This is a genomic window from Atlantibacter sp. MEI4A-1023 (assembly GCF_056155425.1).
Genome location: NZ_CM149568.1, coordinates 3221418 through 3278030, shown reverse-complemented (window position 1 = coordinate 3278030; position 56613 = coordinate 3221418). Strand labels below are relative to the sequence as shown.

Here is a 56613-nt window from a genome sequence, read left to right as displayed (position 1 = left end):
CGCGCCAGCGACCGCCGTCCCAGTAGTTACCGTAATTATCACGATCGCCAATTTGTAATTTTATTGAGGGTAACAGGGTGATTTCGCCTGCACTTGCCATCATTGGCGCTCCCGCCAACAGAAAGGCTGCAAGCAACAGTGACCTGAACATAGTCTTCTCCTTCACGATCGGGGCCGTGGCCGGCCTGTTACAGCAATATTACGGGGTGGTAAAGCCCCGTATCTTCGCCACAACTCCGAATTCATTTTGGATAGCACAAAATGCTAAAAAGACGTGTTACCCGTTGATTTGCCGTCAGGACAGAATGGCGTCAATTGCCGCGCACTCTTCAGCGCTAAACTGCCGGTTCGCCAGCATCCCTACCGCGTCCTCAATTTGGCTGGTTTTACTGGCACCGATTAACACCGATGTCACTTTATCGTCACGTAAGACCCAGGCCAACGCCATTTGCGACAGCTTCTGACCACGCTGCTGCGCCAGCGCGTTAAGCTTACGCACTTTCGCCAGTTTTTCGTCGGTGAGCTGATCCGGGTTGAGGAAGCGGCTGCCGCTGGCGGCGCGGGAATCAGACGGAATGCCGTTCAGGTAGCGGTCGGTTAACTGCCCGCCTGCCAGCGGTGAAAACGCGATGCTGCCGACACCTTTTTCCTGCAACACGTCCAACAGTTCTGCTTCCACCCAGCGCTCAAACATGGAATATTTCGGCTGGTGGATTAAGCATGGCGTACCGAGATCGTTCAGGATATCAATCGCCTCGCGCGCCTGCGCGGCAGGGTAGTTCGACAGGCCCACGTACAGCGCTTTCCCCTGGCGCACAATATGATCCAGCGCGCGCATGGTTTCCTGCAACGGGGTTTCCGGGTCCGGGCGGTGATGATAGAAAATATCCACGTACTCAAGCCCCATGCGCTTCAGGCTCTGGTCGAGGCTGGCGATCAGATATTTGCGCGAACCCCAGTCGCCGTAAGGGCCGTCCCACATGGTGTAACCGGCTTTGCTGGAGATGATCAGCTCATCGCGATAAGGCAGGAAGTCTTCTTTAAATATCCGCCCGAAATTGTGCTCGGCGGAACCCGGCGGCGGCCCGTAGTTATTGGCAAGATCGAAATGGGTGATGCCAAGATCAAACGCCCGGCGCAGCAGCTGGCGGCTGTTATCCACCAGCGTGGCGTCGCCAAAGTTATGCCAAAGCCCCAGAGAAATGGCGGGAAGCTTCAGCCCGCTTCGTCCGCAGCGGCGAAATTCCATCGTTTGATAGCGTGCGGGATCTGCCTGATAAACCATGCGTATTGCCTCATCAGTAAGGAAATTTTCAGCGTGTATACGTTTACACAAAATTGGCGCCTTTGCACCCTACACCGCATCGCGCTGTAAATCTCGCGTGCCACGCACTTTTCGATCGGATACCTGGACAGGGATCGCAGTTCCTTAATACTTCAATCAGGCTCCTGATAAAAAGGAATGTTCCATGGCTCAGCGTTATTGTGTGGCGGATTATCTACTGGACCGGCTGTCGCAGAGTGGAATCACCCATCTTTTCGGCGTACCGGGCGACTATAACCTACAGTTTCTCGATAATGTCATCGCGCACCCGGAAGTGGCCTGGGTGGGCTGCGCCAACGAACTCAATGCGGCCTATGCCGCTGACGGCTATGCTCGCTGTAAAGGGGCGGGGGCCTTATTAACCACGTTTGGCGTAGGTGAACTCAGCGCCCTTAACGGCGTGGCGGGCAGCTATGCCGAACACGTTCCGGTGTTGCACATCGTCGGCGCGCCCGCGTCAGGCGCGCAGCAGCGCGGCGAATTGATGCATCACACCGTCGGCGATGGTGATTTCCGCCATTTTGTGCGTATTGCCAGCGAGTTATGCGCCGCCCATGCGGTACTGACGGCGGAAAACGCCTGCAAAGAAATCGACCGGGTGATCCACGAAATGCAGTCCGCTTCGCGTCCCGGTTACCTGATGCTGCCTGCGGATGTGGCAAAAAAGCCTGCCATCCGCCCTGAAAACGCTCTCACAAAGGCGGTACACAGCGCCGATCCCGCTCTGCTGGAGGCGTTTCGCCAGGCTGTTAAGCAGCGGCTTTCCGGTGTTACGCATGTCGCTCTACTGGCGGATTATCTGGCGGAGCGTTTTGGCCTGCGGCGCGCCCTGCAACAGTGGGTAAAAGCGATCCCGCTGGCACACAGCTCTCTGCTGATGGGTAAAGGGATTTTTAACGAAGGCGGCGCAGGATTTACGGGCACGTATAGCGGTGCCGCCACTGCCCAGGCGCAGCGCGAGGCTATTGAGGCAAGCGATCTGGTTATCTGCGTCGGCGTGAAATTTACCGATACCACCACCGCCGGATTTAGCCAACATCTCACCCGCGAACAAACCATCGAGGTAATGCCCGATGGTGCACGCATTGGCGAGCATTGGTTTAGTGGCCTGCCGATGGCGGAAGCGGTGAGCATTCTGTACCGGGAAGTGCGCCAGATTCAGCATCAACTGACGTTGTCGGACATCAAACCGGCTCCACTGCCGGAGGGCGATGCCGGGCTGGATCAGCATGCTTTCTGGCGGGCAATTCAGGACTGGCTGCGGCCAGGAGATATTGTGGTGGTGGATCAGGGTACCGCTGCGTTTGGCGCGGCAACCCTGACATTGCCGGAGGACGTGACCTTTATCGTCCAGCCGCTGTGGGGGTCGATAGGCTACGCGCTGGCGGCGGCGTTCGGCGCGCAAACCGCCTGCCCAACGCGGCGGCTGGTGCTGATCACCGGCGACGGCGCGGCGCAGTTAACCATTCAGGAGCTGGGCTCGATGCTGCGGGACGATTTGCGCCCGGTGGTTATCGTGCTGAATAACGACGGCTACACGGTGGAGCGGGCCATACATGGCGCGGAGCAGCGCTACAACGATATCGCCCCCTGGGACTGGACGGCGCTACCCCATGCACTGGATGTCCATCATAAAGCCGAATGCTGGCAGGTCAGCGAAACCGTGCAGCTTGAGGACGTGCTGGCGCGGCTGGCGCATCCGCCGCGACTGTCATTACTGGAGGTGATGTTGCCAAAGGAGGATCTTCCGGAACTGCTGACCGCCGTCACCCGGTCACTGGGCGCGCGCAACGGCGGACAGGCTTAGTCTTTAGGCCCGGCGACCATTAACGGCTTCCCGGCCAGCAGCAGCCAGGCCGGGAGCATTACAATGCATAATAATGGCAGCAACTGGGTATCCGGTACGATCACCGCCGCCATAAACAGGCTCATCCACCCGTCGCGTGTCACCACCAGCACCATACCCAACACTGCGCAGGAAACCGTGACCGCTGCCGGGACGGCGTCAACATGCTCATGCAGCATCAGCCCCAGCGCCACGCCGACGAATACTGCCGGGAAAATACGCCCGCCGCGAAAACCGCAGGCGGCGGCAATCACCAGCGCCGCGAGTTTAATAACCGCAAACAGGAAATAGTCGTATACCGTCCAGGTCTGGCCGAACGCCAGTTGCTGCATCTCGTCGACGCCTTTAAACAGGGTTTGCGGCCCGCCGATGGCGCCCAGCAGGCCGAGAATAAATCCACCCGCGCCCAGCATCAGTACAGGGTTTTTAATCCTGCGCATCAGCGCGTGCAGGCGCGGCAAACACCACACCGCCACCATGCCCAGCGCAATGGCGATGGCCGCCACCACCGCGCCGCTGAACACATCCGTCAGGTGCAGTTGCGAATAGTGGGCGATGGGCAGTGAAAAGTTTGGGTGAACAAACAGGCTGGTCGTCACCCCGCCTGCCGCCGCCGCCATCAGCGGAGCGAACAGTTTGTCCCACAGCGGCACGTCATGAGTGCTGTTCAGCGTTTGGGAGAAAATCAGCGCTGCCGCCACGGGCGTGCCAAACAGCGCGCCGATGGTGCCTGCCGCTGCCAGAATCGTCCAGTCGAGCGAGTGAACGCGGGGAAACAGCTTACCGCCTAATACCACCGCCAGCGCGACGTTAATCGCCATAATTGGGTGCTCTGGCCCAAGGCTGACCCCGCCCGCCAGGCCGAGGATCATCGCCAGCGCCAGGCCGGGCAGGGCGCGGCTTTCCACCGGGTTACCGATCAGCGGCTCACTGGCCGGGTCTGGCCCGCCGTGGCCGGGAAAGAAGCGGATCACCAGGCCGACCGCGATGCCGGTGAGCGTCAGAATAGTGATAATCCAGCCGGGGGCAAACAGGGAAACCCCAAACGTCGCAGGCAGCGTCTGCCACAGAAAGGTCTGTAAAATCCCCGCGACCCGCATCATAAACAGTAAGATTAAACTGCTGGCAATGCCGATCAGCAATGCCGGCAACGCGAGCATCAACATGGTTCTGGCGCGGGGATGAAGCATCGGATAATCCTTATGAATGAAAAGGCTGGCGCTTTACTGACCACCAGATTACTGTGCTGATTGCAAAGGTGCTGAAACGGTAAACGTAATCTGTGACACGCCTCAATAATCATGGGTCATCAGCATAAAGGACATTGTGGTGATGATGCCTTGTATTTAGAGTGTGCCGAAGACCTATTTTGACTTTAGCGGAGCTGTTGAATAATGACCAAATTTGCATTGGTGGGAGATGTAGGCGGCACCAACGCACGCTTAGCGCTCTGTAACCTTGAAACCGGCGCAATCGAGCGCGCAAAAACGTATTCCGGGCTGGATTATCCTACCCTTGAGGCAGTGGTACGAGTTTATCTGACCGAGCATGACGCGACCGTCACCGAAGGCTGCATCGCCATCGCCTGCCCAATCACCGGCGACTGGGTGGCAATGACCAACCATACCTGGGCGTTTTCCACCGAAGAAATGCGCAAAAACCTCGGCTTCGACCATCTGGAAATCATTAACGATTTCACCGCTGTTTCTATGGCGATCCCGATGCTGAAAAAAGAACACCTGATCCAGTTCGGCGGCGGCGAGTCGGTAGAAGGCAAACCCATCGCGGTTTACGGCGCGGGTACCGGTCTTGGCGTGGCGCACCTGGTGCATGTGGACAAGCGCTGGATCAGCCTGCCGGGCGAGGGCGGTCATGTGGACTTCGCACCCAACAGTGAAGAAGAGGGCATTATCCTTGAGGAGCTGCGTGCGGAAATCGGTCACGTATCCGCCGAGCGCGTGCTGTCCGGGCCGGGGCTGGTCAATCTCTATCGCGCCATTGTGAAATCCGATGGCCGCTTGCCTGAAAACCTGATGCCGAAAGACGTGACCGAACGCGCGCTGGACGATGCCTGCATCGACTGCCGTCGCGCGCTGTCGCTGTTTTGCGTGATCATGGGGCGTTTTGGCGGCAACCTGGCGCTGAACCTGGCGACCTTTGGCGGCGTCTATATAGCCGGTGGGATTGTGCCGCGCTTCCTGGATTTCTTCCGCGCGTCGGGCTTCCGCGGTGGTTTTGAAGACAAGGGCCGTTTTAAAGCCTACGTGCAGGATATTCCGGTGTACCTGATCGTCCACGATCAGCCTGGGCTGCTCGGCGCGGGCGCGCATTTGCGCCAGATTCTGGGACAAGTTCTCTGATAAAAAGCGCCGCGAGGCGCTTTTTTTACAACCGCATTAACTGGCGGAACTCTTTTACCCGGCTGCGGCTCACCGGCACCTGGAAATCCAGATCCCGTAAACGCAGAATGTAGGTATTATTGAACCACGGTTCTATCTCGCGGATTTTATGCAGATTCACGCAGTACGAGCGGTGGCAGCGGAAAAAATGCCCTTCCGGTAGCCGGTTGAAAAACTCGGTGATATTCATCGGCATCACATAGGCTTCGCGTTTGGTGTACACGAAAGTCAATTTTTCGTGGGCTTCGGCGTAATAGATATCGTTGATATCGGTAACGATGATCCGCTCGTCTTTAATCAGGTTGATGGTGGCGTTTTCCCGGCTGACCGGCGCGGCGCTCTGCGGGCTGGCCTGCTGCTGCCCGGCGGCCTCCAGCTTTTGCAACATGCTGATGATCCGCGACTCCTGCCAGGGTTTGAGAATGTAATCAAACGCCTCCAGTTCGAACGCCTCCACGGCATGCTCTTTCCATGCGGTGATAAACACAATAAACGGCTTACTGGCGAACTTACTGATGTTTTGCGCCAGCAGCACGCCGTCCAGCGACGGGATATTGATGTCGAGAAAAATAGCGTCCACGGTGTGGTGCTGAAGATATTTCAGCACGTCCAGCCCGTCGTCAAAGGTGCCGACAATCTCAATGTGGCTGTGGTTATTAATCAGCCAGCTCAGTTCCTGTTGGGCCAGAATTTCATCTTCAACGATGATCGCTTTCATCGTTCCTCCTCAGGAAAATTGCGCGGCGGCAACGGGGCGCGCCAGCGGCTGGTTGGGCACATAGAAGGCGATCTCGGTGCCGGGGTTAAGCTGGCGGATTTGCAGCCCTTCGCCGTACAGTAATTTCACCCGGTGATGCACGTTCAGCAGGCCGATTTTATTGCCCGGCATCTCGTCCGCCTCGACGCGCGCCACCACGTCGGGGTCGATACCGTGCCCGGTATCACGCACCGCAATGCGCACCCGGCTGCCGGATTCGGTCACGCTAATCGTCACCACGCCTTTGCCTTTACAGGGCTGGATGCCGTGCACAATGGCATTTTCCACCAGCGGCTGGATCAGCAGGCTCGGTACCACGCAATTTACGTCCTCGTCGATGTCATAAATCACCGTGAGCTTGTCGCCGAAGCGCGCCTGCTCAATGGCGATGTAATCTTTAATCTGGTACAGCTCTTTTTTGATATCAATCTGCTCGTCATCGTTTAATTCAATGTTGTAACGCAGATAGCGCGAGAGATTAAAAATCAACTGGCGGGCAGTGTCCGGATTCAACCGGATGGAGGACGAAATCGCGTTCAGGGCGTTAAACAGGAAATGGGGATTAATTTTGCTTTGCAGCGCGCGCAGTTCCGCTTTATCCGCCATCTCGCGCAGCTGCTCGGCGCGAGAAACTTCCAGTTGGGTGGAGATAATCTGTGACAGGCCCACCGCCATCTCCTGTAGCGACGAGGTGATCTGGTGCGCGTGGCAGTAATAAATTTTCAGGGTGCCGGTGACGATACCTTTCTCCCACAGCGGGATCACCAGCATGGAGTGGATTTCCGGAGTGCGATGGGCTTCATCATTGTTTTTAATGATGATCTTGCCGTCGTTGATAGCCTGGCGGGTCGTTGGGCTGATACCGTCATCATTTTGCTGATAGTTATGCTCGCCCACGCCCACGTACGCCAGCACATTGTCAGTATTGGTGATGGCGACCGCGTCGGCGTGAATATCGCGACGAATAATCTGGCACACCTGGCGTAACGCATCGGTGTTGACGTGGCGAAACAGCGGCAGGGTTTTGTTGGCGATATCCAGCGCCAGCTTGGCCTGGCGCGCGGCGCTGGCCTCTTTTTCCCCTTCCACGCTCTGCACCAGCAGGACAATAAAGCCAATCGACACGGTGCCTAAAATCATCGGAATACCGATTTTCGAGACGATATCCAGCCCCAGTTCAGTGGAAGGTGCCCACGCCACCACCAGGGTCATGGTCAGGGTTTCGCACACCATGCCGCCGATAATCCCGGCGCGCCAGCGCTGCGCCTTAGGTACCCGCACGTGGATCCATCCGGAAAGAAAACCGGCGATGATGCTGGTGATTAAACAGGGGATAGAAGTGATCCCACCGATATCGATCAGATAACGGTGAACGCCGGCGATCGCGCCGGTAATGATACCGACCCACGGGCCGAACAGAATGCCGCCCGCCATCACCGCGATGATACGCACGTTAACCAGCGATCCTTCCACCGGGACGCCGGACCAGGTGCTGAACAGCGCGAACATCGAGAAGATTGCGGTGACCGCCAGCAATTCGCGCGGCGTGTGGGCGCTTTTATGCAGCAGTTCGCGGAACAGACGGATGCGGATCAGGAAGAACAGGCAGATCAGCATTAGCGCGGCGCGGTCAAAAACCGCCAGGAGCATGTTAAAAATTTCGTGCACGGGGGGAACTCAGATGGCAAGCAGAGAGGCTATGATAGGAAACCTGGCGCCTGATGAACAGACGCCAGTGTGAATCAATGCTTAACCTTGTAGCTGTTCCTTACCGGCAGGCGTGAGATCCGCTTCGGTGGCGCGGCCCTCGAAATCGACTTCGAAATCGTCGGCGGCAAAGTCCGGCGGAGATCTACCTTCAACAAACGCGGGCCACTGGCGCTTCAGATAGGCGGCGTTTTTCTCGCACCACGGCGCGGCGGCGATGTACATGACGTTGCTGTCGAACTCGCCGTTATGCTCATTTTCCACCGCATGGATCACATCGCAGTGCCAGAAAACCGTGTCGCCCGGTTCCATATCGGGAATTGAGGATATCCCGGTTAATAAAAGGGGATGCCAGGTTTGGTTAATGGAAAGCGCCCGGCCAGGTTTGGCTTCGCACAGCGAATCGTCCGGCACGTCGTCCTGCAAGGCGCGCAGTAAAATATACGCCATCGCATTGGCCACTGGCAGCAGGGTTAAGGTGCCTGCGTGTTTGCGTTGTTCGGAAAGCGCGGTCCAGCCCTGGAAGGTGCGGAACATTGAGCACACCGCAGGAGAGGGGATTTCACGCGCTTCGGTACGGCCTTCAGCATCAAACGGGCTGTAGCGCTGCCACTCGCCGCTGAATACATGACGGTAAACGTGACGGAAATTCTCATCCAGCCAACGTTCCACCGAGCCGCCATCCACGTGCGGGGACAGGCCTAACGAGCCGGAACGAGGCGGACGGCGGCGGGTGCGATCCGCGTAGCTTACCACCCGGTTCGGGTCGAAATGCTGCTTGCCGTGGCTTTCGGTTTGCCAGAGATTATTGAGAAACACCTGTGCCGCTTTCATACGCGCATCCTGGCGGGCTTCAACCTGTGGCTTCGACCAGTAAATGCCGTAAATTTGCGGCTTACTGTCGGCAAGGGTGCCGAAATAGTTGTCTTCCGCCGCGTTCTTCAGCTTCTCAACAAAATTGTTACGTTCCAGATAGTTACCGACTTCCTCATTCCAGGCGCGGGCGGTTTGTTCCGGAAAAACGCCTTTAATTACGCAGCAACCGCGCTGGCGGATGAGGGCTTTTTGCTGTTCGGAAATGCGGGCATTAACAATATCATCGGCATGGATCTGCGGAACCGGGTTTTCACCGCGCGCCTGTTCAGTGCGGATCGCGTCGATCTGACGGGAGATATCCGCTTCCAGTTCTTTAAACACCTGCTGATACTGAGGCAGATCGCGGCGAAGTTGCTGTTTTATTTCACGAATAGCGGTGGGCAGATCGTCAATGTGTAAGGGCATGATGATAACTCCGGCTGAAGAGAACGAGAGGTTATTGTTTTGTTGCGACAGAGTTAATATAGAATCATTCAATCGAATAAAACAGGGATAAGTTTCAAATGAAGGTTCCTGTTTTCGGGGCTGCAATGACTTTTTAAAATACCGCTCGACAGAACAAAATTTTTCAGGCTATTTTCTCTACAGGCCACATCAGTGGCAGCGTCGCTCGGACGGTCCGGGCGCTTACGTAACTTCGAGGAATCTATGGCTGACTTCAGTCCTAAACGCCGTTTTTCGCGTATCGATCGTCTTCCCCCGTACGTTTTTAACATCACCGCTGAACTGAAAATGGCTGCGCGTCGGCGCGGCGAAGATATTATCGATTTCAGTATGGGCAACCCGGACGGCGCGACCCCGCCGCATATCGTCGAGAAGCTCTGCACCGTGGCCCAGCGCCCGGATACGCACGGTTATTCCACATCGCGCGGTATCCCGCGCTTGCGGCGGGCGATTTCCCGTTGGTATCAGGACCGCTATCAGGTGGATATCGATCCGGAAACCGAAGCCATTGTGACCATCGGTTCCAAAGAGGGGCTGGCGCATTTGATGCTGGCGACGCTGGATCACGGCGATACGGTGCTGGTGCCTAACCCAAGCTATCCGATTCATATCTACGGCGCGGTGATTGCCGGGGCGCAGGTGCGCTCGGTGCCGCTGGTGGAAGGGGTCGATTTCTTTAACGAACTGGAACGCGCCATTCGTGAAAGCTACCCGAAACCGAAAATGATGATTCTGGGCTTTCCGTCTAACCCGACGTCACAATGCGTGGAGCTGGAGTTCTTCGAGAAAGTAGTGGCGCTGGCGAAACGCTACGATGTGCTGGTGGTGCACGATCTGGCCTATGCGGATATCGTCTACGATGGCTGGAAAGCGCCGTCTATTATGCAGGTGCCAGGCGCGCGTGATGTGGCGGTGGAGTTTTTCACCCTGTCGAAAAGCTACAACATGGCGGGATGGCGCATCGGTTTTATGGTGGGCAATCAGGAACTGGTTAACGCCCTGGCTCGAATTAAAAGCTATCACGATTACGGCACCTTTACCCCCTTGCAGGTGGCGGCCATCGCCGCGCTGGAAGGCGATCAGCAGTGCGTACGTGATATCGCCGAACAGTATAAACGCCGCCGCGATGTGCTGGTGAAAGGGCTGCATGAAGCGGGCTGGATGGTGGAAATTCCGAAGGCTTCGATGTACGTTTGGGCCAAAATCCCTGAGCCTTACGCGGCAATGGGTTCGCTGGAGTTCGCCAAAAAATTATTGCAGGACGCCAAAGTGTGCGTGTCGCCGGGCATTGGCTTTGGCGATTACGGCGATACCCATGTGCGTTTCGCGCTGATTGAGAACCGCGACCGTATCCGTCAGGCGGTGAGAGGCATTAAAGCGATGTTCCGCGCCGACGGGCTGCTGCCGGTATCAGGCAAAACGACGCTGGAAAATCAGGAATAAAAACGACAACAGGAGCCAAATGGCTCCTGTTTTTTGACCGGCTCAGGCTTCAACTAAATCATCAGCGCAAAAGTACCGGCCCAGAGAACGACCATTACCGAAACGCCCATAAATAAATATTTCACGTCACTCACTCCGCGCATCGCACGACACGCCAAAATTAACGTCAGGTCTCATTATAGAAAGCTAAAACCGCACGCATTTCACTTTGGGACAAATCCCTGGTGTGCCTGCCGTTTCGCCATTGTTGGGGGATGTGGGTCACATCCGGGCGCTAATCTACGCTTAATTTTGAGGGTTCACAAGCGGGTGGAAGCGGAAAAACGTCTTTTTTTCGAGCAGAGTGGTAGGTAGGGTAACCTTATGTTAAATCAGAAATTTTCATTATGACTTAACCAAAACTGAAACATGAAAGTAACAGGGCTGGAGGGGAAGGAGATAAATGGTGTCCCCTGCAGGAATCGAACCTGCAACTAGCCCTTAGGAGGGGCTCGTTATATCCATTTAACTAAGGGGACAAGGCGGCGCTAGTATACCCGTTTTTGGTGCTGCGTTAAGGGCTTAGCCGCCTGATTGCTCATTCCATCGCCATCACTGTCCAGAAGCCTGGTGTTTTTGCTGCTGGCGCTCCTGCTCTTTTTGGCGCGCTTTGGCCTCGGCTTTCTTCTTGTTGCTCATATCATTACGAATTTGCGCATGGCTCATCAGCGCAAAGATAAAGGTGCCGCCGCAGATGTTCCCGGCTAGCGTCGGCAGGGCGAAAGGCCAGACAAATTCGGTCCAGTGGATATCGCCGTTAAACACCAGATACAGGATCTCCACGGTGCCCACCACGATATGGGTGGTGTCGCACAGGGCAATAAGCCATGTCATGATGATAATCACCACGATTTTCGCCGGTCCCGCCGACGGGAACATCCACACCATAGTGGCGATAAGCCAGCCGGAGACAATGGCATTAGCGAACATCTCGCCCGGCGTGTTTTCCATCACTTTCAGGCCGATATTGACGAAAGCTTCACGCGTCGTTTCATCAAAAATGGGCATAAATTCAAAGGCCAGCGCCGCCAGCCCGGTGCCGATCAGGTTACCTAACAGCACCACGCTCCACAGCCGCAACAGCAGTAAAAAATTGCTGCCGGTGGGGTTTTGCATCACCGGTAAAACGGCGGTGACGGTGTTCTCGGTAAACAGCTGCTGGCGCGCCATAATCACGATAATAAACCCAAGGGTATAACCGAAATTTTCCAGTAAAAATCCGCCCGGCACACCTTCCAGATGGACGTGAAAAATTCCTTTACCGAGTAATGACGCACCCATTGATAACCCGGCGGCAATCGCTGACCACAGCAGCGCCATGGCATCGCGCTCCATCTCCTTTTCCCCGTCCTGGCGGATATGCTCGTGGATGGCCATTGCCCTTGAGGGCAGCCGTTCTTCATCCACTTCGATATCTTTACCGCTCTTTTTTTCTTCGCTTTCTACTTCCAGCTCTTCACCGGATTCGCCAATTTTTTCATCCTCAATTTTTTCTGCTTTGAGTTTGTCCATGATGCTTTTGCCTCGCAGTGAATGTCCTTTAAGCGTAGCGGTTTTGGGAAAACCAACGGCCATTTCCCGACAATTCGGAATCTTTTTGATCTGGCAGGTATCATTACCCCTTTTGGGGTAGCATTTCTGCCGTCTGGCATTTAAGGCCTGCAATTACTCTGTGTTATGATTCCTTGCCATTTCAGAAGGAGCTGTCTGGATGCTCGACGTCCTCAATCTCTCATGTATTCGTGATGAACGCGTTTTGTTTCGCGGGCTGTCATTTTCCCTGAATCCGGGTGAAATATTCCAAATCGCTGGCGTCAACGGCGCGGGGAAAACCTCGCTGTTACGCATACTTAGCGGCCTCGCTACCCCGGAAGAGGGTGAGGTGAAATGGCAGGGCGAACTGATCAAACGGGCGCGCGACAGTTTCCATCAACAGTTGCTGTGGTTGGGGCATCAGCCGGGTATCAAAGCGGTGCTGACGGCGGATGAAAACCTGCGCTTTTTCCATGCGGATTCGGCGATGAAAGCCCGCTGGGAAGCGCTCGCAGCCATTGGCCTTCTGGGGTATGAAGATGTCGCGGTAGGCCAACTTTCCGCCGGGCAACAGCGCCGGGTAGCGCTGGCGCGGCTGTGGTTGAGCGCCGCAAAATTGTGGATCCTGGATGAGCCGTTTACCGCGCTGGATCCGGCGGGTATTGAAAAACTAACTTGCCGCCTCGAAGCCCATGCTGCGCAAGGCGGTAGCGTCTTGCTGACCACCCACCAGCCGCTGCGCCCGGTGAATTGCGCATTTCGCAAGCTGATGCTGCCGCAAGGGGTGGTGTCATGATGTGGCAAGTATTCACCCGCGAAATACATCTGGCCCTGAGAAAAGGGGCGGAGATCGTCAACCCGCTGTGGTTTTTCCTGATTGTTATCACGCTATTCCCGCTGGGCATTGGCCCTGAACCGCAGCTGCTGGCGCGTATCGCCCCCGGTGTGGTGTGGGTGGCAGCGCTGCTGGCAGCATTATTAGGCATGGAACGGCTGTTCCGCGATGACTGGCAGGACGGCTCCCTCGAACAATTAATGTTGTTACCGCTGCCTTTGCCCGCCGTGGTGTTGGCGAAAGTGACCGCTCACTGGGTGGTGACTGGCCTGCCGCTGATCGTGCTTTCTCCGCTGGCAGCGATGCTGTTAGGGCTTGACGTACGGACCTGGTGGGTGATGGCCCTGACGCTGATGTTAGGCACGCCGACCCTGAGTTTTCTCGGCGCGGTGGGCGTTGGCCTGACCGTGGGATTACGTCGCGGAGGGGTGTTGCTGAGCCTGCTGGTGCTGCCGCTCACCATCCCGCTATTAATTTTCGCCACGGCGGCGATGGACGCCGCATCAATGGCGTTACCGGTTGAAGGATACATGGCGATTCTGGGCGCGTTCCTGGCGGCGAGCGCCACGCTGTGCCCGTTCGCTACCGCAGCGGCGCTGCGGATCAGTATTCAATAATTGCCCGCAAAAGTGGGCGCTAACTTAGCTTTGTGAGCCAATAACTATGTGGAAATTCTTGCATCAGCTTGCGAAACCAGAGCGACTTTACCACCTCTGCGGGCGTCTGGTTCCTCTGTTTGCCGTGGTCAGCATCGTGATGCTGTTAGTCGGCGTGATATGGGGGTTTGTCTGGGCCCCGGCGGATTATCAACAGGGGCAAAGTTATCGCATCATGTATATCCACGTCCCGGCGGCCATCTGGTCGATGGGCATTTATGCCTGGATGGCGATTGCCGCATTTATCGGCCTGGTGTGGCAGATCAAAATGTCCGACCTGGCGGTGGCGGCGATGGCCCCGGTGGGTGCGGTGTTTACCTTTATCGCGCTGGTGACCGGTTCCGCCTGGGGTAAGCCGATGTGGGGCACCTGGTGGATTTGGGATGCCCGCTTAACCTCCGAGCTGGTGCTGCTGTTCCTGTACGTTGGGGTCATCGCGCTGTATAACGCCTTCGACGACCGCCGCCTGGCCGGGCGCGCCGCGGGCATTCTGGTGCTGGTCGGTGTGGTCAACCTGCCGATCATTCACTTCTCCGTGGAGTGGTGGAACACCCTGCATCAGGGGTCAACCAACATGCAAAAATCCATCGATCCTTCGATGCGTATTCCGCTGCGCTGGTCAATTTTCGGGTTCCTCGGCCTGTTCGTTACCCTGGCCTTAATGCGCCTGCGCACCCTTATCCTGATGCAGGATCGCCGTCGTCCCTGGGTTGAAGAGATTGCTAATAAAGGAAGGAGCCTGTCATGAACGTCGCCTTTGGTAGCTTGAGTGAGTTTTTCGCCATGGGCGGTTACGCCTTCTACGTCTGGCTGGCCGTGGCCTTTACCTTTATCCCGCTGGCGTTGCTGGTGGCGCATACCCTGTGGCAGCGTAAAGCGCTGCTGGCGGACGTGCGCCGTCAACAGGGCAGGGAGCGCCGAATCAAAAATGCCCAACATCCCACACAGGAGGTGACCGGATGAATCCGCGTCGTAAAAACCGACTCTGGCTGACCGTGATGGTGTTAATGGGGATTGGCATCACGATTACGCTCACCCTGTATGCGCTGCGCGCTAATATCGACCTGTTCTACACGCCGGGCGAAATCATCAACGGCAAAAACGAAACGCAGATCAAGCCGGAGCCGGGCCAGCGCCTGCGCGTTGGCGGCATGGTAATGCCGGGCAGCGTCAAGCGTGATAACCAGACGCTGAAAGTGAGCTTTAAGATTTATGATGCGCGTGGCGTGGTGGATGTCAGCTATGAAGGCATTCTGCCCGATCTGTTCCGCGAAGGGCAGGGCGTGGTAGCCCAGGGCGTGCTGGAGCCCGGCAATCTGATTGTCGCCAAAGAAGTGTTGGCTAAACACGACGAAAACTACACGCCGCCGGAAGTGAAAGCGGCAATGGAAGAGAATCATCACCGTCCGGCAGAAGCCTATAAGGATAACCGCTCATGATGCCGGAATTGGGTAATTTCCTGCTGTGCCTTGCGTTAGGGATTTCATTATTACTCAGCGTCTACCCGCAATGGGGCGCGGTCCGTCAGGATGTGCGATTAATGGCGCTGGGGCGGCCGCTTTCATGGGCGCTGTTTATTAGCGTTACCGCGGCGTTTTTGATTCTGGTTTACGCCTTTGTGGTGAACGACTTCACCATTATGTATGTCGCCAGTAACTCCAATGCCGAGCTGCCGGTGTGGTATCGCGTCGCGGCGACCTGGGGTGCGCACGAAGGCTCGCTGCTGCTGTGGGTGCTGTTGATGAGCGCCTGGACCTTCGCGGTGGCGGTGCTGAGCCGGGGGATGCCGCTGGATTCCGTGGCGCGCGTACTTTCCGTGATGGGCATGGTCAACTTCGGTTTCCTGCTGTTTATCCTGCTGACCTCCGATCCCTTTACCCGCACGCTGCCGGCATATCCTATCGATGGGCGCGATCTTAATCCGCTGTTGCAGGATGTCGGGCTGATTTTCCACCCGCCGCTGCTGTATATGGGCTATGTGGGTTTCTCCGTTGCGTTTGCGTTTGCTATCGCGTCGCTGATGGCGGGGCGTCTGGATACCGCCTGGGCGCGCTGGTCGCGTCCGTGGACTCAGGCCGCGTGGATTTTCCTGACTCTCGGCATTGTGCTCGGCTCCGCCTGGGCCTATTACGAGCTGGGCTGGGGCGGCTGGTGGTTCTGGGACCCGGTGGAAAACGCCTCCCTGATGCCGTGGCTGGCGGGCACTGCGTTGATGCACTCACTGGCGGTCACCGAAAAACGCGGCAGCTTCAAAGCCTGGACGGTGTTGCTGGCGATTGCGGCATTTTCACTGTGCCTGTTGGGCACGTTCCTGGTGCGCTCCGGCGTACTGGTATCGGTGCACTCCTTCGCGTCGGACCCGGCGCGCGGCATGTTTATCCTCGCGCTGTTAGTGATCGCCATCGGCGGTTCGCTGCTGCTGTACGCGGTAAAAGGCAACAAAGTGCGTGCCAGAGTGAAAAACGATCTCTGGTCGCGGGAAACGTTCCTGCTCGGCAACAACATTTTGCTGATGGCCGCCATGCTGGTGGTGCTGCTGGGTACGCTGCTGCCGCTGGTGCATAAACAGCTGGGTCTCGGCAGCATTTCTATCGGCGAGCCGTTCTTCAATATGATGTTCACCGCTATGATGGCGCCGTTTGCGCTGCTGCTGGGCATTGGGCCGCTGGTACGCTGGCGTCGCGATGAGCCGGGCAACGTGCTCAAGCGCCTGGGCGTCGCCATGGTCATTACGCTGGCGGGGGCGCTGCTGTTGCCGTGGATGATGCAGGATCGTATTGAAGCCATGACGGTGGTCGGGCTGATGATGGCGATTTGGGTCTTTGTGCTGGCGCTGATGGAACTGCACGAGCGCGCTACCCACCGGCATTCGTTCCTGAAAGGGCTCACTAAAATCTCCCGCAGCCAGTGGGGCATGGTATTCGGCCACGTTGGCCTGGCGGTGACTGTCGTAGGGATTGCGTTTAGCCAGAGCTACAGCGTGGAGCGCGACGTACGTATGAAAGCGGGGGATCGCGTCGATATCCATCAGTACCAGTTTATTTTCAAAGAAGTGCGCGAGGTCAGCGGGCCGAACTGGCGCGGTGGCGTAGGCGTGATCGACGTACTGCGTAACGGCAAGCCGGAAGCCACTCTTCATGCCGAGAAGCGCTTCTATAACAGTAACATGATGATGATGACCGAAGCGGCCATCGACGGCGGCGTCACCCGCGACCTGTATGCGGCGCTCGGCGAAGAGTTGGACGACGGCAGCTGGGCGGTACGGCTTTATTACAAACCCTTTGTTCGCTGGATTTGGTACGGCGGGGCATTAATGGCGCTGGGCGGGTTGCTGAGTATGCTCGATCCTCGCTATCGCCTGCGTAAAGCATTGCAGGAGGCATAATGAAACGTAATGTGTTGTTTATTCCATTAATCCTTTTTTTACTGCTGGCCGCCGCGTTGCTCTGGCAATTGGTGCGCAACGCCAACGGCGACGATCCCACCACGCTGGAATCGGCGTTAATCGGCAAACCGGTGCCGGTGTTTAAGCTCGAGTCGCTGGATGAGCCGGGTAAAACCTACGACCAGGCGGCGCTGACCAGCGGTAAACCAGTGCTGCTGAACGTCTGGGCGACTTGGTGCCCGACCTGCCGCGCCGAGCATCAGTACCTCAACCGCCTGTCCGCCCAGGGCGTGCGGGTGGTGGGGATGAACTATAAAGACGATCGCCAGAAGGCTATCACCTGGCTGAACGAGCTAGGCAACCCCTACGCCATGAGCCTGTTCGACGGCAATGGGATGCTGGGCCTAGACCTGGGCGTTTACGGCGCGCCGGAAACCTTCCTGATCGACGGTAAGGGCATTATTCGCTACCGCCACGCTGGCGATTTAAACGAACAGGTCTGGCAGAGCGAAATCAAACCGCTGTGGGATAAATACAATCAGGAGGCGGGAGCATGACGCGTATTCTGACGCTGCTCGCCGCGCTGTTGGTGTCGTTTTCGGTGTTCGCCGCTATCGACACTTATCAGTTTAAAGACGAAGCCCAGGAGCAGCAGTTTCGCGAGCTGACGGCGCAGTTGCGCTGCCCGAAATGCCAGAACAACAGCATCGCCGATTCCAACGCCATGATTGCCTCGGATATGCGCCAGAAGGTGTATGAACTCCAGCAGCAGGGACAAAGCCAGAAGCAGATCATCGACTATATGGTGGCGCGCTACGGCAACTTCGTCACCTATGAGCCGCCGATCACGCCGGGCACCGTGGTGCTGTGGCTGCTGCCGGCGCTGTTTATCCTCGGCGGGATTATCGTGGTGGTGCGCCGTGCCAGAAGAGGGCAGCAGGCTGCCGCCCAACCGCTAAACGATCTGGAACAGCAACGCCTGAAGCAGTTGCTAAGCGAGAAGAAAAAATGACGTTAACGCTGCTGATTAGCGCCATGGTGGCGTTGCTGATTATCACCGCTGGGCTGTTGTTTGTTCCCTGGTCTGGCAACCGCAGCGTATCGCGCGATGTACTGAACCGGGCGTTTTACCAGTCGCGGCTGCGCGAGCTGGAGCGCGAAAACAGCGCCGAGCGTGAGGAGATGGTGGCTGAGCTCCAGCACAATCTGCTCGATGATATTCCTCAACAAAGCGAAAGCGCCCAGAAGCCGCTGAGCCGCTGGGTTTTAGCGCCCGGCGTGGCGGCGTTAGTGATTGTCAGCGTCGGGGTGTTCTGGAAAACCGTCGATCTGAAAAAAGTGCTCGAATGGCAGGAAGTCACCCGCCAGACGCCGGAACTGTTAAACCGCGTGATGGACCCGAACGCGCCCGCGCTGAGTATGGAAGAGATGGCGCGTCTTGGCCTGGGGTTGCGTACCCGCTTGCAGGACGAGCCGAATAACATTGAAGGCTGGATGATGCTCGGTCGCATTGGCATGGCGCTGAATAACGCTACCACCGCCACCGATGCGTTTGAACACGCCTGGAAGCTCGCCCCGGACAATATTGACGCCAAACTCGACTATGCTGAAGTATTGATTCGTTCATCCGATCAGAATGACAACCAACTGGGCGACAAATTACTGCGTGAAGCGGTGGCGGCATCGCATACCAATATTCGCGCCCTGAGCCTGCTGGCGTTCAGTTCCTTTGAACAACAGCGGTTTAGCGATGCGGTGGCGGCGTGGCAGATGATGCTGCGTATTTTGCCGCAAAACGATAAGCGTCGGGCGGTGATTGAGCGTAGTATCGCTCAGGCCGAAGTCCAGACCGGCGTAGACAATGCGCCGCTGGCTGTTAAAATCACGCTTTCGCCGGAAGCTCAGCAAAGTATGGCTGCCAACGGCACCGTCTTTGTTACCGTGGGGGGTGAATCCTCGCCGGTTCCCGTGGCGGTGAAAAAGTTGCCGGTTGGCCAGTTTCCGATGACACTCAATATAGATGACTCAAATACCATGATGCCGGGAGGTTCACTCTCTTCACTGCATCAGGGGTGGATTAAAGTGCATATCTCACAGGATGGCACACCTGCTGTGCAGTCAGGGGACTGGGTTGGTCAAAGTGCGCTCATTAAATTTGACCCGGCCCATCCGACGGAGGTGACGATTTCATCCCGTCAGCCCTGACAGCAGATATCAATAACAGGGAGACAGAGATGAATTTTCGCCTGACCGGCATTGCGCTGGCGACAACCTTACTGGTGGGGTGCGCCAGCTCGGGAGAACAACAGGGACGCTCGGACCCGTTCGAAGGGTTCAACCGTAGCATGTACAACTTCAACTTTAACGTACTGGATCCTTATGTTGTTCGTCCGGTCGCCGTCGTCTGGCGCGATTACGTGCCGCAACCGGCGCGTAACGGGATCAGCAACTTCACCAGCAACCTTGAAGAGCCCGCCATTATGGTGAACTACTTCCTTCAGGGCGACCCGTACCAGGGGATGGTGCACTTTACGCGCTTCTTCCTGAACACCCTGCTGGGGATGGGCGGCTTTATTGATGTCGCCGGATTGTCGAACCCAAAACTGCAGCGCGTTGAGCCGCATCGTTTCGGCAGCACGCTTGGGCACTACGGCGTGGGTTACGGTCCGTACCTGCAACTGCCGTTCTATGGCAGCTTTACGCTGCGTGAAGAGGGCGGCGATGCGGCCGATACGCTCTATCCGGTGCTTTCCTGGCTGACCTGGCCGATGTCGATCGGTAAATGGGCGATTGAAGGCGTTGAAACCCGCGCGCAACTGCTCGATTCCGATGGCCTGCTGCGCCAGTCTTCCGACCCGTATATTCTGGTGCGCGAAGCTTACTTCCAGCGTAACGACTTTATCGCCAACGGCGGCCAGTTGAAGCCAGAAGAAAACCCGAACGCCCAGGCGATTCAGGACGATTTGAAAGACATCGATTCAGAATAACGCCGCTGAACAGCGGCAATAAAAAAGGTGAGCCGCGGCTCACCTTTTTGCGTTTTGAGGAGAAGATTAGAACGCGTAGTTGAAGTTCGCGCCGTACAGCCAGGCTTTACCTTCAGAACGGAAGGTGTACGGGCCTTCGGTGAACTCAACGTGCTGACCGTGCATATAAGACACGCCCACGTCCACGGAAGCATCTTTGTTAAACGCATAGGTCGCACCGGTGCTCAGCCACAGGCGGTCCTGATCCGGGATGGAAATGGAGCGGTGGTCGGCAGGGACCGGGCTGTCATCAAAGGCGATACCGGCACGCAGCGTCCAGTTGTCATCCATAAAGTAGGTGGTCCCTAACGCGATGCGGTAAGAATCGCGGAAGCTCTCATCTTTATAGAACAGGGTCTGGCCATTGTTGCTGGTTGCTTTCAGCTCCTGGAACTGGCTCCAGCTGGTGTACGCCAGGCTATAGTGGATGGCCCACTGCGGCGCCACTTTGTTATAACCAGACAGTTCCCACATTTCCGGCAGGTTCAGCGTCAGGTTGCCGCCGATGGTGCTGCCGCCGGTGCCGTAAGGCAGGCCCTGGCTGGACAGCGCGGCGTTGATGGCCGGGCTGCTGCTCAGGTCGCTCTTATAATCGCCTTCGAAATCAATTTTGACTTCTGAGCGATAGGTCAGAGAGTAACGGTTATCCTGGTCAACTTCATACATGATCCCGGCGTTCCAACCGTAGCCCCACTCGTCGCCTTTCAGGCGCGCGATTTGGGTATTGCTGTCCAGCGAGTTGGCATACTGAGCCAGACCACGCAGTTGCGCGCCCTGCGGGGTAGTGGTGGTGAATGCAGGGTTACGGCTAAGCTGGGCTGCGGTCAACTGACCGAGGTCGCCAGCATAACGTTCCAGTTTGGCTTTTGCGTAAACGGCGTTAAAGCCCAGACCGAAGCTGAAATGATTGTTCAGACGGTAAGCGCCGCTCAGGTTGAGGTTAAGGGTTTCCAGGTCGGTTTTACCGCCCATAGAACCTGCTGCATAGTCATCATTAAATTCGGTCGCCAGACCGTAGTTGGAGGTTACGGACGCGCCCCAACCAAATTGTTCATTAATCGGCGCAACAAAATGCAGGTTCGGCACCCACGCCGTCGGCGCGATGTTATCTGCATCCAGGCTGCGGCCTGAAGGAGAACGACCAGACACGTTAACATCCGGGTCAACGAAGATGGCGCCGCCGGAGAACGTTGGGCGATCAAACATCATGATCGCCGCCGGGTTACGGCTGGCAGAGCCAGCGTTATCGGCAATAGCGCCTTCCCCTGAATAGGCACGGCCAAGGCCAGAGGAAGAAAACTCGTTTAATTGAAAACCTGCGGACCAGGCTTGAGAAGAGACGATTGCCACTGCGACTGCGAGAAGAGACTTGGTAAACAGGGTTTTCTGGCTCATGACCATAACCTCATCCATTTATTTTTATTTAAATAATGTTACTTACCGTAACAGGAGCGCGAAGTGTAGGGTCTGAGTTACGGCATACAAATCAGACCAGTGGCGAGAGTATAGGTCCGACCAGAGTGAATGTTGCAAGTTTGTTTAATGAAAATTTCCAAATTGATCATCGAAACGAGATCGCCGTGGCAAATTTGGGGCCGATGTCTCTCGGCGAACAGGGTGATTTTTGTTTCAGATCATTTTTATCGCTGATTTCTAAATCTGTCAGGATTTGTCGAAAATCTCGGGTGGAGCACGTTCCAATCGGGGCGTAAAATAGCCGGATTGCTAACTGCACCCCAGGTGCGATGTACAGAGGAAATCACAATGAGTAAATGCAGTGCTGATGAAACCCCGGTTTGCTGCTGTATTGATGTTGGAACCATTATGGACAACACCGATTGCACCGCGTCCTACAGCCGCGTTTTCCCGGACCGCGCGCAAGCCGAAGAAACCCTGGCAGCCCTGAGCGCCAAAGCGCGTGAAGTCGAATCCGAGCCGTGCCAGATCAACGCTAACTTCACGGAAGAAAGCGACGGCGTGCGCCTGGATATCGATTTCGTTTTTGCCTGCCAGGCAGAGACTATGATTTTCCAGCTGGGCCTGCGTTAATCCTTTCGACGCCTTCCCGTTCCGGGGAGGCGTTTTCTCTGCGTAAATTCGTGTAACTCCTCGCACTTTTTCATTTCCCCGGTTGGCTAATTGTAAAAATTTGGTTAAGACTATCGTCAGGTCCGACCACTTTTTCGTTGTGTGTCCATTTTTACAGGGGAGTGTTATGAGTCAGGCGTTACCGCGTCTTGCCCGTCCGGGCGATCGTATTGCCATCATCAGCGGGTTACGAACCCCATTCGCTCGCCAGGCGACCGCCTTTCACGGCATTCCGGCGGTGGATCTCGGCAAAATGGTGGTCAGCGAACTGCTGGCGCGCAGCGAAATCCCACCCGACGTCATCGAACAGCTGGTCTTCGGCCAGGTGGTGCAAATGCCCGAAGCGCCTAATATTGCCCGTGAAATCGTGCTTGGCACCGGCATGAATGTGCACACCGATGCTTACAGCGTCAGCCGCGCCTGCGCCACCAGCTTCCAGGCGGTGGCGAACGTGGCGGAAAGCCTGATGGCGGGGACGATCCGCGCCGGTATCGCCGGTGGTGCAGACTCCTCGTCCGTGCTGCCGATTGGCGTCAGCAAAAAGCTGGCCCGCGTGCTGGTGGACGTCAATAAAGCCCGTACCACCGGGCAGCGCCTGAAATTGTTCTCCCGCCTGCGCCTGCGCGACCTGATGCCCGTGCCGCCTGCCGTGGCGGAGTATTCTACCGGTTTGCGTATGGGCGATACCGCCGAGCAGATGGCCAAAACCCATGCCATCACCCGCGAACAGCAGGACGCGCTGGCGCACCGCTCTCATGTGCGGGCCGCGCAGGCCTGGCAGGAAGGCAAATTTGCCGATGAAGTGATGACGGCCTATGTGCCGCCGTATCGCGAACCTTTCAGCGAAGATAACAACATCCGCAAAAACAGTTCCCAGGCTGATTACGCCAAACTGCGCCCGGCGTTTGACCGCAAACACGGCACCGTGACGGCGGCAAACAGTACGCCGCTGACCGACGGTGCCGCTGCGCTGATCATGATGACCGAATCACGCGCTAAAGAGCTGGGCCTGACGCCGCTCGGCTATCTGCGCAGCTACGCTTTTACCGCCGTCGATGTCTGGCAGGACATGTTGTTAGGGCCAGCCTGGGCCACGCCGCTGGCGCTGGATCGCGCCGGGATCACCCTCGCGGATTTGACTCTGTTTGATATGCATGAGGCCTTCGCCGCCCAGACGCTGGCGAATCTGAAAATGCTTTCCAGTGAGCGTTTCGCCCGCGAGGTACTGGGCCGCGCCCATGCCACTGGCGACGTTGACGACGCTATCTTTAACGTGATGGGCGGCTCTATCGCCTACGGTCATCCGTTTGCCGCAACTGGCGCGCGCATGATCGTCCAGACCCTGAATGAACTGCGCCGCCGTGGCGGCGGTTTCGGTCTGGTAACGGCCTGTGCGGCAGGTGGATTAGGGGCGGCAATGGTACTGGAGGCTGAATAATGGAAGGGCAATCCGCATTTCACATGCACGTTCGTTTGGATAACATCGCCATCGTCACCATCGATGTTCCCAACGAAAAAATGAACACCCTGAAGGCTGAGTTTGGCGGCGAAGTGCGCGCCATCCTCAAACAAATTCACGAAAACAAGCAGCTACAGGGCGTGGTGTTTATCTCCGGTAAACCGGACAATTTTATCGCGGGCGCGGATATCAATATGATCGCCAACTGCCAGACCGCGCAGCAGGCCGAGGCGCTGGCGAAGCAGGGCCAGCAGATCATGGCCGATATTCATGCGCTCTCCATTCCGGTGGTGGCGGCGATCCACGGACCCTGCCTCGGCGGCGGTCTTGAACTGGCGCTGGCCTGCCATCGCCGGGTCTGTACCGATGACGGCAAAACAGTGCTTGGACTGCCGGAAGTGCAGCTCGGGCTGTTGCCCGGCTCCGGCGGCACCCAGCGGCTTCCGCGCCTGATTGGCGTCAGCACCGCGCTGGAAATGATGCTGGCGGGTAAACAGTTACGTCCGCGGCAGGCGCTGAAAGTGGGCCTGGTGGATGACGTGGTGCCGAAGTCGATCCTGCTGGAAGCGGCGGTGGAACTGGCTAAACAGGGCCGTCCCGCTTCGCGCCGCCTGCCGGTGCGTGAACGCGTACTGGCCGGGCCGCTGGGCCGTTCGATCCTGTTCCGCATGGTCACGAAGCAAACCCTGCAAAAAACCCACGGCAACTACCCGGCGGCCACGCGGATTATCGACGTGGTGCGTATTGGGTTAGAGCAGGGCAGCGCCAGCGGCTATGAGGCAGAAGCGAAAGCCTTTGGCGAACTCGCCATGACGCCGCAATCCGCTGCGCTGCGTAATATTTTTTTCGCCAGCACCGAACTGAAAAAGGATCAGGGCAGCGAGGCGCCGCCAAAACCGTTGCGCGCCGTGGGTATACTCGGCGGCGGGCTGATGGGCGGCGGGATTGCCTATGTCACCGCGACCAAAGGCAAACTGCCGGTGCGCCTGAAGGATATTAACGACAAGGGCATTAACCATGCGCTGAAATACAGCTGGGATCTGCTCGATAAAAAAGTGCGCCGCCGCCATTTAAAAGCGGTGGAGCGTGACAGCCAGATGGCGTTGATTAGCGGCTCTACCGATTATCGCGGCTTTCACCAGCGGGATATCGTGGTGGAAGCGGTATTTGAGGATCTGGAGCTGAAGCGCCAGATGGTCGCCGAAGTGGAACAGTACGCCGGCCCGGAAACGGTTTTCGCCTCTAACACCTCATCGTTACCGATTGGCGATATCGCGCAAAACGCCGCGTACCCGGAGCGGGTTGTGGGCCTGCACTATTTCAGCCCGGTCGACAAAATGCCGCTGGTGGAAGTCATTCCCCATGCGGGAACCAGCGCGCAAACCATTTCCACCACCGTGGCGCTGGCGAAGAAGCAGGGCAAAACGCCGATAGTGGTGGCGGACAGCGCGGGCTTTTACGTTAACCGCATTCTTGCGCCCTATATAAATGAAGCCATGCGCTGCCTGCTTGAAGGTGAACCGATTGAGCATATTGATAACGCGCTGGTGAAGTTTGGGTTCCCGGTGGGGCCGATCCAACTTTTGGATGAGGTTGGAATAGACGTAGGTACTAAAATTATCCCCGTACTGGAGCGGGCGTTCGGGGCGCGTTTCAGCGCGCCGAATGATGCCGTTGCAGCAATATTGAAGGACGATCGCAAAGGCAGAAAAAACGGCCGCGGTTTCTATCTTTATCCGGCAAAAGGGCGTAAAAGCAAGAAGCAGGTCGACCCTGCGATTTATACGCTTATTGGCGTGAAGCCTGAGCAAAAAATGGCGGCGGAGGCGCTTGCGGAACGCTGCGTGATGATGATGCTGAACGAGGCAGCGCGTACGCTGGATGAAGGCGTGGTGCGTTCGGTCAGGGATGGCGATATCGGCGCGGTATTCGGCATCGGTTTCCCGCCTTTCCTCGGCGGACCGTTCCGCTACATGGACAGCCTGGGCGCGGCAGAGGTGGTCGCCCGGCTGCAACGTCTGGAAAGCCGTTATGGCGAGCGGTTTGCTCCCTGCGAGCGGCTGCTGGCAATGGCGCAAACCCAGCAAAAATTCTGGCAAAGCCAGGCTGAAACTGAGCCTGCAACGGTGGCCGCTGATTAACCGGTTTTTTACCGGTGCGTCGGAGGTTGGTTAAATTGTAAACGGCGATTGACTATACTTACGCCATTAAGGTAAAACACAGCGTTTCATTCAACGTCGGGATAAGGCACAATGCCCGGCCGCGATGATCTCCCCACAGGCTTCGGGCCTGTTGGGGAACGTGGCGATTCTGGTTAACAAAAGCGGTGCACTATGCAAGTTTTCATTATGCGTCACGGCGACGCAGCTCTTGATGCCGCCAGTGATGCGGTTCGTCCCTTAACCCTCTGCGGGTGCGACGAATCCCGTCAAATGGCGACCTGGTTAAAAGGTCAAAAGGTGGACATCGAGCGTGTTCTTGTCAGCCCCTATCTGCGTGCCGGGCAGACGCTGGATGTGGTTCGGGAAGTGTTCACACTGCCGGAAAACGTCGATGTCCTGCCGGAGCTGACGCCCTGCGGCGATGTACGAATGGTCGGTGCCGACCTTCAGACGCTGGCAGACGATGGCGTCAAATCGGTGCTGGTGATCTCTCACCTCCCGTTAGTCGGCTACCTGGTTTCTGAACTTTGCCCGGAAGAAACGCCGCCAATGTTCTCAACCTCAGCCATTGCCAGCGTAACGCTCGATCCACAAACCGATAAGGGCGTGTTTAACTGGCAGATGAGCCCCTGCAACCTGAAAATGGCGAAAGCCAGCAATGGGTAAACGTCCAAAAGCCGCGTAAAGCGGCTTTTTTGTGTTTAAGGCAGTTCAGGCGGCCTGAACTCCTCCACCTCAATCAGCACCAGCAAAGCGGCATCGCCGCCGTACTCTTTCGATGCCTGATGAAAAGCCACTACGTGCGGATGCTGCGCCAGCCACAGCGGGGTTTGCTGCTTCAGAATATGTTTACCGTGGCCGTGCATCACGCAGGCGCAAAACACGTGTTCGCGCCGACAGGCGGCAATCAGCGCGCCTAATTCCTGTTTGGCCTGAAGCTGTGTCAGGCCGTGCAAATCCAGAAACAGTTCCGGCGAATAGTCGCCGCGGCGTAATTTCTTCAATTCAAAATGGCTGGTGCCTTCACGTACGTAGCGCACCGGGCCTTCTGCCGCCAGCAACGGCTGGAACTCATCGGAAAAATAGTGGCTGGCATCCACCTGTTCCTGTATCAGGCGTTTTACCGGCACTTCATTCGCTTTTTTACGCTGCGGGCGGTGGACAATGGTGTCCTGCTTAATTTTACGGGTGCCGCGCATCAGTTCCCGGAACAGCGTCTGGTCCTCCTCATTAAGCGAATTTTTCTTTTTCATTCTCTTCTCCGTCATTCTTATCGCAGGCAGTGTACCTGACTCCTTCGCCAGTGCTAAATAAAACGCGTTTTCATGCCGGCGGGGAAGGGTGGATGCTGATTTATCGCTGCCATCGTGGCAAACTAGCCGCCGTGTTTAACGCGTCGCGCGCGCCGGAGGAATAGTGGATAAAATTTTCGTCGATGAAGCAGTCAATGAACTGCATACCATTCAGGATATGCTGCGCTGGTCAGTCAGCCGTTTTAGCGCGGCGGGCATCTGGTATGGTCATGGCACCGATAACCCGTGGGATGAGGCGGTACAACTGGTGCTTCCATCGCTTTATCTGCCGCTGGATATTCCTGAAGATATGCGCACCGCGCGCTTAACTTCCAGCGAACGCCACCGCATTGTCGAGCGTGTGATCCGTCGGGTGAACGAACGTATTCCGGTAGCCTATCTGACCAATAAAGCCTGGTTCTGCGGCCACGAGTTTTACGTTGATGAGCGCGTGTTGGTGCCGCGTTCGCCGATTGGCGAGCTGATCAACAACCGTTTCGCCGGGCTTTTCGACGGCCAGCCTGAACATATTCTGGATATGTGTACCGGCAGCGGCTGCATCGCCATCGCCTGCGCCTATGCCTTCCCGGAAGCCGAAGTCGATGCGGTAGATATTTCTGCCGATGCGCTGGCGGTAACCGAGCACAACATTGAAGAGCACGGCCTGATCCATCACGTAACCCCGATTCGCTCCGACCTGTTCCGCGACCTGCCGAAAGTGCAGTACGACATCATCGTGACCAACCCGCCGTATGTGGACGAGGACGATATGTCCGACCTGCCGAACGAGTACCGCCATGAGCCGGAACTGGGGCTGGCGGCGGGCAGCGATGGCCTGAAGCTGGCGCGCCGCATTCTGGCCTGCTCACCGGACTACCTGTCCGACCAGGGGATTCTGATTTGTGAAGTGGGTAACAGCATGGTACATCTGATGGAGCAATATCCGGAGGTGCCGTTCACCTGGCTGGAGTTTGATAACGGCGGTGACGGCGTCTTCATGCTGACCAAAGCGCAGCTGATCGCGGCGCGCGAGCACTTCAGCATTTATAAAGATTAATCCAACGGGCTGCGGCCCGTTTCACATCGCTCAAAAACACAACAACGACAACGGAGCCGTGATGGCAGGAAACAGTATTGGACAATTCTTCCGTGTGACCACCTTCGGGGAATCGCACGGCGTGGCGCTGGGTTGCATCGTCGACGGCGTGCCGCCCGGCATCCCGCTGACCGAAGCCGATCTTCAGCACGATCTCGACCGCCGCCGTCCCGGCACCTCGCGCTACACCACCCAGCGCCGCGAGCCGGACCAGGTAAAAATTCTCTCTGGCGTGTTTGAAGGCGTCACGACCGGCACCAGTATTGGCCTGCTGATTGAAAATACCGATCAGCGCTCCCAGGATTACAGCGCCATCAAAGACGTGTTCCGCCCAGGACACGCGGATTACACCTACGAGCAAAAATATGGCCTGCGCGACTATCGCGGCGGCGGGCGTTCATCCGCCCGTGAAACCGCCATGCGTGTCGCGGCGGGCGCTATCGCCAAAAAATATCTGGCGCAAAAGTTCGGCGTGGTTATCCGTGGCTGCCTGACCCAGATGGGCGACATCCCGCTGGAGATCAAAGACTGGGATCAGGTGGAACAGAACCCGTTCTTCTGCCCGGACCCGGATAAAATCGAAGCGCTGGACGAACTGATGCGCGCTTTGAAAAAAGAGGGCGACTCCATCGGCGCGAAAGTTACCGTGGTGGCTGACGGCGTTCCCGCCGGGCTTGGCGAGCCGGTGTTTGACCGCCTGGACGCCGATATCGCCCACGCATTGATGAGCATTAACGCCGTGAAAGGCGTGGAAATCGGCGACGGTTTCGGCGTGGTGCAACTGCGCGGCAGCCAGAACCGCGATGAAATCACCCACGCCGGTTTTCAGAGCAACCACGCAGGCGGCGTGCTGGGTGGCATCAGCAGCGGCCAGCAAATCGTCGCGCACATGGCGCTGAAACCCACCTCCAGCATTATGGTGCCGGGGCGCACGGTAAACCGTTTCGGCGAAGAAGTAGAAATGGTCACCCGTGGACGTCACGATCCCTGTGTCGGGATCCGCGCCGTGCCGATCGCCGAAGCGATGCTGGCGATTGTCTTAATGGATCATCTGCTGCGTCAGCGCGCGCAAAACGCCGACGTCAGCACGTCGGTCCCCCGTTGGTAAACAGTATGAAACGTTCCCTTATCGCCCTGGCGGCGCTGCTGGCGAGTTCCGTCACCCTGGCCGCTACGCCCTGGCAGAAAGTGCCTAATCCGATCCCCGGCGCGCCGCAGTCTATTGGCGCATTTTCCAATGGCTGCATCGTGGGGGCGCAGGCGCTGCCGCTGGCCTCCGATCACTATCAGGTGATGCGTACCGATCAGCGCCGCTATTTCGGCCATCCGGAACTGGTGAATTTTATCCAGCGTTTTAGTTCCCAGGTTAACGATCTCGGCATGGGAACGGTGCTGGTGGGAGACATGGGGATGGCCGCAGGCGGGCGCTTTGCTACTGGACACGCCAGCCATCAAACCGGGCTGGACGTCGATATCTTCCTGCAACTGCCGAAAACCCGCTGGACCTCGGCGCAATTGCTGCGCCCACAGGCGCTTGATCTGGTGTCTGCCAACGGCAAATCGGTGGTAGCCAGCCGCTGGACCCCGCAGTTGTATAACATGATCAAGCTGGCGGCGCTGGATGACGAAGTGACGCGTATTTTCGTTAACCCGGCGATTAAACAACAATTATGCCTGGATGCGGGCACCAACCGCGACTGGCTGAATAAAGTGCGCCCGTGGTTTGCCCATCGCGCTCATATGCATGTGCGCCTGCGCTGCCCCGCTGACAGTCTTGAATGCGTAGAGCAAGCGCCGCCGCCGCCGGGAGATGGCTGTGGCGAAGAGTTGCAAAGCTGGTTCAAACCGGCGAAACCGGGTAGTCAATCAACAGAGAAGAAAACGCCTCCGCCACCACCGCCTTCCTGTCAGGCTCTGCTGGATGAACACGTACTTTAAGGATTAATTCGTGGATCTGTTTATGCTTTCCCCGCTGGTGATGGTCGGTTTGTTTTTTATCGCCATGCTCGCGGGGTTTATCGATGCGCTGGCGGGTGGGGGCGGATTGCTCACTATCCCGGCGTTGCTGGCGACGGGGATGTCGCCTGCCCAGGCGTTAGCCACCAATAAACTTCAGGCCTGCGGTGGTTCACTCTCCGCTTCTCTCTATTTTATCCGCCGTAAAGTGGTCAGCCTGAAGGATCAAAAGCTCAATATCCTGATGACCTTTATCGGCTCCACCAGCGGCGCGCTGCTGGTACAGTTCGTGAACTCGGACATTCTGCGCCAGATCCTGCCGATCCTGGTGATCGGCATTGGCCTTTACTTTCTGTTAATGCCTAAGCTGGGCGAAGAAGACCGGCAACGCCGTCTTTACGGCCTGCCGTTTGCCCTGGTGGCGGGCGGCTGCGTCGGGTTCTATGACGGTTTCTTCGGCCCTGGCGCAGGCTCGTTTTACGCGCTGGCGTTTGTCACGCTATGCGGGTTTAATCTGGCGAAATCCACCGCTCATGCCAAAGTGCTTAACGCCACGTCCAACGTCGGCGGCCTGCTACTGTTTATTATTGGCGGAAAAGTGGTGTGGGCCACCGGGTTTCTGATGATGGCCGGCCAGTTTATAGGGGCGCGGTTAGGTTCACGTCTGGTGCTCAGCAAAGGCCAGCAGCTTATCCGTCCGATGATTGTGATTGTTTCCGCTGTGATGAGCGCCAAGCTGCTATTCGACAGCCACGGCGCGGCGCTCCTTCAGTGGCTTGGGATACATTAATGAGCACTACACACCATTATCAGCAGCTGGTCGATATTTTCGAAGGCTGCTTTTTTAACGATTTTAATACCCGTCTGATTAAAGGCGACGACGAACCGATCTATCTTCCGGCTGACGCTGATGCGCCGTATCACCGGATTGTGTTCGCCCACGGCTTTTACGCCAGCGCGCTGCATGAGATTTCCCACTGGTGCATCGCCGGGAAAGCGCGCCGCGAGCAGGTAGACTTCGGCTATTGGTATTGCCCGGACGGGCGCGACGCCCAGACCCAGTGCCAGTTTGAGGACGTGGAAATCAAACCTCAGGCGCTGGACTGGCTGTTTTGCGAAGCGGCGGGTTTTCCGTTTAACGTTAGCTGCGACAACCTGGAAGGGGACTTCGAGCCGGATCGCATCAAGTTTCAGCGCCGGGTTCACGCCCAGGTGATGACGTGGCTGAAAGAGGGCATCCCGGCGCGTCCGGCCCGGTTTATCGCCGCGCTTCAGGACTATTATCAAACGCCGCCGCTGACAGCGGACCGTTTTCCGTGGCCAGAAGACCTGTCCTGAGCCATGCTTTTTGCAGTTGAACCACATGATATGACGGGTAATTGAGGAAAGACGATGATCGCAGCATTCGAAGCACGCATTCTGGCGTTGATTGATGACATGGTTGAACACGCCAGTGATGACGAGCTGTTCGCCAGCGGCTACCTGCGCGGGCACCTGACGCTTGCCGTGGCGGAACTGGAAGGGGGCGACGATCACTCTGCCGACGCTCTGCACCAGAAAGTGACAGAAAGCCTGCAAAAAGCCATTGGCGCAGGCGAACTGACCCCGCGCGACCAGGCGTTGGTGTCCGGTATGTGGCAAACGCTGTTCGAGAAAGCCAAAGCCAGTTAATGCCCTGGCTTCATGCCATCTTTTCAGCAGATGGCATGAAGCCTCCCGCCTTTTTCCCTTGCGTTTTATCCGCTTAGCGCTGCGCTGCCCATTAGCGTGACGTCACCGAGACCCTGCCGAAAAGGTTGCAACAGGTTTGCCTTGTTAAGGTGATCTTGTTAACAAACTGAAACAAAGAGTGATTGCAGGGCTGGTTTTCCCCGGTTGTGAGGTTGTTAAATCCTGCGGTTTGTTCTAGAAACAAATTGTAATGTATTGGTCGCTCCTCATACCTCTTAGAGACCCTGATTAGTTTGCGTTTCGCCGCCGCGTGCAGGCAACCCGAGCTATGACGGACAAAAAATGGAAAACATGATGAATAACTCAGGGAAATACCTCCTCTGGGCAGTGCTCTCCTTAGTGGGCGCATTTGCTTTGGGATACATCGCTCTGAACCGGGGAGAGCAGATTAACGCGCTGTGGATTGTGGTTGCCGCAGTCTGTGTCTATCTGATCGCTTACCGCTTCTACGGCCTGTTTATTGCTAAACGGGTGCTGGTTGTGGACTCAACGCGTATGACGCCTGCGGTGCGCCATAACGACGGTCTCGACTACGTGCCAACCGATAAAAAAGTGCTGTTCGGCCACCACTTTGCGGCAATCGCCGGGGCGGGTCCGCTGGTCGGGCCGGTGCTGGCTGCGCAAATGGGCTATTTGCCGGGCATGTTGTGGATCCTCGCGGGCGTGGTTATTGCAGGCGCCGTGCAGGACTTTATGGTGCTGTTTGTCTCTACCCGCCGCGATGGTCGTTCCCTTGGCGAGCTGGTAAAAGAGGAAATGGGCAACACCGCCGGGGTGATCGCGCTGGTCGCCTGTTTCATGATCATGGTGATTATCCTCGCGGTGCTGGCGATGATCGTGGTGAAAGCGCTGACCCACAGCCCGTGGGGCACCTACACCGTGGCCTTCACCATTCCGCTGGCGCTGTTTATGGGTGTCTACATTCGCTATCTGCGTCCTGGGCGCATCGGCGAAGTGTCGGTTATTGGTCTGGTGCTGCTGATTTTCGCGATTATTTCCGGCGGTTGGGTGGCAGAAAGCCCGACATGGGCCCCGTACTTCGACTTTACCGGCGTACAGTTGACCTGGATGCTGGTGGGCTACGGCTTTGTGGCGGCGGTACTGCCGGTCTGGCTGCTGCTCGCGCCGCGTGACTACCTGTCGACCTTCCTGAAAATCGGCACCATCGTCGGGCTGGCTATCGGCATCCTGATTATGCGTCCGACCCTGACCATGCCGTCGATCACCAAGTTTATCGACGGGACCGGTCCGGTCTGGTCCGGCGACATGTTCCCGTTCCTGTTTATCACCATCGCCTGTGGCGCGGTGTCAGGTTTCCACGCGTTAATTTCCTCCGGCACCACGCCGAAAATGCTGGCTAACGAAAATCAGGCCTGCCTGATTGGCTACGGCGGCATGCTGATGGAATCCTTCGTGGCGATCATGGCGCTGGTGGCGGCATGCGTTATCGACCCGGGCGTGTACTTCGCCATGAACAGCCCGATGGCGGTGCTGGCTCCGGCGGGCACCACCGATGTGGTGGCCTCTGCGGCGCAAGTGGTTAGCGGCTGGGGCTTCCAGATCACCCCGGAAACCCTGACGCAAATCGCTAACGAAGTGGGCGAGCAGTCGATCATCTCCCGTGCGGGCGGCGCGCCGACCCTGGCGGTCGGGATGGCGTACATTCTGCACGGCGCGCTGGGCGGCCTGATGGATGTCTCCTTCTGGTACCACTTCGCGATCCTGTTCGAAGCGCTGTTTATCCTGACGGCAGTGGATGCCGGTACCCGTGCCGCGCGCTTTATGTTGCAGGACCTGCTGGGCGTGATCTCTCCGGGCCTGAAACGTACTGATTCGCTGCCAGCCAACATCCTGGCGACGGCGCTGTGCGTACTGGCGTGGGGTTACTTCCTGCACCAGGGCGTGGTTGACCCGCTGGGCGGCATTAACACCTTGTGGCCGCTGTTTGGTATCGCCAACCAGATGCTGGCAGGCATGGCGCTGATGCTTTGCGCAGTGGTGCTGTTCAAGATGAAACGCCAACGCTACGCATGGGTTGCGCTGGTTCCTACCGCATGGCTGCTGATTTGCACCATGACGGCGGGCTGGCAGAAAGCGTTTAGCCCGGATGCTAAAGTAGGCTTCCTGGCTATCGCCAACAAATTCCAGGCGATGATCGACAGCGGCAACATTCCGGCGCAATACACCCAGGCGCAGCTGGCGCGACTGGTGTTTAACAACCGTCTGGATGCGGGCCTGACCATCTTCTTTATGGTGGTAGTCGTGGTGATTGCGCTGTTCTCAATCAAGACCGCGCTGGCGGCATTGAAAGTCGATAAGCCCACCGCGAAAGAGGTGCCTTACGAGCCGATGCCGGAAAACTATCAGGATATCGTGACGCAGGCGAAAAGCGCCCACTAATGATTTCCTGAAAGTGAAGTAATCCACTCCCCGGCTTAACGGCTGGGGAGTTTTTGGCTTTATAGACAGAAGGAGACGGTATGTTTGATACCTTAGCCAAAGCCGGTAAATATCTGGGCCAGGCGGCGAAATTAATGGTCGGCGTACCGGATTACGATAACTATGTTCAGCACATCCGGCTTAATCATCCCGATCAAACGCCGATGACCTATGAAGAATTTTTCCGTGAACGCCAGGACGCACGTTACGGCGGGAAAGGCGGAGCCCGCTGCTGTTAAGGAAATGAGATGAACAATGCTGTTGCAGTCACCCTGTTAACCGGGTTTTTGGGGGCCGGTAAAACCACCCTGATTAACCATTTTCTCACCCACCACGCCGACGCATCGGTGGCGATTCTGGAAAACGAATTCGGCGCGGTGAATATTGACGGCGCGCTGCTGCGCGGCGGCGATAACGTCAACGTTGTCGAACTGTCCAACGGTTGCGTGTGTTGCAGTGTGCGCGGCGAATTTACCGCCGCCCTCACCGAACTGCTGGCCCAGCGCCAGCGCGGCGAATTAAGCTTCGATCGCCTGATTGTTGAAACCACCGGCCTCGCCGACCCGGCCCCGATTATCCAGACCTTTTTTGTTGAAGAGGCGCTCCGTGAAGCGCTGCGGCTGGACGCGGTGATTACGCTGGCGGATTGCCACCATATTTCCCGCCAGTTGGAAGAGCATCCGGTTGCCGCCTCACAGCTCGGTTTCGCCGATCGCATTTTGCTGACCAAAGCGGATACCTGCGATGAACAACAGCATAATGAGGCGCTGGCGCGCATCCATCAGATCAACAACAAAGCCGAGATCTACCAGATCGAAAACGGCGTTTGCCCGGCGGATCTTTGGCTCGACATCAACGCGTTTGAGTTGAGCGACGGCAATGGCCTGACCAAAGGCTTTCATGCGATCCGTCCAGCGGATCAATCCGCTCCGCGCTTTACGCCGTTTAAAGAAACCAAACGCTCCTGGGATGACGCCATTCAGGCGCACGTTTTTGAAGCGGGCTGGATGGATTTGCATAAGGCCGGGGCGTTTATGGAGCAGTGTGTGGAGCGCTACGGTAATGACATGCTGCGCTACAAAGGGGTGCTGGCGATTGCCGGAAACCCCCAGCGCCTGATTGTCCAGGGCGTGCATAAAGTGGTGGGCTTTGATTACGGCTCACCCTGGGATGAAAGCGAAACGCCCCAGTCGCGGCTGGTGATTATCGGGCGCTATCTGCCCGTTGATGAACTGAGAACGGCTTTCGCTCAGGCGACCGCGTAAACACCGGCGGATGCGCTAAACCGCGTCCGCCGTTACCTTTATTTTACCGCCTTTCCCTTCAGCAATTTTCGCACCCATAGCCGGTTTGGATTGAGCGCCGCCAGCGTTAGGCCGTCCATCGGTATCGGTTCGCCGCACATCTGCGCGGCGAGGATCTCCGCTGCCAGCGGGGCGCTGCACAAACCGCGCGAGCCTAACGCGCCGAGCATAAACAGATTCGGGTGAACCGGCGCAGCAGGCACATTTTCCGGCGTGGCGCTGTGCTGGAGTAAATGCAGGTACTGTTCCAGCAGGGCCGGGTAGTCGGCAACGTTGCCCACCATCGGCATATGATCGCGCGTGGCGCAGCGCACCCCAACCCGCGCGTCGCCTGCGCTGACGTCCACCTCGTAGGGCCACGATTGATCGGGGAAACAGTCAGTCAGCCGCTGGCGGTTATGCTGCTGATCCTCTTCGCTGTACTGCGCGTTTTCCATGCCGCGATGATAGCTGGCACCAATACAGTGATGCTGGTTTTGCGGGTTCACCGGCGTCAGGTAGCCGTCATAGCACAGCACCTGGCGCAGCGCCGACAGCGGCGGCGAGGTGGGGATATGGCTCACCTGGCCCGCCACCGCGTATACCGGTTGCATCGCGGTTTGCTCAAACTGGTTCAGCTTGCTGCCGTTGGCGAATACCACCGCGTCATGTTCAGCCTGCTGCCCGTCGGCAAAGGTCAGTTGCCAGCGCCCATCGTGATGGAGTTCCTTTACCGAATGCCGATAATGCACCGTTAAACCCTGCTGCCTGGCCAGGGCAATCGCCCCCGCCGTCAGCTGCGCCGGGCACAGCCAGCCGCCAAGCGGGTATTCAATGCCACCGCAGCCGGTCTCAACGCCGCTGTGGATGAACACGTCTTGCGCATCTACTGCGCGCGCTACATCAGCTGGCAAATCCAGCGCCAGCATTTCACGGATCTTCCCGGCGCTTTTTTCATCCCAGCCCAACTGCGTAACGCCGCACCAGTCATGGTCAAACTCAACCGGCAGCGCATCATACAGGCGACGGGCAAAGGTAAACGCGGCGGGGAAAAAGCGCGTCAGCGCCGGATTGCTGTGACTGATCAACGGATACAGCGCCCCCTGGCGGTTGCCGGATGCGCCCTGCGCCGGGGCCTCATCCTCGCAATACAGCGTTACGCGCTTGCCGCGCCGCAGCAGCGCTAATGCCAGCAGCGCGCTGGCGACGCCGCCGCCGACAATTGCCATATCATCACCCTGCGCCGCCTGGCGCTGATACCAGGGCGTCAGCGAACGCGCGGGCAGGGCATGTTCCAGCACACCGGTGAGCATTTCGCGCTTGCGGCCAAAGCCTTTGCTTTTTCGCATGGTAAACCCGGCCTCCTGCAACCCACGGCGTACAAAACCGGCGGAGGTAAAGGTTGCCAGCGTCGCGCCGGGCCGCGCCTGCCGCGCCATAGCGTTAAACAGTTGCGGCGTCCACATATCCGGGTTTTTGGCCGGGGCAAAGCCGTCAAGGAACCACGCATCCACCTGGCCCTGTAATGCGTCATCTAATTCGGGGATCAGTTCATTGACGTCGCCCAGCCATAAATCCAGCGTCACGCGTCCGTTATCAAATAACAGCCGCTGGCAGCCTGCCAGCAGCGGCGGCCACTGGCGATGCAGTTTTTCCGCCCAGGGTGCCAGTTCTGGCCACGCGGCGTGGGCGCGTGTTAAATCCCCGGCCTGAAGCGGGAATTTTTCGAAGCTGACGAAATGCAGCCGGTTCAGCGCCGCGTCGGGATGCGCGGCGCAAAATGTGTCAAATGCCTGCCAGAGCGTAAGAAAATTGAGCCCGGTGCCAAAGCCGGTTTCCGCCACGGTAAACAGCGTGCGCGGGTGCTGCGCGAAGCGCGCCGGTAGCTGATTACCCCCCAAAAAGACGTAGCGGGTCTCTTCCAGACCATTGTCATTGGAAAAGTAAACGTCGTCAAAATCTCGGGAAACAGGTGTACCCTCATTATTGAAGTCAAGGGTGGCTGGTTTGATGGTGGAATGTTTCACGTAAGTTACTCGTCTGACAGGCAGTGGCACGATCTTAGCGATGTGGGCCGGGCGGCGCAAATTTACCGGCAAATCGTCTGATCGGACTTGTTCGGCGTACAACTGTACGCTATTGTGCCACTCGACTCTTATTATTAGCGCGACTGACAGAGGTATTAAATGAAACGTGCAGTGATTACTGGCCTGGGTATTGTATCCAGCATCGGTAATAACCAGCAGGAAGTCCTGGCATCCCTTCGTGAAGGGCGCTCAGGTATTACTTTCTCTCAAGAGCTGAAAGATTCCGGTATGCGTAGCCACGTTTGGGGCAACGTAAAACTGGACACCACCGGTCTGATTGACCGTAAAGTGGTGCGCTTTATGAGCGATGCGTCGATTTATGCATACCTCTCGATGGAGCAGGCAATTAAAGATGCCGGTCTTTCTGACGAAGCTTACCAGAACAACCCGCGCGTTGGCCTGATCGCCGGTTCCGGCGGCGGCTCCCCGCGCTACCAAGTGTTCGGCGCTGACGCAATGCGCAGCCCGCGCGGCCTAAAAGCGGTTGGCCCGTATGTGGTGACTAAGTCTATGGCATCCGGCGTGTCCGCTTGCCTGGCGACCCCGTTCAAAATTCACGGCGTGAACTACTCAATCAGCTCCGCCTGTGCCACTTCCGCACACTGTATCGGTAACGCGGTTGAGCAAATCCAGCTCGGCAAACAGGACATCGTGTTTGCTGGCGGCGGAGAAGAGCTGTGCTGGGAAATGGCCTGTGAGTTTGACGCGATGGGCGCATTGTCGACCAAATACAACGAGACCCCGGACCAGGCGTCCCGTACCTATGACGCGGACCGTGACGGGTTCGTGATCGCAGGCGGCGGCGGTATGGTGGTGGTCGAAGAGTTGGAACACGCCCTGGCGCGTGGCGCGCACATCTACGCGGAAATCGTCGGTTACGGCGCGACCTCCGATGGCGCAGACATGGTGGCACCGTCTGGCGAAGGCGCAGTGCGCTGCATGCAGATGGCGATGCACGGCGTTGACACGCCAATCGACTACCTGAACACCCACGGGACTTCCACGCCGGTTGGCGATGTGAAAGAACTGGGCGCTATCCGCGAAGTGTTCGGCGATAAATCCCCGGCGCTGTCCGCGACCAAAGCCATGACCGGTCACTCTCTGGGGGCGGCAGGCGTGCAGGAAGCCATTTACTCCCTGCTGATGCTGGAGCACAGCTTTATCGCGCCGAGCATCAACATTGAGAATCTGGACCCGCAGGCGGAAGGGCTGAACGTCATCACCGAAACCACCGAGCGTGAACTCACTACCGTGATGTCCAACAGCTTCGGCTTCGGCGGCACCAACGCCACCCTGGTGATGCGTAAATACCAGGCGTAAGCAACGCTGAATAAAAAAGGGCCTCCAGGGCCCTTTTTGCATTTCTGAACGGCGGTTAAAGCACTATCAACATCACCGCAATCGCCACCACCAGCGCGAACAGCACCAGGCCCGGACGGGCGGAAAGCTGGCGCAGCGGCTCTATTAGCGACGGGATCAGCGGGCTGTAAATCGGCTGGATATCGCGGGTCTCGATCGGCGACGCGTTACTGTTAACGCGCAGCGCAAACACCTGGTTTAACACATCCTGAACCTGCGCCGTGGTCAGCACCGTCTGGGGCGTGGCCTGCCAGCGCTGCTGCGTGTAATCAACAATCTCCTGCCATTCGTGCGACGCCATCGGCTGGCGCAGGGCGGTTTGCAGGGAAATTAGCGTCGGCGCTGCCTGCTGAACTAACGTCTGGCGCGCCTGTAGCCAGGTATTCAGCGAGGCGAAATGTTTAGCCGGGATCAACTCGCCGGTTTTCACACCCGCCAGTTCCAGCATCGACTGCCAGATAAGCTTCGGCGATTCGCCGGTGGCGGCGGCTAGTTTAATCACCTGTTGGTTGAGCGTATTGTGCTCGGCGGGCAGTAGCGGACGCTCCGTCGCCGGGCGCTGCTGCGGCTGCGGGATCGCCATCTGGCCGTTTTGCAGCAGTACCAGCACGCTTTTCAACTGCTCGGGCGACAGCTGGCTCAGCGCGGTCTGGCCGAACTGCTGGCGAATATAATCGCTCGCCGCCTTGCGGTTATTGCCAACGTTCAGCAACTCCGTCAGTTGTGACAGCAGTTGCCTGCTGGAATGGGTACTTTCCGCGCTGGTCAGGCGCTGGTTAAGGTTTTGCTCGGCGGCGGGAAAATGGCGCGACTGCAACGGCATTTCCTGTTTCAGCCCCAGATCGTGGCGCAGGGTGGCCCACACTTCACTGCTCTGCTGCTGCGTCAGCGCGATGATGCGGGTAATCAGCCGCTCAAGCTGGGTGCGCTGCTGAGAAGAGAGCGGGAGTTCACCGGCTGTTGTCTGCGGGGAGGGAGGTTCTCCCGGAGGGCGAGCGGGTGCGCCCTGGACTGGTTGCATCATAGTAAATCCTGACTTCGCCTTCGGTCTCGTGTATGACTAAGGGCGAGATTATGGCACACTTAGCGCCCATCTCCCGCACATTAACAGGTACTGTAACGTGAAAATTCTCGTTGATGAAAATATGCCTTACGCCCGCGAACTGTTTGCCCGCCTGGGTGACGTAAAAGCGGTGCCGGGGCGGCCGATTCCGGTGGCCGAACTGGATGATGCCGATGCGTTGATGGTGCGTTCGGTGACCAAAGTCAACGGCCAGTTGCTGGACGGCAAAGGCGTCCGCTTCGTTGGCACCGCGACGGCAGGCACCGATCACGTGGATCAGGACTATTTACACCAGGCGGGGATCGCGTTTTCTGCGGCACCCGGCTGTAATGCCATTGCCGTCGTGGAATATGTGTTTTCCGCGCTGCTGATGCTGGCGGAGCGCGAAGGATTCGACCTGACCGACCGCACCGTGGGTATTGTCGGCGTCGGTAACGTCGGCGGGCGCTTGCAAAAGCGCCTGGAAGCGCTGGGCGTGCGCACATTGCTGTGCGATCCGCCGCGCGCCGATAACGGCGAGCCGGGCGATTTCCAGCCGCTGGATAAACTGGTCGACGAAGCCGATATCCTCACCTTCCATACTCCGTTGTTTAAAGACGGCCCGTACAAAACCTGGCATCTGGCGGATGAAGCGCTGATTTCACGCCTCAAGCCGGGCGCGATTTTAATCAACGCCTGCCGTGGCGCGGTGGTGGATAACGCCGCTTTACTGAAATGCCTCGACGCCGGGCAGAAACTCAGCACCGTGCTGGACGTGTGGGAGCCGGAGCCGGATCTCAACGTGGCGCTGCTGGATAAAGTCGACATCGGCACCGCGCATATCGCCGGTTACACCCTTGAAGGCAAAGCGCGCGGCACCACCCAGGTGTTTGAAGCCTATAGCGCGTTTATCGGCAAACCTCAGCAAATCGCCCTGGACTCGCTGCTGCCCGCGCCGGAATTTGGCCGCATCACCCTGCATGGCCCGTTGGATCAGCCCACGCTGAAAAGACTGGTGCATCTGGTGTATGATGTGCGCCGCGATGACGCGCCACTGCGTAAAGTGGCTGGCGTAGCGGGTGAGTTCGATAAGCTGCGTAAGCATTATCTTGAGCGTCGCGAATGGTCATCCCTGTTTATTCAGTGTGATGACGCGGCGGCGGCAAAGCTGCTCTCTGCGCTGGGATTTAACGCCGTACACCATTCGGCGCGTTAATCATCTTCTTTTACGTTACCTGCCTTTTGGGGCAGGGACGCTGTTCTATTTTCTGGAGTAAACCACCATGTCTGAAGGCTGGAACATTGCCGTACTGGGCGCGACGGGCGCTGTGGGCGAAGCCCTGCTTGAGCAACTTGCGGAACGTCAATTCCCGGTGGGAGAACTGTATGCCCTGGCGCGCAGCGAAAGCGCAGGCGAATCTCTGCGTTTCGCAGGTAAAACGGTGCGGGTGCAGGACGCCGCTGAATTTGACTGGACCCAGGCGCAGCTCGCATTTTTTGTGGCCGGTCCGGAGGCCACCGCGCAGTACGCGGACGATGCCGCTAACGCGGGCTGCCTGGTGATCGACACCAGCGGTCTGTTCGCACTGGAGCCGGATGTCCCGTTAGTGGTGCCGGAAGTGAACCCCTTTGTGCTGGCGGATTACCGTAACCGTAATCTGGTCGCCATCCCCGATAGCCTGACCAGCCAACTGCTGGTGGCGTTAAAACCGCTGATCGACGAAGGCGGCCTGGCGCGTATTCAGGTGACCAGCCTGCTGTCTGCGTCGGCGAAGGGCAAAGTGGCGGTAGACGCCCTGGCGGGCCAGAGCGCCAAACTGCTCAACGGCATCCCGGTTGATGAAGACGATTTCTTCGGTCGCCAGCTGGCGTTCAACGTTCTGCCGCTCCTGCCGGATAGCCTGGGCAGTGTGCGCGAAGAGCGCCGCATCGTCGATGAAGTGCGCAAAATCCTGCAGGACGAGATGCTGATGATCTCCGCGACCTGCGTCCAGTCGCCGGTATTTTACGGCCATGCCCAGATGGTGAATTTTGAAGCCATGCGCCCGCTGTCATTTGAAGAAGCGCGCGATGCCTTCGATCGCGGTGAAGAAGTGGTACTGTCGCCCGCGAATGAATTCCCGACCCAGGTCGGCGATGCGTCCGGCAACGCCCAATTGTCTGTCGGCTGCGTGCGTAACGATTACGGGATGCCGGAGCAGATCCAGTTCTGGTCAGTGGCGGACAACGTGCGCTTCGGCGGCGCGCTGATGGCGGTGAAAGTGGCGGAGAAATTAGTGCAGGAGTATTTGTACTAATGTCTGAGCTTCAGGATGTGCCGCTGCGCAAAATCGCGCTCGGCATTGAGTACGACGGCAGTAAATATTACGGCTGGCAGCGCCAGAACGAAGTCCGCAGCGTGCAGGAAAAACTCGAAAAGGCGTTAACCCAGGTGGCGAATGCGCCGGTTAACGTGTTTTGCGCCGGGCGGACCGATGCGGGCGTTCATGCCACCGGCCAGGTGGTGCATTTCGAAACCCAGGCGATCCGCAAAGATGCCGCCTGGACGCTGGGTGTAAATGCGAATTTACCTGGTGACATCGCGGTGCGCTGGGTTAAAGATGTGCCGGACGATTTTCATGCCCGATTTAGCGCAACGGCTCGCCGTTACCGCTATGTCATCTACAATCATCGTCTGCGTCCTGCGGTTTTGCAGCAGGGCGTCACCCATTATCACCAACCGCTGGATGCTGAACGTATGCACCGCGCGGCCCAGTGCTTAATCGGTGAAAATGATTTTACCTCGTTTCGCGCCGTGCAATGTCAGTCGCGCACCCCGTGGCGTAATCTGATGCACATCAACGTCGCGCGATTCGGGGCGTATGTGGTGGTCGATATCAAAGCGAATGCCTTTGTACATCATATGGTCAGGAATATTGTTGGCAGCCTGATGGAAGTAGGGTGCGGCAACCAGCCGGAGAGCTGGATTGAGGAGTTGCTGGCGGTCAGGGATCGTACGCTTGCGGCAGCGACGGCGAAAGCGGAGGGGCTTTATCTGGTCAGCGTGGATTATCCTGACCGTTTCGAGCTGCCGAAGACGCCGATGGGCCCACTTTTTTTAGCTGACTAAAGGCTGTTGAGGATGTAACGCAGTATGGACATTATTCGCTTTGTGATCGATTTCATCCTGCACATTGACGTGCATCTGGCGGAACTGGTCGCCGATTATGGGATTTGGGTTTACGCTATCCTGTTTTTGATTCTGTTTTGTGAAACCGGGCTGGTGGTAACGCCCTTCCTGCCGGGCGATTCGCTGCTGTTTGTCGCCGGGGCGATTTCCGCGCTGCCGACCAACGATCTCAATGTCCATCTGATGGTGGTGTTAATGATTGTGGCGGCGATTATCGGCGATGCGGTGAATTACACCATTGGCAGGCTGTTCGGCGAAAAGCTGTTCAGTAATCCCAACTCAAAGATTTTCCGCCGCAGCTATCTGGATAAAACCCACGCGTTTTACGAGCGCCACGGCGGCAAAACCATTATCCTTGCGCGCTTTGTACCGATTGTGCGCACCTTCGCGCCGTTTGTCGCCGGGATGGGGCATATGTCCTACCGCCATTTCGCGGCCTATAACGTGATCGGCGCGCTGCTGTGGGTATTACTGTTTACCTATGCGGGTTATCTGTTTGGCGATTTGCCGATCGTTCAGGAAAACTTAAAGCTGCTGATAGTGGCGATCATCATCCTGTCGGTATTGCCGGGCGTGGTGGAAATTATCCGCCACAAGCGAGCCGCGGCACGAAACGGAAGATAACCATCACGTTCATGAAACAAGAGCAGGATCGCGCGGTTAGACCACTTTTTTATCCCAACTCGCGGTCTGTTATGTTTTAATGAGCACCATTTATGGTCTGTCGGCGGTCAGAATTTATTCGCTGCCGACAGAAAAACTGGCATCGACCAGGTTCAGGCAGAAAGGTCATCAATGAGCTGGATTGAACGAATTCTCAATAAGAGCAATATCACCCCTTCCCGTAAGGCGAGCATCCCTGAAGGGGTGTGGACCAAGTGCGACAGCTGCGGTCAGGTTCTCTACCGCGCCGAGCTGGAGCGTAACCTGGGGGTTTGCCCGAAGTGCGATCATCATATGCGTATGGCGGCGCGTGACCGCCTGCACAGCCTGTTAGACGAAGGCTCAATGGTGGAGCTGGGGAGCGAACTTGAGCCGAAAGACGTGCTGAAGTTCAAAGACTCCAAAAAGTATAAAGATCGTCTGGCAAGCGCCCAGAAAGAAACTGGCGAGAAAGACGCGCTGGTGGTGATGAAAGGCACCCTGCACGATATGCCGGTGGTTGCGGCGGCGTTTGAGTTTTCCTTTATGGGCGGCTCAATGGGCTCCGTGGTGGGTGCACGCTTTGTGCGTGCCGTTGAGCAGGCGCTGGAAGACAACTGCCCGATGATCTGCTTCTCCGCATCCGGCGGCGCACGTATGCAGGAAGCGCTGATGTCGCTGATGCAAATGGCGAAAACCAGCGCAGCGCTGGCGAAAATGCAGGAGCGCGGCTTGCCGTATATCTCCGTGCTGACCGACCCGACCATGGGCGGCGTTTCCGCCAGCTTCGCGATGCTGGGCGATCTGAACATCGCCGAGCCGAAAGCGCTGATTGGCTTTGCCGGCCCGCGCGTTATCGAACAGACCGTGCGTGAGAAACTGCCTGCCGGTTTCCAGCGCAGCGAGTTCTTAATCGAGAAAGGGGCGATCGATATGATTATTCGTCGTCCTGAACTGCGCCTGAAGCTGGCCAGCCTGCTGGCGAAAATGATGAATCTCCCGGCACCAGGGCCGGATGCGCCGCTGGAAACCATTGTGGTTCCGCCAGCGCCAGACCAGGAACAAGAGGCCTGATCGTCATGAAGGGCAGGGCCATAACGGCGCTGCCCTTTTTGTTTATCCATCGCTAACACGTACGGGCATCATGGAAAAAGACTGCATTCCCCACGCCACGTCGCCCCTGGCTACGTGGCTTTCTTATCTGGAAAACCTGCACAGTAAAACTATCGACATGGGGCTGGAGCGCGTATCGCGCGTGGCGGCGACCCTTGACGTTCAAAAGCCCGCGCCGTTTGTGTTTACGGTTGCCGGCACTAACGGCAAAGGCACCACCTGCCGCACGCTGGAAGCTATTCTGATGGCGGCTGGGCTGCGGGTTGGCGTCTACAGTTCGCCGCATCTGATGCGCTATACCGAGCGGGTGCGCATTCAGGGCGCGGAGCTTTCGGAATCCGACCATACCGCGTCGTTCAGCGCCATTGAGACCGCGCGCGGCGAGACCTCGCTGACTTATTTCGAGTACGGCACGCTGTCGGCGCTGTGGTTGTTTAAACAGTCGGCGCTGGATGTGGTGATTCTGGAAGTGGGCCTCGGCGGGCGTCTGGATGCCACCAACCTGGTGGATTGCGATGTGGCGGTCATCACCAGTATCGCCCTCGACCATACTGACTGGCTGGGGCCGGATCGCGAAAGTATTGGCCGTGAGAAAGCGGGCGTGTTCCGCGCCGGGAAACCGGCCATCGTCGGCGAGCCGGATATGCCCGCTTCCATCGCGGCGGTTGCCCTGGAGAAAGGCGCGCTGCTGGCGCGGCGCGGCGTAGACTGGGATTACCAGGCGAACGAGACCGGCTGGCATTTCCAGGATGCGCAGGGTGAATTGCGCGATCTGCCGCTGCCTAACGTGCCGCAGCCGAACGCCGCCACGGCGCTGGCAGCGATCCGCGCCAGCCAGCTGGCGGTGAGCGAAGCCGCTATCCGCCAGGGCATTGAACAGGCGCTGCTGCCGGGGCGTTTTCAGTGCGTCAGCGAATCGCCGCGCGTGATTCTGGATGTGGCGCACAATCCCCATGCGGCAGCGTATCTGGCGAGCCAGATGCAGCGCCTGCCTGCGGGCGGGAAAGTGCTTGCGGTCATCGGGATGCTGCACGATAAAGATATTGCGGGCACGCTGGCCTGTCTGGAGCCGGTGGTGGATAGCTGGTATTGTGCCCCACTGGAGGGCCCGCGCGGTGCCACGGCTGAGCAACTGCTGGAACACCTGAAGCAGGGTGAACGCTATCAGAGCGTGGTGCAGGCCTGGGATGCCGCTATGGCGCAGGCTCAACCGCAAGATACCGTACTGGTGTGCGGTTCGTTTCATACCGTAGCGCATGTAATGGAAGCGATGGACGCGAGGAGGCGAGGTGGCGAGTAAATTTCAAAACCGATTAGTGGGCACGATCGTGCTGGTCGCGCTGGGCGTAATTTTGCTGCCAGGGCTGCTGGACGGCCAGAAAAAACATTACCAGGATGAGTTCGCGGCAATCCCGCTGGTGCCGAAGCCAGGGGATACCGACGAGCCGGATATGCTGCCTGCCGCCACGCAGGCGCTGCCCGCACAGCCGCCGGAAGGCGCGGCGGAAGAGGTGAGGGCGGCGAACGCGGCGGCCTCGGCGATCGATACCGGGCGTCTGGCGAATAACGCCAATAATCTCGATCCGCTGCCGGAACCGGAGCCTGTCCCGCCGGGCAAACCGAAAGCGCAGGACACGCCGAAAAAACCGCAGACCAAACCGCAAAAAGATAAAACCGACGAACAGCTGGCGATGCTGAGTGAAGAGGCACCGCCGAAGAAAGCCGAACCGGCTAAACCGGATACGCCGCCGACCGGCAAAGCTTATGTGGTGCAGTTGGGCGCGCTCAAAAATGCCGACAAAGTGAATGAAATTGTTGGTAAACTGCGCGGCGCGGGGTACCGGGTTTATACGTCGCCGTCAACGCCGGTACAGGGTAAAATCACCCGCATTCTGGTTGGGCCGGACGCCTCACGCGATAAGTTAAAAGGATCGCTTAGCGAGCTTAACCAGCTTTCCGGGCTGAACGGGGTAGTGATGAATTATTCCGTAAACTGATGGTCGGGGATGAGCAGACTTATCTGTTGATAAATAACAGATAAGACAAGAAGCTCTCCCTGAAACGCAGCGGGAACCGGGGAAAAAAGCACGGCGTTGAAGATTTTTTCAACGCCTTTTTTTATTGAGCAAGGGAAAGGAAATCCCTACGCAAACGTTTTCTTTTTCTGTTAGAATGCGCCCCGAACTGGACGTCAGGGCGATTTATCACAGGACACATTCATGGTCTGGATAGATTACGCCATCATCGCGGTTATCGGCTTTTCCTGTTTGGTAAGCGTTATCCGCGGGTTTGTGCGTGAAGCGTTATCGCTGGTTACCTGGGGCTGTGCCTTTTTTGTCGCCAGCCACTACTACACTTACCTGGCGGTTTGGTTCACTGGCTTTGAAGACGAACTGGTACGTAATGGGATAGCGATCGCAGTGCTGTTTGTTGCGACGCTGATTGTCGGCGCGATCGTCAACTATGTGATTGGCGCGCTGGTGGAGAAAACCGGCCTGTCGGGTACAGACAGGGTGTTGGGGATCTGTTTTGGCGCGCTGCGCGGTGCGCTTATCGTCTCCGCCATTCTGTTCTTTCTTGATACCTTTACCGGCTTTTCCAAAAGCGACGACTGGCAAAAATCGCAGCTTATCCCGCAATTCAGTTTCATCATCAGATGGTTTTTTGACTATCTGCAAAGCTCGTCAAGTTTCTTACCCCGGTAATTGTGCCGGGGGCAGTCTCTTAATGAGGAAAAGACAACATGTGCGGTATTGTCGGTATCGCCGGTGTTATGCCGGTAAACCAGTCTATTTATGACGCGTTAACGGTGCTTCAGCACCGTGGGCAGGATGCCGCAGGCATCATCACCATTGATGCAAACAACGGCTTTCGCCTGCGCAAAGCCAACGGCCTGGTGAGTGATGTATTCGAAGCCCGCCATATGCAGCGTCTGCAAGGCAATATGGGTATCGGCCATGTGCGTTATCCGACAGCAGGCAGTTCAAGTGCCTCCGAAGCACAACCCTTTTATGTGAACTCCCCGTACGGGATCACCCTGGCGCATAACGGCAACCTGACCAACGCGCACGAACTGCGCCGGATGCTGTTTGAAGAGAAGCGCCGCCATATCAATACCACCTCGGATTCCGAAGTTCTGCTGAACGTATTCGCCAGCGAACTGGATAACTTCCGTCATTACCCGCTTGAAGCGGACAACATTTTTGCCGCCATCGCCGCGACTAACCGCCTGATCCGCGGCGCGTATGCCTGTGTGGCGATGATTATCGGCCACGGCATGGTGGCGTTCCGCGATCCGAACGGCATCCGCCCGCTGGTGCTGGGCAAGCGCGATATCGGCGATGGCCGCACCGAGTATATGGTGGCCTCTGAGAGCGTGGCGCTGGATACCCTGGGCTTCGAATTCTTACGCGACGTCGCGCCCGGCGAGGCGATTTACATCACCGAGAAGGGCCAGCTGTTTACCCGCCAGTGCGCCGATAACCCGGCCAGCAATCCGTGCCTGTTCGAGTATGTCTACTTTGCGCGCCCTGACTCGTTTATCGACAAGATTTCCGTGTACAGCGCCCGCGTCGGCATGGGTAAAAAGCTCGGCGAGAAAATCGCCCGTGAATGGGAAGATCTCGATATCGACGTGGTCATCCCAATCCCGGAAACCTCCTGCGATATCGCGCTGGAGATTGCCCACATCCTGAATAAGCCGTACCGCCAGGGTTTTGTGAAAAACCGCTACGTGGGCCGCACCTTTATCATGCCGGGCCAGCATCTGCGCCGTAAATCGGTGCGCCGCAAGCTCAACGCCAACCGCGCAGAATTCCGCGATAAGAACGTATTGCTGGTGGATGATTCTATCGTTCGCGGCACCACCTCTGAGCAGATTATCGAGATGGCGCGTGAGGCGGGTGCGAAAAAGGTTTATCTGGCCTCTGCCGCGCCGGAAATTCGTTTCCCGAACGTCTACGGCATTGATATGCCGAGCGCTAACGAGCTGATTGCCCACGGGCGCGAAGTGGATGAAATCCGCCAGATCATCGGCGCAGACGGGCTGATTTTCCAGGACCTGGACGATCTGATTGAAGCGGTACGCGCCGAGAACCCCGATATTCAGCAGTTTGAATGCTCGGTGTTTAACGGCGTTTACGTCACGAAAGACGTTGACCAGCAATATCTGGAGTATCTTGAATCCCTGCGTAATGACGACGCCAAAGCGGTGCTGCGCCAGAACGAAGTGGAGAATTTAGAGATGCATAACGAAGGGTAAAACGTCGATCCCTTCCGGGCCACCGGGAGGGATTTTTCATTCCTTCTCTGTGCATTTCCCTTTAATGCCTGGCTAACTTGCATATCCCTCTCTGTTGCGGCAAAGTTTGCCCACGTATTTTCCGTTCAGGCAAAAACTAATGAAACGACTCATCGTAGGCATTTCCGGGGCAAGCGGAGCGATTTATGGGGTTCGGCTGTTGCAGGTGCTGCAATCGGTGCCTGACGTCGAAACCCATCTGATCATGAGCCAGGCCGCACGCCAGACGCTGGCGCTGGAAACCTCGCTATCGCTGCGCGATGTGCAGGCGTTGGCTGATGTAGTCCACGATGCGCGGGATATCGCCGCCAGCATTTCATCCGGGTCGTTTCGCACCTCCGGCATGGTTATCCTGCCATGCTCCATCAAAACCCTCTCCGGTATCGTGCACAGCTACACCGATGGGTTGCTGACCCGCGCCGCAGACGTCGTGTTGAAAGAACGCCGTCCGTTAATTCTGTGCGTGCGGGAGACCCCGCTGCATGTCGGACATCTGCGCCTGATGACCCAGGCCGCCGAGCTAGGCGCGGTAATAATGCCGCCGATGCCTGCGTTTTATCATCAGCCCGCCACACTCAATGACGTGATTAACCAGACGGTGAACCGGGTACTGGACCAGTTGGATATCGAACTGCCGGAAGATCTTTTCCATCGCTGGCAGGGAGCCTGACGCATCTGTTCGGTGCGTCGAAATCTGAGCGCCTCATTTTGGGGCATTTTTGTAACCGCGATCAAATCCTGAAAATATAATCCCCGTTCACGCATTTCCGCTAAAGACATTCCCCTTCGTAATGCTATCTTTCACTACATCTACTTTATTGTAACTTTTACTTAACATCTGCCGGGGCTCGCCCGTTCCGCGAAAACTGGCACAGGAAGTGCAATGCAAAGTAGCAACACAACAATATAAACAACACAAAGAAAACCACTTGAGGGTAACGTATGAAGAAGAAGGCTATTGCACTGTCATTGCTGCTGGGGCTCTCCGTGGCGTCCAGCGCGTTCGCCGCGCTACCGCAGACGGTTCGTATTGGGACGGACGCCACCTACGCACCATTCTCTTCTAAAGACGCCAAAGGCGATTTCGTGGGTTTCGATATCGATCTCGGTAATGAGATGTGCAAGCGCATGGCGGTGAAATGTACTTGGGTGGGCAGCGATTTCGACTCGTTGATCCCGTCGCTGAAAGCCAAAAAAATCGACGCGATTATCTCTTCGTTATCGATTACTGAAAAACGCCAGCAGGAAATCGCCTTCTCAGAAAAACTGTACGCGGCGGATTCCCGCCTGATCGCCTCCAAAGGCTCGCCGATCCAGCCTACCATCGAGTCGCTGAAAGGCAAGCACGTCGGTGTGTTGCAGGGCTCTACCCAGGAAGGGTTTGCCAACGATAACTGGCGTAACAAAGGCGTCGATGTGGTGGCGTACCAGAACCAGGATTTGATCTACTCCGACCTGGCAGCAGGCCGCCTTGATGCCGCGTTCCAGGATGAAGTCGCCGCCAGCGAAGGTTTCCTGAAGCAGCCAGCGGGTAAAGAGTTCGCGTTTGCCGGCCCGTCAGTGAAAGATAAAAAATACTTTGGCGATGGCACCGGTATCGGCCTGCGCCAGAGCGACACCGAGCTGAAAGCAGCCTTTGATAAAGCCTTTGATGAGCTGCGTAAAGACGGCACTTACGACAAAATGGCGAAGAAATACTTCGACTTTAACGTCTACGGTGACTAATACGGACGCGCCCGGTTCGCCCGGGCGCGGCTTTTGGTAACGGTCATTCCATAGCGCCTCACTTTTTTGGTGCAATTTACCGACGATGTTGCGTTATGGTGCATACAGCGCACTGTTTTAGCGCGTCGAGTGAATAATTAAGCATCGTAAGCGAAAAAAATCCGCGTGGGCGGGCATATTTTTTTGCCTAAATGCGCATAACAGTGGCACGATACGTGCTGTCTCGATGTTTAGAGCACTACAACACAAAAAGACAACTCACCGAGGATTGCTATGAAAAAGTTGGTGTTATCCCTTTCTCTGGTACTGGCGTTTTCCAGTGTTTCCACCGCGTTCGCCGCGATTCCAAAAAATCTCCGTATCGGCACCGATCCCACTTATGCACCCTTCGAATCGAAGAATGCGCAGGGAGAATTAGTCGGTTTTGATATCGATTTGGCGAAAGAGCTGTGTAAACGCATCCAGACCCAATGTACCTTCGTTGAAAACCCGCTGGATGCGCTGATCCCGTCTTTGAAAGCGAAAAAAATCGACGCCATTATGTCGTCGCTTTCCATCACCGAAAAACGTCAGCAGGAAATCGCATTCACCGACAAACTCTACGCGGCGGATTCCCGTCTGGTGGTGGCAAAAGATTCTGATATTGAACCGAATCTTGAGAAGCTGAAAGGCAAACGCGTCGGCGTATTGCAGGGCACCACCCAGGAAACCTACGGCAACGTGCACTGGGCACCAAAAGGCGTAGAAATCGTTTCCTATCAGGGCCAGGACAATATCTATTCTGACCTGACCGCAGGTCGTATCCAGGCCGCGTTCCAGGATGAAGTCGCCGCCAGCGAAGGTTTCCTGAAACAGCCTATCGGTAAAGATTACAAATTCGGCGGCCCGTCCATCAAAGACGAGAAGCTGTTCGGCGTCGGCACCGGCATGGGTATTCGTAAAGAAGACAACGAACTGCGTGAAGCGCTGAACAAAGCATTTGCTGAAATGCGTGCCGATGGCACCTACGAAAAACTGGCTAAGAAATACTTCGACTTTGACGTGTACGGCGGTTAATCGCCACATAGAGTTGCCGCGCCCCGGCTAGCCGGGGCGTTATAAGGGTTAACCCGTCAGGCGCTCATTTAAGACAGATATTGATCACAGGATAAGCACCATGCTGTATGGGTTTTCACAAGTCATCTTACAAGGGGCTATCGTCACGCTTGAACTGGCGCTGAGCTCCGTTATCCTGGCAGTTCTCATTGGCCTGGTGGGCGCGGCGGGAAAGCTGTCACGCAACCGCGCGCTGGGGCTGCTGTTTGAAGCCTATACCACGCTGATCCGCGGCGTTCCCGATCTCGTTTTGATGTTGCTCATTTTCTACGGGCTGCAAATCGCCCTGAATACCGTGACCGACGCGCTGGGCCTGGCGCAGTTTGATATCGATCCGATGGTCGCGGGTATCATCACGCTGGGATTTATCTACGGTGCTTACTTCACCGAAACCTTTCGCGGCGCGTTTATGGCGGTGCCGAAAGGGCATATCGAAGCCGCTACCGCCTTTGGATTCACCAATGCGCAAACCTTCCGCCGCGTTCTGTTCCCCGCGATGATGCGCTTTGCGCTGCCGGGGATCGGCAATAACTGGCAGGTTATCCTCAAAGCCACCGCGCTGGTCTCGCTGCTGGGACTGGAAGATGTGGTCAAGGCCACGCAGCTCGCCGGTAAAAGTACCTGGGAGCCGTTCTACTTTGCCGTGGTCTGCGGTGTGATTTATTTAGTGTTTACCACCGTTTCCAACGGCGTGCTGCTGCTGCTGGAGCGCCGTTATACGGTGGGTGTAAAGAGGGCTGACCTGTGATTGAAATTATTCAGGAATACTGGAAATCCCTGCTGTGGACCGACGGTTACCGTTTTACCGGGGTGGCGATCACCCTGTGGCTGTTAATTTCTTCGGTAGTCATGGGCGGCATCCTGGCGGTGTTTCTCGCTATTGGCCGCGTCTCCAGCAATAAATTTATCCAGTTCCCCATCTGGTTGTTTACCTATATCTTCCGCGGTACGCCGCTGTACGTGCAGTTGCTGGTATTTTACTCCGGCATGTACACTCTGGAAGTGGTTAAAGGCACCGAACTGCTGAACGCCTTTTTCCGCAGCGGCCTGAACTGTACCGTGCTGGCATTGACGCTCAATACCTGCGCCTATACCACCGAGATTTTCGCCGGGGCGATTCGTTCGGTACCCCATGGCGAAATCGAAGCGGCGCGCGCCTATGGCTTCTCGCGTTTTAAAATGTACCGCTGCATTATTCTGCCTTCGGCGCTGCGTATCGCGCTGCCGGCCTACAGCAATGAAGTGATTTTGATGCTGCACTCCACGGCGCTGGCGTTTACCGCCACCGTGCCGGATCTGCTGAAAATCGCCCGTGATATTAACTCGGCGACCTATCAGCCGTTTACCGCCTTCGGTATTGCGGCGGTGCTCTATCTCATGATTTCTTATGTCCTGATAAGCCTGTTCCGCCGCGCGGAGAGACGCTGGTTAGGGCATGTTAAACCTGCTTCAACGCACTGAGTGGCCCACGAATGTCTGACAATAAATTAAACGTTACCGACCTGCACAAACGCTACGGCGAACATGAAGTGCTTAAAGGGGTCTCGCTTAAGGCCAATGCCGGAGATGTGATTAGCATCATCGGCTCCTCAGGCTCGGGGAAAAGCACCTTTTTACGCTGCATCAACTTCCTCGAAAAACCGAGCGAAGGCACCATTGTGGTGAATAACCAGAATATCGGCCTGGTGCGCGATAAAGACGGCCAGTTGAAGGTGGCGGATAAAAACCAGCTGCGCCTGTTGCGTACCCGTTTGACCATGGTATTTCAGCACTTCAACCTGTGGAGCCATATGACGGTACTGGAAAACGTCATGGAAGCCCCGGTGCAGGTGCTGGGATTAAGCAAGCAGGAAGCCCGCGAGCGCGCGGTGAAATACCTTGAGAAAGTGGGCATCGACGCTCGCGCCCAGGGGAAATACCCAGTGCACCTTTCCGGCGGCCAGCAGCAGCGCGTTTCCATCGCCCGTGCGTTAGCCATGGAGCCGGAAGTGTTGCTGTTTGATGAGCCAACCTCGGCGCTGGACCCGGAACTGGTGGGCGAAGTGTTGCGCATCATGCAGAAGCTGGCGGAAGAGGGCAAAACCATGGTGGTGGTTACCCACGAAATGGAGTTTGCCCGCCACGTCTCCAGCCATGTGATTTTCCTGCATCAGGGGAAAATCGAAGAAGAGGGCGCGCCGGACGAGCTGTTTAACAACCCGCGAAGCCCGCGTTTGCAGCAGTTCCTGAAAGGATCGCTGAAGTAACTCTGGTCACTCAACGGGAAAGGCCGTATCTGGCGCTTTCCCGTTCACGCGCTATTCGTCCAGCAGCCTGAGCGCGCTGGCTTCGTCGGTCACTAACCCGGAAACCCAGCCGCCGCGCAGCGCCGCCCGGATGGCGGGATATTTTTTTTCCCCACCCGCAAAGCCAATGATCGGACGCGTGGTATGGCTTTCCAGCGGCACGCTGGTTAACAGCGCATCCAGTTCGCTGATGATGCGCTCGCCGTTATGATCGAAAAAATGGCCCAGCATTTCACCCGCCACGCCGCGTTTTTCCAGACGGTGTACCTGCTCGTCGGTGATAAATCCTTCCGCATTCAGCGGGCAGCCGACTGAGACGTCACCGATGCCGAGAAAAGCGACGTGGGCATCCAGCGCCCGTGCGGCGACGCGCTGATAAACCTGATGCTGGCACCACATTTTTTTATCCTCCGGGTTATCCGCATACAGCGGCGCGGGGATGAAAAAATATTTGCCCTGCATCTTTTCCGCCATGCGCAGCGGGACGTCATAGCGGGTGCCGGAGTCGTCGCGCGCGATGGCCCCAATCATCGAAACGCAGTGATGCTGTGGCCGTTCGCTCCAGGGCAGGGCGTCAATGATCGCCCGCAGCGTTTTGCCGGAACCGACGCCAAACACCTGCGGCTGCTCGTCAGCGATATATTGCGACATCACCTCCGCGCCTTCGACCGCCAGCATCTGCTGAATAGCCTCGTTATCCAGCGAGGCGGACGGCACTACCCGACACAGCGACAGACCGTATTTTTCCTGTAGCGCCGCCGCCAGCTTCAGGCAGTGCGTGACGGGATGGGCGATTTTCACGCTCACCATACCCTGTTCGCGCGCCGAGGAGATCAGGCGTTGCGCCACCTGCCTGGATAATCCCAGGGTTTTGGCAATCTCCTGCTGAGTCAGCCCTGCCACGTAATACATCCATGCCGCCCGCGCAGCCTGTTCCTGTTTTTTCTCTTCTCTGCTCATAGCGTAATCCCTGATTCAACTGTGTGTAGTGTATCGCGCCCGCGCACATATCAAAAATGGGCAATTGCTATTGAGTTGGGCAAAAGCTTTGTTTTGTGACACGACTCCCGGAATGGATCGCGTAATGGCGACTACCATACTTAAAACGGGCAAATGCTCATTAATTTGGCAAATACTCATTCCGAGGTGTGTATGAATAATCAAAGCGTGTGGATGCATATTGGTGCCGGTTCTTTTCATCGGGCTCATCAGGCGTGGTACTTACACAAACTGCGCGAGCAGGGCGACGACAGTTGGAGTATTGCGCTGGGAAATATTCGCGATGACGCCAACGCCTTGCTGACGCAACTGGACAAGCAGCAAGGCGCTTATGTGCTGGAAACCGTTTCGCCTGAGGGCGAACGCCATTACGAACACATTTCCTCCATTAAGACGGTGTTGCCGTGGGATGCGCAAATCAGCGCGCTGGTGGAACAGGGGGCAAATCCACACACTCGCGTTATCGCGTTTACCGTCACCGAAAGCGGCTATTACCTGACGCCAGAACACGAACTGGATCTGACTCAGGCGGACGTGAAGGCGGATTTAGTGGAGGGTATTCGAACCCTTTACGGCGCGCTCACCCGCATCCTGAAACGACGCGTTGAGATGGGCGGCGCGCCAGTCACCTTACTGAACTGCGATAACTTGCGTCATAACGGCGAGCGCTTTCGCCACGGTTTTCTCTCGTTCCTGAAAGCGAAGCAGGAAACGGCGCTGTATGACTGGGTGAGCGCCAATACCACCTCGCCGAATACCATGGTTGACCGCATCACACCACGCCCGACGCCGGATGTGGCGGAACGCGTCAAGGCGGCAACGGGGATTAAGGACGCCGTGTCGGTCATGGGCGAGTCGTTTATTCAGTGGGTGATTGAAGATGATTTCATCGCCGGGCGTCCGGCGCTGGAAAAGGTTGGCGTAGAGCTGGTGGATTCGGTGCTGCCCTGGGAAGAGGCCAAGATCCGCATTCTTAACGCCACCCACAGCTGCATTGCCTGGGCGGGAACACTGATTGGGC

General features: G+C 57.1%; 55 protein-coding genes and 1 tRNA gene (2 of these 56 running past the window's edge). 43 read left to right on the top strand and 13 right to left on the bottom strand.

The genetic code is table 11. From position 1 onward, the window contains the following. On the bottom strand, positions 1 to 151 hold the beginning of the coding sequence (locus ACVV26_RS15615) for a DUF2502 domain-containing protein (protein WP_312978086.1). Its footprint begins 176 nt before the window's first position; 151 of the gene's 327 nt are visible here — the first part of the coding sequence; it begins with the start codon at positions 149 to 151; its stop codon lies off the left edge, out of view. 144 nt (positions 152 to 295) lie between these two features. Further along, positions 296 to 1285 (bottom strand): L-glyceraldehyde 3-phosphate reductase, encoded by a 990-nt coding sequence (mgrA, locus tag ACVV26_RS15610; RefSeq protein ID WP_474798143.1) that lies wholly within the window; start codon positions 1283 to 1285, stop codon positions 296 to 298. A gap of 184 nt (positions 1286 to 1469) precedes the next feature. Here mgrA and ACVV26_RS15605 point away from each other — a divergent pair, with 184 nt between their 5' ends. Further along, positions 1470 to 3131: an alpha-keto acid decarboxylase family protein gene (locus ACVV26_RS15605; protein ID WP_474798142.1), complete on the top strand. Its 1662-nt coding sequence runs from the start codon at positions 1470 to 1472 to the stop codon at positions 3129 to 3131. Here ACVV26_RS15605 and ACVV26_RS15600 read toward each other — a convergent pair. Beyond that, positions 3128 to 4360 carry an ion channel protein gene (locus tag ACVV26_RS15600; protein ID WP_474798141.1) on the bottom strand — a complete coding sequence of 411 codons (1233 nt, stop codon included), beginning with the start codon at positions 4358 to 4360 and terminating at the stop codon, positions 3128 to 3130. The two genes, ACVV26_RS15605 and ACVV26_RS15600, sit on opposite strands and share 4 nt — an antisense overlap. Positions 4361 to 4564: 204 nt before the next feature. Between ACVV26_RS15600 and glk the strand changes: the two genes are divergently transcribed. After that, a complete protein-coding gene (gene glk, locus ACVV26_RS15595) occupies positions 4565 to 5530 on the top strand; it encodes a glucokinase (protein ID WP_474798140.1) in 966 nt (321 codons plus the stop codon). 25 nt (positions 5531 to 5555) lie between these two features. On the opposite strand, the gene ACVV26_RS15590 is transcribed toward glk, so the two are convergent. From ACVV26_RS15590 to ACVV26_RS15580, 3 genes are all read right to left on the bottom strand, one after another. Further along, the gene (locus ACVV26_RS15590) at positions 5556 to 6287 is read right to left on the bottom strand and encodes a LytR/AlgR family response regulator transcription factor (protein WP_474798139.1); all 732 of its coding nucleotides are present in this window, start codon (positions 6285 to 6287) and stop codon (positions 5556 to 5558) included. 9 nt (positions 6288 to 6296) lie between these two features. Continuing rightward, positions 6297 to 7994, bottom strand: a complete 1698-nt coding sequence (locus ACVV26_RS15585; RefSeq protein WP_474798138.1) for a LytS/YhcK type 5TM receptor domain-containing protein — start codon at positions 7992 to 7994, stop codon at positions 6297 to 6299. A gap of 81 nt (positions 7995 to 8075) precedes the next feature. Then, the gene (locus tag ACVV26_RS15580; protein WP_474798137.1) at positions 8076 to 9314 is read right to left on the bottom strand and encodes a DUF1479 domain-containing protein; all 1239 of its coding nucleotides are present in this window, start codon (positions 9312 to 9314) and stop codon (positions 8076 to 8078) included. A 243-nt stretch (positions 9315 to 9557) separates the two neighbouring features. Here ACVV26_RS15580 and alaC point away from each other — a divergent pair, with 243 nt between their 5' ends. After that, on the top strand, positions 9558 to 10796 hold the full coding sequence (gene alaC, locus ACVV26_RS15575; protein WP_474798136.1) for an alanine transaminase: 1239 nt from the start codon (positions 9558 to 9560) through the stop codon (positions 10794 to 10796). Between the two features lie 443 nt (positions 10797 to 11239). On the opposite strand, the gene ACVV26_RS15570 is transcribed toward alaC, so the two are convergent. Then, positions 11240 to 11314: transfer RNA gene (locus ACVV26_RS15570), tRNA-Arg, on the bottom strand. Between the two features lie 73 nt (positions 11315 to 11387). Next, positions 11388 to 12347, bottom strand: a complete 960-nt coding sequence (locus ACVV26_RS15565) for a formate/nitrite transporter family protein (RefSeq protein WP_312978171.1) — start codon at positions 12345 to 12347, stop codon at positions 11388 to 11390. A gap of 199 nt (positions 12348 to 12546) precedes the next feature. On the opposite strand from ACVV26_RS15565, the gene ccmA reads away from it, so the two are divergent. From ccmA to mlaA, 10 genes are read left to right on the top strand one after another with little or no spacing between them, the layout of a single operon-like run. Next, positions 12547 to 13164 (top strand): cytochrome c biogenesis heme-transporting ATPase CcmA, encoded by a 618-nt coding sequence (gene ccmA, locus ACVV26_RS15560; RefSeq protein ID WP_474798135.1) that lies wholly within the window; start codon positions 12547 to 12549, stop codon positions 13162 to 13164. Beyond that, entirely contained in the window at positions 13161 to 13820 is a 660-nt protein-coding gene (ccmB, locus tag ACVV26_RS15555; RefSeq protein WP_312978175.1) for a heme exporter protein CcmB, read from the top strand. Before ccmA ends, ccmB begins: the two co-directional genes overlap by 4 nt. Positions 13821 to 13866: 46 nt before the next feature. Continuing rightward, positions 13867 to 14607: a heme ABC transporter permease gene (locus tag ACVV26_RS15550; protein ID WP_474798134.1), complete on the top strand. Its 741-nt coding sequence runs from the start codon at positions 13867 to 13869 to the stop codon at positions 14605 to 14607. After that, the gene (gene ccmD / locus ACVV26_RS15545) at positions 14604 to 14822 is read left to right on the top strand and encodes a heme exporter protein CcmD (protein WP_125291485.1); all 219 of its coding nucleotides are present in this window, start codon (positions 14604 to 14606) and stop codon (positions 14820 to 14822) included. Before ACVV26_RS15550 ends, ccmD begins: the two co-directional genes overlap by 4 nt. Then, positions 14819 to 15298: a cytochrome c maturation protein CcmE gene (ccmE, locus tag ACVV26_RS15540; protein ID WP_474798133.1), complete on the top strand. Its 480-nt coding sequence runs from the start codon at positions 14819 to 14821 to the stop codon at positions 15296 to 15298. Before ccmD ends, ccmE begins: the two co-directional genes overlap by 4 nt. After that, positions 15295 to 17244: a heme lyase CcmF/NrfE family subunit gene (locus tag ACVV26_RS15535; protein WP_474798132.1), complete on the top strand. Its 1950-nt coding sequence runs from the start codon at positions 15295 to 15297 to the stop codon at positions 17242 to 17244. Before ccmE ends, ACVV26_RS15535 begins: the two co-directional genes overlap by 4 nt. Continuing rightward, a complete protein-coding gene (dsbE, locus tag ACVV26_RS15530; RefSeq protein ID WP_312978186.1) occupies positions 17244 to 17801 on the top strand; it encodes a thiol:disulfide interchange protein DsbE in 558 nt (185 codons plus the stop codon). The genes ACVV26_RS15535 and dsbE overlap by 1 nt, the downstream gene beginning before the upstream one ends. Beyond that, positions 17798 to 18256 carry a cytochrome c-type biogenesis protein gene (locus ACVV26_RS15525; protein ID WP_474798131.1) on the top strand — a complete coding sequence of 153 codons (459 nt, stop codon included), beginning with the start codon at positions 17798 to 17800 and terminating at the stop codon, positions 18254 to 18256. Before dsbE ends, ACVV26_RS15525 begins: the two co-directional genes overlap by 4 nt. After that, positions 18253 to 19449, top strand: coding sequence for a c-type cytochrome biogenesis protein CcmI (gene ccmI, locus ACVV26_RS15520; RefSeq protein WP_474798130.1), 1197 nt, complete (start codon positions 18253 to 18255; stop codon positions 19447 to 19449). The genes ACVV26_RS15525 and ccmI overlap by 4 nt, the downstream gene beginning before the upstream one ends. A 29-nt stretch (positions 19450 to 19478) precedes the next feature. Continuing rightward, positions 19479 to 20231 carry a phospholipid-binding lipoprotein MlaA gene (mlaA, locus tag ACVV26_RS15515; protein ID WP_312978192.1) on the top strand — a complete coding sequence of 251 codons (753 nt, stop codon included), beginning with the start codon at positions 19479 to 19481 and terminating at the stop codon, positions 20229 to 20231. A gap of 66 nt (positions 20232 to 20297) precedes the next feature. On the opposite strand, the gene fadL is transcribed toward mlaA, so the two are convergent. Beyond that, positions 20298 to 21671 carry a long-chain fatty acid transporter FadL gene (gene fadL, locus ACVV26_RS15510; RefSeq protein WP_493341417.1) on the bottom strand — a complete coding sequence of 458 codons (1374 nt, stop codon included), beginning with the start codon at positions 21669 to 21671 and terminating at the stop codon, positions 20298 to 20300. A 363-nt stretch (positions 21672 to 22034) separates the two neighbouring features. Between fadL and ACVV26_RS15505 the strand changes: the two genes are divergently transcribed. The 4 genes from ACVV26_RS15505 (at position 22035) to sixA (ending at position 26645) form a co-directional block, all read left to right on the top strand. Beyond that, positions 22035 to 22319: a YfcZ/YiiS family protein gene (locus ACVV26_RS15505; RefSeq protein WP_125291493.1), complete on the top strand. Its 285-nt coding sequence runs from the start codon at positions 22035 to 22037 to the stop codon at positions 22317 to 22319. A 166-nt stretch (positions 22320 to 22485) separates the two neighbouring features. Continuing rightward, entirely contained in the window at positions 22486 to 23796 is a 1311-nt protein-coding gene (gene fadI / locus ACVV26_RS15500) for an acetyl-CoA C-acyltransferase FadI (protein WP_312978194.1), read from the top strand. Then, the gene (fadJ, locus tag ACVV26_RS15495; RefSeq protein WP_474798127.1) at positions 23796 to 25958 is read left to right on the top strand and encodes a fatty acid oxidation complex subunit alpha FadJ; all 2163 of its coding nucleotides are present in this window, start codon (positions 23796 to 23798) and stop codon (positions 25956 to 25958) included. The genes fadI and fadJ overlap by 1 nt, the downstream gene beginning before the upstream one ends. Positions 25959 to 26150: 192 nt before the next feature. After that, the gene (sixA, locus tag ACVV26_RS15490) at positions 26151 to 26645 is read left to right on the top strand and encodes a phosphohistidine phosphatase SixA (RefSeq protein WP_312978197.1); all 495 of its coding nucleotides are present in this window, start codon (positions 26151 to 26153) and stop codon (positions 26643 to 26645) included. A 35-nt stretch (positions 26646 to 26680) separates the two neighbouring features. On the opposite strand, the gene smrB is transcribed toward sixA, so the two are convergent. Beyond that, on the bottom strand, positions 26681 to 27232 hold the full coding sequence (gene smrB / locus ACVV26_RS15485) for an endonuclease SmrB (protein ID WP_125291497.1): 552 nt from the start codon (positions 27230 to 27232) through the stop codon (positions 26681 to 26683). 163 nt (positions 27233 to 27395) lie between these two features. On the opposite strand from smrB, the gene prmB reads away from it, so the two are divergent. The 9 genes from prmB (at position 27396) to ACVV26_RS15440 (ending at position 35758) form a co-directional block, all read left to right on the top strand. Further along, complete coding sequence (gene prmB, locus ACVV26_RS15480) at positions 27396 to 28328, top strand: 50S ribosomal protein L3 N(5)-glutamine methyltransferase (RefSeq protein ID WP_474798126.1); 933 nt, start codon at positions 27396 to 27398, stop codon at positions 28326 to 28328. Positions 28329 to 28389: 61 nt separating this feature from the next. Further along, the gene (gene aroC / locus ACVV26_RS15475) at positions 28390 to 29475 is read left to right on the top strand and encodes a chorismate synthase (RefSeq protein ID WP_474798124.1); all 1086 of its coding nucleotides are present in this window, start codon (positions 28390 to 28392) and stop codon (positions 29473 to 29475) included. A gap of 5 nt (positions 29476 to 29480) precedes the next feature. Then, on the top strand, positions 29481 to 30305 hold the full coding sequence (gene mepA / locus ACVV26_RS15470) for a penicillin-insensitive murein endopeptidase (protein ID WP_474798123.1): 825 nt from the start codon (positions 29481 to 29483) through the stop codon (positions 30303 to 30305). Between the two features lie 22 nt (positions 30306 to 30327). After that, positions 30328 to 31113, top strand: a complete 786-nt coding sequence (locus tag ACVV26_RS15465; RefSeq protein ID WP_474801871.1) for a sulfite exporter TauE/SafE family protein — start codon at positions 30328 to 30330, stop codon at positions 31111 to 31113. Beyond that, positions 31113 to 31661 carry an elongation factor P hydroxylase gene (locus ACVV26_RS15460; protein WP_474798122.1) on the top strand — a complete coding sequence of 183 codons (549 nt, stop codon included), beginning with the start codon at positions 31113 to 31115 and terminating at the stop codon, positions 31659 to 31661. The genes ACVV26_RS15465 and ACVV26_RS15460 overlap by 1 nt, the downstream gene beginning before the upstream one ends. A 54-nt stretch (positions 31662 to 31715) precedes the next feature. After that, positions 31716 to 31994 carry a YfcL family protein gene (locus ACVV26_RS15455; RefSeq protein ID WP_312978208.1) on the top strand — a complete coding sequence of 93 codons (279 nt, stop codon included), beginning with the start codon at positions 31716 to 31718 and terminating at the stop codon, positions 31992 to 31994. 354 nt (positions 31995 to 32348) lie between these two features. After that, positions 32349 to 34454: a pyruvate/proton symporter CstA gene (cstA, locus tag ACVV26_RS15450; protein ID WP_125292050.1), complete on the top strand. Its 2106-nt coding sequence runs from the start codon at positions 32349 to 32351 to the stop codon at positions 34452 to 34454. Between the two features lie 80 nt (positions 34455 to 34534). Continuing rightward, positions 34535 to 34732: a YbdD/YjiX family protein gene (locus ACVV26_RS15445; RefSeq protein WP_002463504.1), complete on the top strand. Its 198-nt coding sequence runs from the start codon at positions 34535 to 34537 to the stop codon at positions 34730 to 34732. A gap of 9 nt (positions 34733 to 34741) precedes the next feature. Beyond that, positions 34742 to 35758, top strand: coding sequence for a CobW family GTP-binding protein (locus tag ACVV26_RS15440; RefSeq protein ID WP_474798121.1), 1017 nt, complete (start codon positions 34742 to 34744; stop codon positions 35756 to 35758). A gap of 38 nt (positions 35759 to 35796) precedes the next feature. Here the strand turns inward: ACVV26_RS15440 and mnmC are convergent, their stop codons facing one another. Continuing rightward, entirely contained in the window at positions 35797 to 37803 is a 2007-nt protein-coding gene (mnmC, locus tag ACVV26_RS15435) for a bifunctional tRNA (5-methylaminomethyl-2-thiouridine)(34)-methyltransferase MnmC2/FAD-dependent 5-carboxymethylaminomethyl-2-thiouridine(34) oxidoreductase MnmC1 (protein WP_474798120.1), read from the bottom strand. Positions 37804 to 37962: 159 nt separating this feature from the next. Between mnmC and fabB the strand changes: the two genes are divergently transcribed. Then, positions 37963 to 39183: a beta-ketoacyl-ACP synthase I gene (gene fabB / locus ACVV26_RS15430; RefSeq protein ID WP_474798119.1), complete on the top strand. Its 1221-nt coding sequence runs from the start codon at positions 37963 to 37965 to the stop codon at positions 39181 to 39183. A 55-nt stretch (positions 39184 to 39238) separates the two neighbouring features. On the opposite strand, the gene flk is transcribed toward fabB, so the two are convergent. Continuing rightward, positions 39239 to 40243, bottom strand: coding sequence for a flagella biosynthesis regulator Flk (gene flk / locus ACVV26_RS15425; protein WP_474801869.1), 1005 nt, complete (start codon positions 40241 to 40243; stop codon positions 39239 to 39241). A 100-nt stretch (positions 40244 to 40343) separates the two neighbouring features. Here flk and pdxB point away from each other — a divergent pair, with 100 nt between their 5' ends. The 15 genes from pdxB (at position 40344) to hisP (ending at position 54554) form a co-directional block, all read left to right on the top strand. Then, positions 40344 to 41480 (top strand): 4-phosphoerythronate dehydrogenase PdxB, encoded by a 1137-nt coding sequence (gene pdxB / locus ACVV26_RS15420; RefSeq protein ID WP_474798118.1) that lies wholly within the window; start codon positions 40344 to 40346, stop codon positions 41478 to 41480. 67 nt (positions 41481 to 41547) lie between these two features. After that, complete coding sequence (locus ACVV26_RS15415) at positions 41548 to 42561, top strand: aspartate-semialdehyde dehydrogenase (RefSeq protein WP_474798117.1); 1014 nt, start codon at positions 41548 to 41550, stop codon at positions 42559 to 42561. Beyond that, a complete protein-coding gene (truA, locus tag ACVV26_RS15410) occupies positions 42561 to 43373 on the top strand; it encodes a tRNA pseudouridine(38-40) synthase TruA (RefSeq protein WP_312978218.1) in 813 nt (270 codons plus the stop codon). Before ACVV26_RS15415 ends, truA begins: the two co-directional genes overlap by 1 nt. Before the next feature lie 24 nt (positions 43374 to 43397). Further along, a complete protein-coding gene (locus ACVV26_RS15405; RefSeq protein WP_474798116.1) occupies positions 43398 to 44057 on the top strand; it encodes a DedA family protein in 660 nt (219 codons plus the stop codon). Positions 44058 to 44228: 171 nt separating this feature from the next. After that, positions 44229 to 45149 (top strand): acetyl-CoA carboxylase, carboxyltransferase subunit beta, encoded by a 921-nt coding sequence (gene accD, locus ACVV26_RS15400; protein WP_312978222.1) that lies wholly within the window; start codon positions 44229 to 44231, stop codon positions 45147 to 45149. A 70-nt stretch (positions 45150 to 45219) separates the two neighbouring features. Continuing rightward, positions 45220 to 46488 (top strand): bifunctional tetrahydrofolate synthase/dihydrofolate synthase, encoded by a 1269-nt coding sequence (folC, locus tag ACVV26_RS15395; protein ID WP_474798115.1) that lies wholly within the window; start codon positions 45220 to 45222, stop codon positions 46486 to 46488. Next, positions 46478 to 47185 (top strand): cell division protein DedD, encoded by a 708-nt coding sequence (dedD, locus tag ACVV26_RS15390; RefSeq protein ID WP_312978226.1) that lies wholly within the window; start codon positions 46478 to 46480, stop codon positions 47183 to 47185. The genes folC and dedD overlap by 11 nt, the downstream gene beginning before the upstream one ends. Before the next feature lie 222 nt (positions 47186 to 47407). After that, on the top strand, positions 47408 to 47893 hold the full coding sequence (gene cvpA, locus ACVV26_RS15385) for a colicin V production protein (protein ID WP_144130246.1): 486 nt from the start codon (positions 47408 to 47410) through the stop codon (positions 47891 to 47893). Positions 47894 to 47931: 38 nt separating this feature from the next. After that, the gene (gene purF / locus ACVV26_RS15380; protein WP_312978228.1) at positions 47932 to 49449 is read left to right on the top strand and encodes an amidophosphoribosyltransferase; all 1518 of its coding nucleotides are present in this window, start codon (positions 47932 to 47934) and stop codon (positions 49447 to 49449) included. A 139-nt stretch (positions 49450 to 49588) separates the two neighbouring features. After that, positions 49589 to 50158: a UbiX family flavin prenyltransferase gene (locus ACVV26_RS15375; RefSeq protein WP_474798113.1), complete on the top strand. Its 570-nt coding sequence runs from the start codon at positions 49589 to 49591 to the stop codon at positions 50156 to 50158. Positions 50159 to 50430: 272 nt separating this feature from the next. Beyond that, positions 50431 to 51213 (top strand): lysine/arginine/ornithine ABC transporter substrate-binding protein ArgT, encoded by a 783-nt coding sequence (gene argT / locus ACVV26_RS15370; RefSeq protein WP_474798112.1) that lies wholly within the window; start codon positions 50431 to 50433, stop codon positions 51211 to 51213. 273 nt (positions 51214 to 51486) lie between these two features. Continuing rightward, positions 51487 to 52269 carry a histidine ABC transporter substrate-binding protein HisJ gene (gene hisJ, locus ACVV26_RS15365; RefSeq protein WP_312978234.1) on the top strand — a complete coding sequence of 261 codons (783 nt, stop codon included), beginning with the start codon at positions 51487 to 51489 and terminating at the stop codon, positions 52267 to 52269. Positions 52270 to 52369: 100 nt separating this feature from the next. Further along, positions 52370 to 53056 (top strand): histidine ABC transporter permease HisQ, encoded by a 687-nt coding sequence (locus tag ACVV26_RS15360; RefSeq protein ID WP_474798111.1) that lies wholly within the window; start codon positions 52370 to 52372, stop codon positions 53054 to 53056. After that, on the top strand, positions 53053 to 53769 hold the full coding sequence (gene hisM, locus ACVV26_RS15355) for a histidine ABC transporter permease HisM (RefSeq protein WP_312978238.1): 717 nt from the start codon (positions 53053 to 53055) through the stop codon (positions 53767 to 53769). The genes ACVV26_RS15360 and hisM overlap by 4 nt, the downstream gene beginning before the upstream one ends. Positions 53770 to 53780: 11 nt before the next feature. Beyond that, on the top strand, positions 53781 to 54554 hold the full coding sequence (gene hisP / locus ACVV26_RS15350) for a histidine ABC transporter ATP-binding protein HisP (protein ID WP_474798110.1): 774 nt from the start codon (positions 53781 to 53783) through the stop codon (positions 54552 to 54554). A gap of 51 nt (positions 54555 to 54605) precedes the next feature. Here hisP and ACVV26_RS15345 read toward each other — a convergent pair whose 3' ends face one another. Beyond that, the gene (locus ACVV26_RS15345; protein ID WP_474798109.1) at positions 54606 to 55553 is read right to left on the bottom strand and encodes a sugar-binding transcriptional regulator; all 948 of its coding nucleotides are present in this window, start codon (positions 55551 to 55553) and stop codon (positions 54606 to 54608) included. A gap of 192 nt (positions 55554 to 55745) precedes the next feature. Between ACVV26_RS15345 and dalD the strand changes: the two genes are divergently transcribed. After that, positions 55746 to 56613: the 5' portion of a D-arabinitol 4-dehydrogenase gene (gene dalD, locus ACVV26_RS15340; RefSeq protein ID WP_474798108.1), read on the top strand. It continues 527 nt past the right edge of the window; 868 of the gene's 1395 nt are visible here — the first part of the coding sequence; it begins with the start codon at positions 55746 to 55748; its stop codon lies beyond the right edge, outside the window.

Excerpts from the sequence above, each read along its gene's own strand:
- mgrA (WP_474798143.1), bottom strand. The coding sequence starts at position 1,285 with ATGGTTTATCAGGCAGATCCCGCACGCTATCAAACGATGGAATTTCGC.
- ACVV26_RS15605 (WP_474798142.1), top strand. The coding sequence starts at position 1,470 with ATGGCTCAGCGTTATTGTGTGGCGGATTATCTACTGGACCGGCTGTCG.
- ACVV26_RS15600 (WP_474798141.1), bottom strand. The coding sequence starts at position 4,360 with ATGCTTCATCCCCGCGCCAGAACCATGTTGATGCTCGCGTTGCCGGCA.
- glk (WP_474798140.1), top strand. The coding sequence starts at position 4,565 with ATGACCAAATTTGCATTGGTGGGAGATGTAGGCGGCACCAACGCACGC.
- ACVV26_RS15590 (WP_474798139.1), bottom strand. The coding sequence starts at position 6,287 with ATGAAAGCGATCATCGTTGAAGATGAAATTCTGGCCCAACAGGAACTG.
- ACVV26_RS15580 (WP_474798137.1), bottom strand. The coding sequence starts at position 9,314 with ATGCCCTTACACATTGACGATCTGCCCACCGCTATTCGTGAAATAAAA.
- alaC (WP_474798136.1), top strand. The coding sequence starts at position 9,558 with ATGGCTGACTTCAGTCCTAAACGCCGTTTTTCGCGTATCGATCGTCTT.
- ACVV26_RS15565 (WP_312978171.1), bottom strand. The coding sequence starts at position 12,347 with ATGGACAAACTCAAAGCAGAAAAAATTGAGGATGAAAAAATTGGCGAA.
- ccmA (WP_474798135.1), top strand. The coding sequence starts at position 12,547 with ATGCTCGACGTCCTCAATCTCTCATGTATTCGTGATGAACGCGTTTTG.
- ccmB (WP_312978175.1), top strand. The coding sequence starts at position 13,161 with ATGATGTGGCAAGTATTCACCCGCGAAATACATCTGGCCCTGAGAAAA.
- ACVV26_RS15550 (WP_474798134.1), top strand. The coding sequence starts at position 13,867 with ATGTGGAAATTCTTGCATCAGCTTGCGAAACCAGAGCGACTTTACCAC.
- ccmD (WP_125291485.1), top strand. The coding sequence starts at position 14,604 with ATGAACGTCGCCTTTGGTAGCTTGAGTGAGTTTTTCGCCATGGGCGGT.
- ccmE (WP_474798133.1), top strand. The coding sequence starts at position 14,819 with ATGAATCCGCGTCGTAAAAACCGACTCTGGCTGACCGTGATGGTGTTA.
- ACVV26_RS15535 (WP_474798132.1), top strand. The coding sequence starts at position 15,295 with ATGATGCCGGAATTGGGTAATTTCCTGCTGTGCCTTGCGTTAGGGATT.
- dsbE (WP_312978186.1), top strand. The coding sequence starts at position 17,244 with ATGAAACGTAATGTGTTGTTTATTCCATTAATCCTTTTTTTACTGCTG.
- ACVV26_RS15525 (WP_474798131.1), top strand. The coding sequence starts at position 17,798 with ATGACGCGTATTCTGACGCTGCTCGCCGCGCTGTTGGTGTCGTTTTCG.
- ccmI (WP_474798130.1), top strand. The coding sequence starts at position 18,253 with ATGACGTTAACGCTGCTGATTAGCGCCATGGTGGCGTTGCTGATTATC.
- mlaA (WP_312978192.1), top strand. The coding sequence starts at position 19,479 with ATGAATTTTCGCCTGACCGGCATTGCGCTGGCGACAACCTTACTGGTG.
- fadL (WP_493341417.1), bottom strand. The coding sequence starts at position 21,671 with ATGGTCATGAGCCAGAAAACCCTGTTTACCAAGTCTCTTCTCGCAGTC.
- ACVV26_RS15505 (WP_125291493.1), top strand. The coding sequence starts at position 22,035 with ATGAGTAAATGCAGTGCTGATGAAACCCCGGTTTGCTGCTGTATTGAT.
- fadI (WP_312978194.1), top strand. The coding sequence starts at position 22,486 with ATGAGTCAGGCGTTACCGCGTCTTGCCCGTCCGGGCGATCGTATTGCC.
- fadJ (WP_474798127.1), top strand. The coding sequence starts at position 23,796 with ATGGAAGGGCAATCCGCATTTCACATGCACGTTCGTTTGGATAACATC.
- sixA (WP_312978197.1), top strand. The coding sequence starts at position 26,151 with ATGCAAGTTTTCATTATGCGTCACGGCGACGCAGCTCTTGATGCCGCC.
- smrB (WP_125291497.1), bottom strand. The coding sequence starts at position 27,232 with ATGAAAAAGAAAAATTCGCTTAATGAGGAGGACCAGACGCTGTTCCGG.
- aroC (WP_474798124.1), top strand. The coding sequence starts at position 28,390 with ATGGCAGGAAACAGTATTGGACAATTCTTCCGTGTGACCACCTTCGGG.
- mepA (WP_474798123.1), top strand. The coding sequence starts at position 29,481 with ATGAAACGTTCCCTTATCGCCCTGGCGGCGCTGCTGGCGAGTTCCGTC.
- ACVV26_RS15465 (WP_474801871.1), top strand. The coding sequence starts at position 30,328 with ATGCTTTCCCCGCTGGTGATGGTCGGTTTGTTTTTTATCGCCATGCTC.
- ACVV26_RS15460 (WP_474798122.1), top strand. The coding sequence starts at position 31,113 with ATGAGCACTACACACCATTATCAGCAGCTGGTCGATATTTTCGAAGGC.
- ACVV26_RS15455 (WP_312978208.1), top strand. The coding sequence starts at position 31,716 with ATGATCGCAGCATTCGAAGCACGCATTCTGGCGTTGATTGATGACATG.
- cstA (WP_125292050.1), top strand. The coding sequence starts at position 32,349 with ATGAATAACTCAGGGAAATACCTCCTCTGGGCAGTGCTCTCCTTAGTG.
- ACVV26_RS15445 (WP_002463504.1), top strand. The coding sequence starts at position 34,535 with ATGTTTGATACCTTAGCCAAAGCCGGTAAATATCTGGGCCAGGCGGCG.
- ACVV26_RS15440 (WP_474798121.1), top strand. The coding sequence starts at position 34,742 with ATGAACAATGCTGTTGCAGTCACCCTGTTAACCGGGTTTTTGGGGGCC.
- fabB (WP_474798119.1), top strand. The coding sequence starts at position 37,963 with ATGAAACGTGCAGTGATTACTGGCCTGGGTATTGTATCCAGCATCGGT.
- flk (WP_474801869.1), bottom strand. The coding sequence starts at position 40,243 with ATGCAACCAGTCCAGGGCGCACCCGCTCGCCCTCCGGGAGAACCTCCC.
- ACVV26_RS15415 (WP_474798117.1), top strand. The coding sequence starts at position 41,548 with ATGTCTGAAGGCTGGAACATTGCCGTACTGGGCGCGACGGGCGCTGTG.
- truA (WP_312978218.1), top strand. The coding sequence starts at position 42,561 with ATGTCTGAGCTTCAGGATGTGCCGCTGCGCAAAATCGCGCTCGGCATT.
- ACVV26_RS15405 (WP_474798116.1), top strand. The coding sequence starts at position 43,398 with ATGGACATTATTCGCTTTGTGATCGATTTCATCCTGCACATTGACGTG.
- accD (WP_312978222.1), top strand. The coding sequence starts at position 44,229 with ATGAGCTGGATTGAACGAATTCTCAATAAGAGCAATATCACCCCTTCC.
- folC (WP_474798115.1), top strand. The coding sequence starts at position 45,220 with ATGGAAAAAGACTGCATTCCCCACGCCACGTCGCCCCTGGCTACGTGG.
- cvpA (WP_144130246.1), top strand. The coding sequence starts at position 47,408 with ATGGTCTGGATAGATTACGCCATCATCGCGGTTATCGGCTTTTCCTGT.
- purF (WP_312978228.1), top strand. The coding sequence starts at position 47,932 with ATGTGCGGTATTGTCGGTATCGCCGGTGTTATGCCGGTAAACCAGTCT.
- ACVV26_RS15375 (WP_474798113.1), top strand. The coding sequence starts at position 49,589 with ATGAAACGACTCATCGTAGGCATTTCCGGGGCAAGCGGAGCGATTTAT.
- argT (WP_474798112.1), top strand. The coding sequence starts at position 50,431 with ATGAAGAAGAAGGCTATTGCACTGTCATTGCTGCTGGGGCTCTCCGTG.
- hisJ (WP_312978234.1), top strand. The coding sequence starts at position 51,487 with ATGAAAAAGTTGGTGTTATCCCTTTCTCTGGTACTGGCGTTTTCCAGT.
- ACVV26_RS15360 (WP_474798111.1), top strand. The coding sequence starts at position 52,370 with ATGCTGTATGGGTTTTCACAAGTCATCTTACAAGGGGCTATCGTCACG.
- hisP (WP_474798110.1), top strand. The coding sequence starts at position 53,781 with ATGTCTGACAATAAATTAAACGTTACCGACCTGCACAAACGCTACGGC.
- ACVV26_RS15345 (WP_474798109.1), bottom strand. The coding sequence starts at position 55,553 with ATGAGCAGAGAAGAGAAAAAACAGGAACAGGCTGCGCGGGCGGCATGG.